Annotated in this window: 36 protein-coding genes and 5 pseudogenes (2 of these 41 only partly in view); 7 read left to right on the top strand and 34 right to left on the bottom strand. The window is 44.3% G+C overall.

All coding sequences use genetic code 11. The features are described from left to right. The 5 genes in view from MKX46_RS02600 to MKX46_RS02580 are tightly spaced (at most 29 nt apart) and all read right to left on the bottom strand, a layout consistent with a single transcriptional unit that may run on beyond the window. On the bottom strand, positions 1–2,238 hold the start of the coding sequence (locus MKX46_RS02600) for a hypothetical protein (protein WP_341070854.1). It extends 2,580 nt beyond the left edge of the window; the window shows 2,238 of its 4,818 coding nt (coding positions 1–2,238); it begins with the start codon at positions 2,236–2,238; its stop codon lies beyond the left edge, outside the window. Next, complete coding sequence (locus MKX46_RS02595; RefSeq protein WP_341070853.1) at positions 2,219–6,898, bottom strand: hypothetical protein; 4,680 nt, start codon at positions 6,896–6,898, stop codon at positions 2,219–2,221. Before MKX46_RS02595 ends, MKX46_RS02600 begins: the two co-directional genes overlap by 20 nt. A gap of 21 nt (positions 6,899–6,919) precedes the next feature. Then, the gene (locus MKX46_RS02590; RefSeq protein ID WP_341070852.1) at positions 6,920–10,297 is read right to left on the bottom strand and encodes a hypothetical protein; all 3,378 of its coding nucleotides are present in this window, start codon (positions 10,295–10,297) and stop codon (positions 6,920–6,922) included. Continuing rightward, positions 10,281–11,282 carry a hypothetical protein gene (locus MKX46_RS02585; RefSeq protein WP_341070851.1) on the bottom strand — a complete coding sequence of 334 codons (1,002 nt, stop codon included), beginning with the start codon at positions 11,280–11,282 and terminating at the stop codon, positions 10,281–10,283. Before MKX46_RS02585 ends, MKX46_RS02590 begins: the two co-directional genes overlap by 17 nt. A gap of 29 nt (positions 11,283–11,311) precedes the next feature. Further along, positions 11,312–12,292, bottom strand: a complete 981-nt coding sequence (locus MKX46_RS02580) for a patatin-like phospholipase family protein (RefSeq protein WP_341071894.1) — start codon at positions 12,290–12,292, stop codon at positions 11,312–11,314. Positions 12,293–12,826: 534 nt separating this feature from the next. On the opposite strand from MKX46_RS02580, the gene MKX46_RS02575 reads away from it, so the two are divergent. Then, entirely contained in the window at positions 12,827–13,408 is a 582-nt protein-coding gene (locus MKX46_RS02575) for a hypothetical protein (RefSeq protein WP_341070850.1), read from the top strand. Between the two features lie 449 nt (positions 13,409–13,857). On the opposite strand, the pseudogene MKX46_RS02570 reads toward MKX46_RS02575, so the two are convergent. The 15 genes and pseudogenes from MKX46_RS02570 to MKX46_RS02500 form a co-directional block, all read right to left on the bottom strand. Further along, positions 13,858–14,160, bottom strand: a pseudogene (locus tag MKX46_RS02570) (tyrosine-type recombinase/integrase); the annotation flags it as partial. Positions 14,161–14,295: 135 nt separating this feature from the next. After that, positions 14,296–14,931 (bottom strand): 5,6-dimethylbenzimidazole synthase, encoded by a 636-nt coding sequence (gene bluB, locus MKX46_RS02565; RefSeq protein ID WP_029515198.1) that lies wholly within the window; start codon positions 14,929–14,931, stop codon positions 14,296–14,298. 284 nt (positions 14,932–15,215) lie between these two features. Beyond that, positions 15,216–15,633, bottom strand: a pseudogene (locus MKX46_RS02560) (hypothetical protein); the annotation flags it as partial. Positions 15,634–15,999: 366 nt separating this feature from the next. Further along, positions 16,000–17,016 (bottom strand): MalY/PatB family protein, encoded by a 1,017-nt coding sequence (locus MKX46_RS02555; RefSeq protein ID WP_341071893.1) that lies wholly within the window; start codon positions 17,014–17,016, stop codon positions 16,000–16,002. An 81-nt stretch (positions 17,017–17,097) separates the two neighbouring features. Continuing rightward, complete coding sequence (locus MKX46_RS02550) at positions 17,098–18,435, bottom strand: DUF418 domain-containing protein (RefSeq protein WP_165146427.1); 1,338 nt, start codon at positions 18,433–18,435, stop codon at positions 17,098–17,100. 209 nt (positions 18,436–18,644) lie between these two features. After that, positions 18,645–21,458: a M14 family metallopeptidase gene (locus MKX46_RS02545; RefSeq protein WP_341070849.1), complete on the bottom strand. Its 2,814-nt coding sequence runs from the start codon at positions 21,456–21,458 to the stop codon at positions 18,645–18,647. Positions 21,459–21,559: 101 nt separating this feature from the next. Beyond that, on the bottom strand, positions 21,560–22,564 hold the full coding sequence (locus MKX46_RS02540) for an LCP family protein (protein ID WP_341070848.1): 1,005 nt from the start codon (positions 22,562–22,564) through the stop codon (positions 21,560–21,562). A gap of 46 nt (positions 22,565–22,610) precedes the next feature. Further along, positions 22,611–23,309 carry an SGNH/GDSL hydrolase family protein gene (locus MKX46_RS02535; protein WP_341070847.1) on the bottom strand — a complete coding sequence of 233 codons (699 nt, stop codon included), beginning with the start codon at positions 23,307–23,309 and terminating at the stop codon, positions 22,611–22,613. A gap of 27 nt (positions 23,310–23,336) precedes the next feature. Further along, positions 23,337–25,112 (bottom strand): acyltransferase family protein, encoded by a 1,776-nt coding sequence (locus MKX46_RS02530; protein WP_340932252.1) that lies wholly within the window; start codon positions 25,110–25,112, stop codon positions 23,337–23,339. A 184-nt stretch (positions 25,113–25,296) separates the two neighbouring features. Then, positions 25,297–26,436, bottom strand: coding sequence for a hypothetical protein (locus tag MKX46_RS02525; RefSeq protein ID WP_340932251.1), 1,140 nt, complete (start codon positions 26,434–26,436; stop codon positions 25,297–25,299). A 3-nt stretch (positions 26,437–26,439) separates the two neighbouring features. Then, the gene (locus tag MKX46_RS02520; protein ID WP_340885506.1) at positions 26,440–27,900 is read right to left on the bottom strand and encodes a sensor histidine kinase; all 1,461 of its coding nucleotides are present in this window, start codon (positions 27,898–27,900) and stop codon (positions 26,440–26,442) included. 2 nt (positions 27,901–27,902) lie between these two features. After that, a complete protein-coding gene (locus MKX46_RS02515; RefSeq protein ID WP_069011890.1) occupies positions 27,903–28,601 on the bottom strand; it encodes a response regulator transcription factor in 699 nt (232 codons plus the stop codon). Positions 28,602–28,932: 331 nt separating this feature from the next. Next, positions 28,933–29,226 carry a GLUG motif-containing protein gene (locus tag MKX46_RS02510; RefSeq protein ID WP_245231639.1) on the bottom strand — a complete coding sequence of 98 codons (294 nt, stop codon included), beginning with the start codon at positions 29,224–29,226 and terminating at the stop codon, positions 28,933–28,935. Further along, positions 29,195–29,740, bottom strand: a complete 546-nt coding sequence (locus MKX46_RS02505; protein WP_245231640.1) for a hypothetical protein — start codon at positions 29,738–29,740, stop codon at positions 29,195–29,197. Before MKX46_RS02505 ends, MKX46_RS02510 begins: the two co-directional genes overlap by 32 nt. A 642-nt stretch (positions 29,741–30,382) precedes the next feature. Next, positions 30,383–31,006 carry a family 1 glycosylhydrolase gene (locus MKX46_RS02500; RefSeq protein WP_340885504.1) on the bottom strand — a complete coding sequence of 208 codons (624 nt, stop codon included), beginning with the start codon at positions 31,004–31,006 and terminating at the stop codon, positions 30,383–30,385. 451 nt (positions 31,007–31,457) lie between these two features. Between MKX46_RS02500 and MKX46_RS02495 the strand changes: the two genes are divergently transcribed. Beyond that, a complete protein-coding gene (locus MKX46_RS02495; RefSeq protein WP_025679519.1) occupies positions 31,458–32,405 on the top strand; it encodes a cation diffusion facilitator family transporter in 948 nt (315 codons plus the stop codon). Between the two features lie 467 nt (positions 32,406–32,872). Here the strand turns inward: MKX46_RS02495 and MKX46_RS02490 are convergent, their stop codons facing one another. Beyond that, positions 32,873–33,787: a LysR family transcriptional regulator gene (locus MKX46_RS02490; protein ID WP_029515234.1), complete on the bottom strand. Its 915-nt coding sequence runs from the start codon at positions 33,785–33,787 to the stop codon at positions 32,873–32,875. A gap of 465 nt (positions 33,788–34,252) precedes the next feature. Here MKX46_RS02490 and MKX46_RS02485 point away from each other — a divergent pair, with 465 nt between their 5' ends. From MKX46_RS02485 to MKX46_RS02475, 3 genes are all read left to right on the top strand, one after another. After that, the gene (locus MKX46_RS02485) at positions 34,253–34,441 is read left to right on the top strand and encodes a cupin domain-containing protein (protein ID WP_318627357.1); all 189 of its coding nucleotides are present in this window, start codon (positions 34,253–34,255) and stop codon (positions 34,439–34,441) included. 312 nt (positions 34,442–34,753) lie between these two features. After that, positions 34,754–35,551, top strand: coding sequence for a dihydrodipicolinate synthase family protein (locus MKX46_RS02480; RefSeq protein WP_029515236.1), 798 nt, complete (start codon positions 34,754–34,756; stop codon positions 35,549–35,551). A 201-nt stretch (positions 35,552–35,752) separates the two neighbouring features. After that, the gene (locus tag MKX46_RS02475) at positions 35,753–36,973 is read left to right on the top strand and encodes a CynX/NimT family MFS transporter (protein WP_341070846.1); all 1,221 of its coding nucleotides are present in this window, start codon (positions 35,753–35,755) and stop codon (positions 36,971–36,973) included. 1,115 nt (positions 36,974–38,088) lie between these two features. Here the strand turns inward: MKX46_RS02475 and MKX46_RS02470 are convergent. From MKX46_RS02470 to MKX46_RS02460, 3 genes are all read right to left on the bottom strand, one after another. Further along, the gene (locus MKX46_RS02470; protein WP_341070845.1) at positions 38,089–38,892 is read right to left on the bottom strand and encodes a Cof-type HAD-IIB family hydrolase; all 804 of its coding nucleotides are present in this window, start codon (positions 38,890–38,892) and stop codon (positions 38,089–38,091) included. Positions 38,893–38,918: 26 nt separating this feature from the next. Then, positions 38,919–39,764 (bottom strand): DeoR/GlpR family DNA-binding transcription regulator, encoded by an 846-nt coding sequence (locus tag MKX46_RS02465; protein ID WP_176715734.1) that lies wholly within the window; start codon positions 39,762–39,764, stop codon positions 38,919–38,921. A 564-nt stretch (positions 39,765–40,328) separates the two neighbouring features. After that, positions 40,329–41,111, bottom strand: coding sequence for an MBL fold metallo-hydrolase (locus tag MKX46_RS02460; RefSeq protein WP_341070843.1), 783 nt, complete (start codon positions 41,109–41,111; stop codon positions 40,329–40,331). Between the two features lie 403 nt (positions 41,112–41,514). Between MKX46_RS02460 and MKX46_RS02455 the strand changes: the two genes are divergently transcribed. Beyond that, a complete protein-coding gene (locus MKX46_RS02455; protein WP_029515242.1) occupies positions 41,515–42,066 on the top strand; it encodes a GNAT family acetyltransferase in 552 nt (183 codons plus the stop codon). 38 nt (positions 42,067–42,104) lie between these two features. On the opposite strand, the pseudogene MKX46_RS02450 reads toward MKX46_RS02455, so the two are convergent. The 5 genes and pseudogenes from MKX46_RS02450 to MKX46_RS02430 all read right to left on the bottom strand — a co-directional run. Further along, positions 42,105–42,185: pseudogene (locus MKX46_RS02450) on the bottom strand (tautomerase family protein); the annotation flags it as partial. 59 nt (positions 42,186–42,244) lie between these two features. Further along, positions 42,245–42,645 (bottom strand): annotated as a pseudogene (locus tag MKX46_RS02445) (nitronate monooxygenase); the annotation flags it as partial. Positions 42,646–42,808: 163 nt separating this feature from the next. After that, positions 42,809–43,597, bottom strand: a complete 789-nt coding sequence (murI, locus tag MKX46_RS02440) for a glutamate racemase (RefSeq protein ID WP_341070842.1) — start codon at positions 43,595–43,597, stop codon at positions 42,809–42,811. A gap of 73 nt (positions 43,598–43,670) precedes the next feature. Next, a pseudogene (locus tag MKX46_RS02435) lies at positions 43,671–44,785 on the bottom strand (YbfB/YjiJ family MFS transporter). A gap of 281 nt (positions 44,786–45,066) precedes the next feature. Beyond that, positions 45,067–45,915, bottom strand: a complete 849-nt coding sequence (locus MKX46_RS02430) for an alpha/beta fold hydrolase (RefSeq protein ID WP_340932238.1) — start codon at positions 45,913–45,915, stop codon at positions 45,067–45,069. Between the two features lie 133 nt (positions 45,916–46,048). Here MKX46_RS02430 and MKX46_RS02425 point away from each other — a divergent pair, with 133 nt between their 5' ends. Continuing rightward, the gene (locus MKX46_RS02425) at positions 46,049–46,924 is read left to right on the top strand and encodes a LysR family transcriptional regulator (RefSeq protein WP_341070841.1); all 876 of its coding nucleotides are present in this window, start codon (positions 46,049–46,051) and stop codon (positions 46,922–46,924) included. 155 nt (positions 46,925–47,079) lie between these two features. Here MKX46_RS02425 and MKX46_RS02420 read toward each other — a convergent pair whose 3' ends face one another. The 5 genes from MKX46_RS02420 to MKX46_RS02400 all read right to left on the bottom strand — a co-directional run. After that, positions 47,080–47,361 (bottom strand): PTS sugar transporter subunit IIA, encoded by a 282-nt coding sequence (locus MKX46_RS02420; protein ID WP_340933924.1) that lies wholly within the window; start codon positions 47,359–47,361, stop codon positions 47,080–47,082. A gap of 89 nt (positions 47,362–47,450) precedes the next feature. Next, positions 47,451–51,452, bottom strand: a complete 4,002-nt coding sequence (locus tag MKX46_RS02415; RefSeq protein WP_341070840.1) for a GH32 C-terminal domain-containing protein — start codon at positions 51,450–51,452, stop codon at positions 47,451–47,453. A 188-nt stretch (positions 51,453–51,640) separates the two neighbouring features. After that, positions 51,641–53,914 carry a GH32 C-terminal domain-containing protein gene (locus MKX46_RS02410; RefSeq protein ID WP_241113510.1) on the bottom strand — a complete coding sequence of 758 codons (2,274 nt, stop codon included), beginning with the start codon at positions 53,912–53,914 and terminating at the stop codon, positions 51,641–51,643. Next, the gene (locus MKX46_RS02405) at positions 53,911–56,379 is read right to left on the bottom strand and encodes a PfkB family carbohydrate kinase (protein ID WP_340932232.1); all 2,469 of its coding nucleotides are present in this window, start codon (positions 56,377–56,379) and stop codon (positions 53,911–53,913) included. The genes MKX46_RS02410 and MKX46_RS02405 overlap by 4 nt, the downstream gene beginning before the upstream one ends. A 25-nt stretch (positions 56,380–56,404) precedes the next feature. Further along, on the bottom strand, positions 56,405–57,671 hold the 3' portion of the coding sequence (locus MKX46_RS02400; protein WP_029515274.1) for an ABC transporter substrate-binding protein. The gene runs 359 nt beyond the window's last position; the window shows 1,267 of its 1,626 coding nt (coding positions 360–1,626); its start codon lies beyond the right edge, outside the window — the gene reads right to left on this strand; its stop codon occupies positions 56,405–56,407.

The raw sequence follows: 57,671 nt of genomic DNA, 5'->3' as shown, positions 1-57,671 counted from the left end.
ATTTACGCTTCCATTCGCCCACGCCGTCTGTAGCTCCGCCGTCTCCTTCAGGAATGCAATCAAGTTGTTCCTGTCTGCGGCTGTCAGCAAAATCGGTTCCGAAAATGTTAACGGCATTAAAGATGTGCGAATCAAGCAATCGACCGTCTCGATCCCTTTCAATTGATGTTCCAGCTGGCCGGCGGCACGATACAGCCTTTCCGCCTGAGCCTCTGTCTGTTTTTTTGTCTCATCGGTAGGCGCCGACTTCAAATACGAAATGTCTCGTGTAAATCGAACACGTATCATGGGCTGCCCTTTTTCGGTTACGATCTCATAATCGCTCACAATCGTCGGCCACTGTTGGGGACCCAGCAGTTCATCCGTAAAGCCGATAGTTACAGGCGGCAGGAGATTGCGCAAGCCTTCTTGCTTCTCGCTGTCCCGAACAAGCCGATTGCCGAACACATCCATCCAGTCATATTTCATCTGCAGCACCGAACCGATACCGCGATAAGCTGGGAACCCCTGCGGCTCCGTCATTTTCTCTTGCTTTAAAAAGCGCACGTAAGGGATCGCCTTCGTATAGTGCAAAGGCGCTTGAGGAGCCGAAGCGTTCGCCCCATCAGCTTGACCGGGCAATGCTTGATGATTTGCGGTCTCAGTCGGACCGATTGGAAGAGCCGGCACATGAGCTTCGAATCGATCATTGCACAAAATCCGATAGCTCAGCAAATGGAACAGCTCTTCGAGATCTTCCTCGTCATCCGGCTTTGCATCGTTTGCAGAAGCGTCCCGTTCGGCGATCAGTTCGATGGCCCCCTCAGGCAAGGCGGGAAGTCTGTGAATAGGCCCGGTACGCAGGCGAATCTCCTTGCTGTTGGCAAACATGGTCAACAGCTTCTCCTGATTGGACCAAATGAGCGAGGTGACAGAGACGTTGTAAAGCTTTGCAATTCCCTTTAAATTTCGGATTTCCGCCTCCTTCTTCACCTCATGAGTCGTCCTTGGAATATAGAAATAGGTGCCGCCAGCCACTTTCGTCCAATCAGGGATATGTTTGTTTAGTTTCTTTAATTCTTCAGCAGAAAAGCTGTTGCCATACTGCATTACGATTTTCTCCACCGTATCCAGCACTTCCGGCCGAATCAGTTCGATGCTGCCTTCAATCATAAGCGTCTCGCCTACGTTCAGAGGCTGCTCGGCATGCGCTTCCGCGAACTCGTTCCAATCTCCAAGGTAGCGGTCCATCATATCTGCAAATGACGAATTTTCGTCAAGCTGTTCGATCGGCAGCTCTTCTCGCTCCCACTCAGCGTACATCGAACGGCCCGGGCTAGCCGCCGTCAGCCCGCCTGTGATCAAACAATTCAAATAGGAGTGCGCCTTGCTGTCCGAACCGACAAGCAGCAGTTGAAGCTCGGCTTCTCCTTTATCGTCGAACAGCTCGTTGGGCAGCTTCCCCTGCGCATCCTCACCGTTGCCAGCAAACAATCGATATCCACCCGCACGGGTGATGCTTCCTTCCCACAGCTTGCTGATGAATAGATGCATATCGCCGACCAGTCCCGTTTCCGTCTCTCCCGACAACACCAGCGCGGATGCAGGGTTCGTATCCGAGCTCAAATTCTCCTGAAGGACGAAGAGCACGGGACTTCCCTTGACCGCCTGCAGGGTATCGTCCGTTCCTGATCGGTACAGCAACCGGGCATGGAGGTCGGCTCCGTTGAGCGCCTCACGGCCAAGCTTGAGCAGACGTTCAAGGAGGACAATATCGGATTCCCTGACGCCTAGAAACGAATGAATTTTGCCTTGCCACCACGGTGCGCTTCCTGCCTCCGCAAGAAGCTCCACACTCTGCTTAATGCGCAGGCGCAGAAGCATGCCGCTCTTCCAACGCAACGGCAAGTTCGTATCATTGTTAAAACCGTAGGCAATCGTCTCCTCCGTTCCACCCTGTTCATTTTTGGAAACGGATTTGACAATGAGCTCCGGCTTCACTGCTCCATCGTCCATTCCCTCAGGGACGACCATGGATTGCGGCATCGACCAGATGCGAACCGGCCCGGGGAATGCATGCCAGAGCGCGTCGTTTTCTGCGGGACGCCACTCGATTGAACGACTGGGCGTATGACGGACAGGAACAGCATATGACGGAATCCGCAGCCGGATTCGGGCGTTGTCGATCGCTTGAAAGCCCGATCTTGTATGGAACTGCGGAATGTTGCGGGTATCCAGATTAATGCGTAGCGGGCTCAACAAAATTCACATCCTTGTCTATGATCTGAATATGCGGTTCAGTCTCCGAGGTGAGGGACACGGACCACTCGTCAATGGCTTCAAGCTCCGTAAGCTCGATCTGCTGGCCGGTTAGCTCGAACAACCCGTAGTCATGGGATTTGCCAAGCCCGTTCCGGACGTGCAGACCGTCATCGCCCGCGAGCCGCATACCATGCAGGAAGCATCTGGAGATCAGCCCCGACAGCTTGCGAAGTACGCCTTTGGCGCGCATTCGTCTGAACACTTCACTCGACCCCAGGCGTTTCAACGGCCCGGTTTTTAATGAAGCGGCGTTAAATTGGATTTGCTCGCGAATGATAATATCGCTGGCGAGCACGTTCACATTCAGCTTGAATTGGTCTATTACGGATTGGAGCGTCGTTTCTCGATCCGTCCTGACCAGATATTGAATGGGAGGAAGATTAATCTCTGATGACGGCAGGAGCGGGACGTACGGAAACTCGGTCAGCAACTGTGTCACTGTAAGGGTTAATCGATCGGCCAATGTGCGCAGTGTATCTCCAGGTTCAATCTTGATCGTTTTGGCCGGGTCAGCCCCGACTACCTCTCCCGCCTTTAATGGCCATTGCGAGGATTGCTTCTCCATATGTTCCTCAAATACTTCAATTTTGAATGTTTCATTTTCTTTGAGGCTGCTCCAGGTGTCGCTCTCTTTTGTCAGGTAAGTAACATTCCGCAACGTAATATCGGTTCCGCCGCGGAGCGGTACATCCCGATTGTACGCGAGCAAGCTGCGAACGACCGGCGTCATCGCTTCGGCATTCGGTGCGGGGGATCCGGGGGAGTGGTCTGCATTCACTGCATCGAATACTGCAGCGGCTGCACTGCCCAGCGTCGATTGTTCGGCCAGCGGATAGACATAATCGTCGAGTACGTTCAGCGCTTCGTGGACGAGCTCGCGCGCAATCGTAACGAAATAATCGTACATGACATATTCGGCAACAGACAGTGCGTTGACCGGCTCGTCTGCCCGCGCTTCAGCACTACTTTTAGGCGCATCTGGAACCGTCGTCGAAGCGGAGTCTCGCCTGAAGCGTTCGGACGACTTTTTCAAATAGGCAAAGGTCGCTGTCGCGGCCTCGGCAAATAAATAATTCTCGTCGTTTCCTTCCGAGGTGGCGATGACGTCTCCGCTCCTTCTACCGATTTTCACCCGAAGCGAAGGCGGCGCGGGGAAAAATGCCGTTTCCAGGCATACGTCGCTTGGCGGTTGACCATCCGCTGACGGCTGGCATTGCATTTCATCGGAGACAACCGTAATTGTCCAATGGTTTCGCAAAAAGGAGCCGAGCTGTTCGGGAGGAATGATCCTTCGTCCCGCATTTAAGAATTTATTGTACTGGTTAAGTACATCTCGTGAGACGAATTCGCGGGTGAAATATTCGATGCTTACAGGCTTTCCCTGTCCGCTTGCGGCTGCACCTAGCCACGCCCACGTACGTTCGCAGAGCCGCTCGAAGTCCGACAAAGCTGCCGGTTCTTCATTGTTGACGAGCTCCCCGACCGTTCCGATCGCGAATAGCAGGACGAGCGCATGCTCCGCTCGCGATTGTTCACCGTCCCGCTTCTCGACTGCGGTCAGCACTGGCGCAAGATACAACGTAAGCGGCGGCTGCTCGCCCGCATCGGGAGGAAGGAGATTGCCCCAATGGAGCTCGGGGATCGGAAGTGTCGCCGCATCCTGTTCCGATTCGCCTTTCGTGAGCGCGATGCTGTCACCCTGGGTTTGAATACGCCAGGGCGCATTCGTCTGCTTTGGTTTTATTGAGAAGGTTTCCTTGATGCTCGCAGAGTAAGATACGCTGATTTTGATTTTGAAGCGCCCCTTGCCGATTTTAATCTTGAGGCGAATGTTAACGTCCGCGATTAGCGATATTTCCAGGTCACCGTACGCTTCGTAGTCCAGCATCGTCGCGATCGTGACGACCACGTCTACGGATGCCTTCACCAAGGATAGGTTGACTTCCCCGAACAGCCGTCCCTGAATACCCGCAATCCCCTGCAACCTGTAGTAATAGTCGCCTTTTCCGTCCCTGTCCGGCTGCCAGCGTGCAAGCACGCCCTCCAGAATACCGATCGTCGTCACCGCGAAGCCCGCGGTCAGCGGACCTTTGTGAACTTCCTTGCCAATGCCGAGCCGCATGCCGAAGCCGAACTCCATCACGGTGCCGAAATGGCCGGTATGCGCGTGCGGCAAACGGTTCGTCGTATATTCGGACAGCTTGTTGATATAGAACCCTGCAGAGCCTATGGCCGGTATGCCGGGCGGAACAATTGTCTGGATCGTGCAGGAGCGCGAAAAGTCCATGTTCCGGGGGAAGCCGATATCGATGCGAAAATCGCCGTTGGTATAGATTCCGATGCCGAACGAAGGAAGCGTGACCGAATACGCGCCAAATTCCAGGTAGCGGAGCGAATCCGGCAGCGTGATCTCAGCCTGATACAGCCCGATATCCTCGGTCACCTTTTGATAGAGAATTTCAAAATCGAGCCCTTTGAAAAACTCTCCCTGGCTACCGCCTACGACCACTTTCAGTCCGTACATCTTCGGATCGCTAAAGACAAACTTCAAGGAAATGGCTTTTAGCAACAGCAGCTCTGCCGCGACAAACCATCCGGTTGCGGGATCGTGCCGGACCGTCTGCAAGTCATGCGCCAGGCTAATTCCCTTATCCACGCTGTCGATCGTGCCTGAATCGGCATCCAGCGCCACGCGCTGGCCGATCGCAAGCAGCTTGAGATCGAGCAAGCCTTCCAGAAGGTCGGGGGTAGGGGCTGTAGATGGATCGGCGGGGAACCATTCAAGGCTAGATACGCCCGGCACTGAGCCTATAAGCTCAAACTTCAGCCTTTTGGCCGGCGCTAGCGCTTTAATAAAATCGTAGCGCAAAGCAATCCCGTCGATCTTCGCCAGCTTGACGAAATCAAGCGATTTATTTAGCGTTGGAGAGGTCAACGCGATTCCAGTATCGATATTAAAGTTCAATTCGAGCTCCGGAAGCTCCCATCCGTTCAGAGCTGCCCATGGTCCCGTCAATCCGAATTTGCGATCGGACCCTTTGACCCAGGATACAGATTCTTCAATCAGCTTGCCCAGCGAAAAATCGGTCAAACGGAATTTCATTTTACTAAAATTTCCGCCAGGATTGATGTCCGCAGTAAATCCATTCCAGGCTGCCGTCACTTTCCCGCTGTCCATGTCTCGGCAAAAGGAAATCCGGAAACCGAAGAAGTCGGCATCCCCGCACAATAATCCGGCAAACTTTTGTAATTCTGGACTGTAATTAAGCATCAAGCGAGCCTGAAGGTTGATTTTATCCGACAAGGTCCAGGGTACCGCCGCCGATAGTTGCCACTTCTCTTCGTCCCAACAAATGGTCATCTGATCGATAGAAATGCCGGTGCTTCCCGACAAACTGTCCATGGATGTAATTGAACCGCACAACGTCCATTCCCTAGCGACATACGCGCAAGACACTTCTGCTTGTATGCTACCGATCTCTACGGTTCCAAGCAGCTTTGCTAGTTGAATGCCGAACTGATTGCCCGACACCTGCACTTCCTTAAATCGGAGGACACCGTCACCCAAATTGACTGTCCCGCCTTCATTGCTTGAGATTAGCTTGGCCTGGCCGGAAAATTGTATAGCCTTATCGATGTATTGCACGTCTAACTTTAACTCTGAAACGCTGATTCCGGTAAAGGCTTCAAGTATTTGATTCGACCCGGATGGTATCCATAACGATGCGAATGCTTGAATCGGACTCGGCTTGTCCCGATCCTGAAAGACGGTCCAGCTCCAGCGGTCATTCTCGAACGTCCCGGAGAATCTGAACACAGAATCCGCTTCTTCCAACGTGCCGTCAATCGACAGCATCACGTTTACCTTGCCGTCTGCATGCGCAGCTTCAAGGGTCAAGGCGCCGCTCTGCAAAGTCGGCAGCCCCGGTAGCATCCAATCGCCGAACTGCAGCGATGCTTTCAGGTTGGTCGTTTGTCCGTCCGACTCCCGATAATCGAGTTCAAGCATGAGGCCGCCATTTTTTCCAGTTAGGAAGGGGGCGTGACGAACGATCCGAATATTTCCGGACAGCGGCTCTACATTTTTTATGGCGACATCGGCAATCGGCGCTACCGTTTGGAACTTGCGAGTGAAATTCGGAGCTTCTCCCGGAATCGGCGATTCGACGGAAATCCAGCTGGAGCCGACCAGCACCTCAACTGACAACGTTCCCTTTAACGACGTGGACTCGCCGTCGATGCCTTCCAGATGGAATCGCCCATTTCTGAACACCAGCCAATCAATCCCCTGCATACGAAAAGACAATTGCGGATCCACAGGCTCCGCATTTAAGACAAAAGACATCGGCGCGTCTTGCGGTTCCTTCAGCGTTAGTGTTATATGCACCGGCGACTTGAATAACTGTGTCTGACCTTTGATCGTATAACCGGTTGTCTCGTCGACCGTCAGCGATGCGACAATCCAGGTCGCGTACGCGGATAATCGGTCCAACGGCTCGGCAATGCCTGTCGCGGAAAGCCATTTTCCAAAATCCAAGGATCGAGATGCCGCTACCGCGATTGCTGCCTGCTCGCGAAGCGCTTCGAGCTTGCCCATGCTGTCACTTCCCTTCTTTCCTTAATTCCCTTGATAGCTCGCATACCACCCGATCGGCTTTAGATTGTCTTCTCCTCCGAACCATTTCAACGACAAGCTGCCAGTCGGCGGAAATCGCATGCCGAGAAATTTTAAATAAGCGTCGGAAAGCAACAGTTCGAAGCGGTTTTCTCCAGTGTCTTGTTCATAACTGAGCACGAGATCGTCGAATTGCAGAGAGATCACGTTTTGAATGCGAAAAGCCTTCTGACCGCCCGGCAGTCCAAGATAAACGGATACTTCGTAGCGATGAGGCTCGTCGTCTCTTCCGGGACCCCACGCGAGCAGTAAATCCGCTTCCAGCAGCTTGTTGTTGCCCAGTACGCCGGATGTGCCTGCTTGAAGGCGGAAGCGCAATCCGTACCAACGTCTCGTCTCATTTTGATCCTTCGGCATACCTACAGCATAGAATTCAGAAGCGGTCGCCACAGGCAAATAACCTGAGACAGGCCTGTCCTGATCATAGAGCAGCTCCGCGAGCTCCATTGAAAAACTGTCGAACAGACTACGAGGCCCCTCCTTAAGCTGCGCGGCTGTCGGTCTTAATGACTTGAGATTCGGCGCTACCTTCCATTGGCCATCCGCTCGCTTCTCAATCATCCATTGAGTGAAAGCGAGCCCGTCTTCCCCGAAGGACATTAAATCGAACGGCTTGCCGTCTCCCAGGGTCAACCGCCGGAAGCGGATCTGGCCGGTCAAGTTCAACCTTTCACCCTGAGCGATCGATTCGTATTTCACTTGATCCACTTTTATACTCTCAAGTACCTTGCCGGGTCCTGAAAAGTCAATCTCCATACTTTCCTTGGACGTCATGACGTAAGCAATCGTCTTGCCCTCGGTTTGCCTGCTCCCTCTCAGAAAGATCGCGCGAACCGGGAGCCCTTCCTTTACGGTTACGGGCTGGTCAAACCACCTTGCAACGGTCAGTTGGCTTCTGCATTGAAAGTCCGCCACCTGATTTTCCCGAATGACCAACCGTAAATAAAGGAATTTGAAGTCGACCTCGGGAAAATTGAACGCCGGTTCTCTCCATGAATTGTTAAAAGCGGGCTCGTCAGGCTTTGTCACGTCATAGTTTTCATTCGTGTAGCTGACCAAGCCGAAGATACGGCTCGCCTTGTTCAATCTTGATGGATCGAGGCCGTCCGTGCCTGTCATCTCCAGGCCGAGATGATGTCCATAGTTAAGGTCGTTCGGAAGGCTGAGGGACGGAGTGTCGCTCAGCGTAGGTTTCAGCACTAGCACGCCGGTCCAATTGGGATCATTGACAATTCGATTGAAGTGAGTCAATGTCGGGTCAAACGTTGCCTGCTCTGCAGCTTCCTTGAGGTAGCCGCCGATCCAGGTCGATAAGACCGGAATATCGCCGGAATCGGTAGAAGCAATACCCTCGAACCGGGATTTTACAAAATCGCCGCTCTGTGTCCACGTTTCGGGCTTTACAATCAGCTCGGCCAGGCTTTGCCCGGGACCGATGCGCGATTTGAAGATCAAAACGTTCGAAAAATCTTCTTCTTCCTCGGGCGAGTTGACATTGACCATAAACGACCATCCTTCGATGTCAATTCGATTATTGAAAACCGCGCCTCCACCGGGTGTGTTCGGAGCGTCGCCCAAAGGCGCAGGGTTCGTCACGACCAGGAACAGCTCGCGGGTCTGAAATGCGCGCTGCAACTCGTCTCCAATCCGTTCAAAGCTGAAATCGGGTTTTGCCTGACCTTCCTGTTCCGAAGCTGGACTCGGCATGGCCAACAGCACTTTATCATATTTGCTCCCATTCAGACGAACCAGCAGTCCGCTCGGCGTTGTGGCATGGTAGGCCGTAGCAACTGTCGTGTCCGTGTTATCCGTGTTGCCCGGCTTGCCTACCGTTTTCACCCAGTATCGTCTGGCCGGAGACAGAATCTGTTGTTCGAAACGGATATAGTTGTCTGGCTCGTCGCTCTCTATACTCCCGTTTATTTTGACGCCTCCATAGGGAACGTACGGGAATGCCGCTTGCGGATCAACGACGACAGGAGTCGGCGTCGGCTTAAAGGGCAGTACCGCATCTTCTGTCGCCGTCCCGGCAGGCGGATCGGCGTAACCGTAGAGAGCGGAGCCTTCCGGTTGAGAGACGTACATCGCCTCTGTTGCTTCCGGCGGCGTATCGGCTCCAGCCGGCAACACAAGGCTGAGCCATGAGGTTGACAGGTCTGATGTCAGCAGCGATTGCGGAGGAATGGCAATTCGATTATCCAGTTCGGACATCCTTTGTCCGAACTGCTCGGCATAAGCGGGCTTGCCGGGATGAAAACGAATCCGTCCGCCGGAAGGAATCAAAAAATATTCACATCCGTTCAAGCCGCCGATCCATTCCATAGGGGGTGTATCTCCGGCTTTCTCGTTGTCCAAGAGCGGTTCAAAGTCTCCTGCCGGCATCAGTAGCGGTGCTTCTCCTTCTGAACCAGGCTGCAAAATCAGTCTCGGCTGCTGCTCGTGCCAGATCGTTTCTTCCTCCTGAACGGAAGGCCTAAGGTCGATCGTATGCCCCATCGCGGATACGCAGTGCGTGCCAAAACGCTGCAGGGCCCCTTTTTCGTCGTACTTCGTAAAAGCCAGGAAGGTGGCTCTGCTTCCTTCGGAAGAGGGGTACATGCCGGCTAGCGGATTGATACAGACGCTCATCCGAATGGTATCCTCTGCTTCTTCCTTGCGGCTTTGCAGCAGCGGATATCGGACGATCGTGTCCGCCCGCTCAGGAGCGTCCGACGGCCAGCCGTATTGAAAGCCGACGAACAGTCGTCCGGAGGTCAAGGAGTTGCGCCGGACAAGCAGCTTGTCGATCGTTAGGCACCCTGAGCCTGAGCCGGACAGCGGCAGCCGGACTTCCACGATGCTCTCATGCTCCGGAGCGGCAGCGCCCTCGAAGGAGATCATTCCATCGTTTGTTCCCCGGTGAAAAACAAGCTCTCCCGTTTCCGTGATTATTTCGATTTTTGCTCCATCTGCGATCGTTAGCTTCCATTGTGAGGCAATCGGTATATTCGCGGGTTGTTGCACTGTTCTCCCTTCTGTATCGGTCGGGAGCCAGACGATTCTGTCGCTCGACACCTCGCCCGTCCCCATCCAGAGATATGCGCGTTCCTTACCTACTAGCGATTCCAGTACAGTTCCCAGCTTGGCCGGCCGCTCGGCCGCTCGTTCCAAAGAGGCGCGGTCCGAAAATATCAGCTTGCCCAGCACCTTAAAGCATGCGTCGGAAAAGCTCAGCTTATCGAGGGCTTGGCCGCTGGCTAGCGTCCAAAAACCGACTGTGCGGTCGTCGGACAAATAAGCTGCGAACCCGTTGTCTTCTGCGACTCTAGTGAGCTCCGCCACCGCCGGCACCCCCAATCCCCGTAATTTTAAGCGATTGCACGACTTCTGCTATATTATTGGCGATTGTGACGGCTTCGTCGTCCGTTCCTGCGAATAACAAACCTACGACTTGATTTTGCTCGTTGACGATAACGGCGCCGGAGTCTCCTTTCGTGGAAAACTTGGCATTATAACGGGTATCCGGTACGATCCGAATTGATCTTGTGAATGTTACTTCACCGATCCCATCAAAAAAGTCGACCGTAATCGTTTTATTTAATCCTTCGACAATGCCGTAAGTAAGCCCGGTGGCTGATCCTACCTTGCGGACGCGAGTGCCCGGTTTCGTATCGGCGGTTCCCGTTAATCGCCCGATTCCAGGAATCTCCCAGGCGACCTCCTTGTTGACAATCTCGGCCAAGGCACCATCCACGTCAAGTTCGATCCGGCCGAAGTTACCGCGTAGGCAGGCATCAGCGAGCATACCGACGAGCGCGTCCTCCGTACAAACGCCTTCCCGCGACAGCTGGGTCAACTGATCTCCCGGCTTCCATCCGGAATCGCCGCACAGCACGTGAAAACAGCTTAATGCATACGTTTTGCCATCTTCTTTCTGTACAAATGCGCCAACCGTCCCCCAGATTCGTCTGTCGCGAATGCTTCTGCACGGGCCGATCGCCATTCCGCCGGACAACGGGCTTTGAATTTGCCCGGCTGCCGCCGTTGCAGACGCATCTTCTTCAGCCGTTGCTTCCAATGACTGAAGCACGAATTTCTCTCGCTTCTCGATCACATCCGTCGGGATTCCTTCCACCGATGAAGGAATAGCGTCTTGCGGCGGTACGTTCGCCTTTTGGTCAACATAGGCACGGATGGCCATTTGGTCCGTCATCTTCCCGTCCACGTATTTCAAACCCACATCAACCGCATTGACATTTCGCTTGAGCTTCCATTCTTCTTCCAACTTTTCCTTAAGAAGAATGGCGCGCTGCAATTCGGTATCCACAGCCTTCTCCCCTTCCTTTATATTAATTCTCAATGATATAAATGCCGATCTTCCTCCTGCGTTAACGGTACGAAATCTACAGCCGGCTCTTTCGCTCTAAATTCGCGTTTGTATTCTTCGAAGTTCCAGGATCTCAGAAAGCTTTGTGCCGCTTGCTGACCGGATTCCATCAGCCACGCTTGATCGTATTCGGTTAGATCGAACTTCGTCGTTACGAATTCGTGTGTTGGAATAAATATCGTGCGGGATTCGGAATGCTTGTCGACGTGACGCTGATCGTGCGCCTGCAGCATCGTTTTAAACATCGCATTAAATAAAGATATCGGGCCGCGAATCGGTCTCACGGGATCGTACGTTCTTTTCTCGGACAATCGAAAACCGAACGTCGGCCATCGGGGAACGGCAGGTACGTCGAACAACCAAATCGGGTAATTGCTCAGTAAGCCGCCATCCAGCATCAAATAAGGTCTGTGGCTGATCGGCGTCTGCCAGCGGTAGGGTTGGAAAAAGAAGGGCAGCGTAGTGCTCATGCGCACGGCTCTGGCGATCGGAAATTCAGCCGGAGACAAGCCGTAATCTGGCAGATCATCCGGGAGTACTACCATTTTGCCGTTGCTGACGTTGGACGCAATGATGGTCAGCTTGCCGCGGGGCAAATCGCCGAATGTACGAATGTCTTTTTGCGCCAGCCACTTTTCAAGCGTACGTTCAAGAGGTTCATTAACGTACATGCCCGATCTCAGTAGTAGCGGCAGGGCTCTGCTTAACAGTGGCACCTCGTTCAGCCACGTTCGTCCGAGCAATTCCCGATAATCGAGCGACTTCATCTTCGCTTTGATCTCATAACCGCTGTACCCGCTTGCCAGCAGTGCCGCTATGATCGAACCGGCCGAGCACCCGGCGATTCGCTGCCAGACGCATCCCTGCGCTTCCATTGTCTCAATCGCGCCGACAAAGGCGGTTCCTCTTACACCGCCACCTTCAAATACAGCGTCTGCTTCTTTCGGCACCAGCAATGTTCCAAACCCCCTAATCGTTTAAATCAGTTGACCCGTTCGCCAAGTTTGGAATAGTCCCCCTATATTTTCTCGTTCGCTGTTCTGCTTTATTCAATCTTTAATTATAATAGTAATTTTATCCAAATCCCATTACTCCAATACTAGTTTGCATAACCACAGTTATGACTTTTCATACAAAAAACTCATTTTCCCGCTCTCTGCTTCCACGAAGCGAATATTCAGCGTCCGTGTAGCGAATACTTTTCAAAAAATGGAGAACGTCGATGCTGGCTACGGAAAAATAATTTGATCTTTACATTTTTATCTCCACGAACTTGTTCACATTATGGAAGTTTTTTGCGGGAATTGTCGAATGCTTAATTTTTGGACAAATAAAAACCCGAAACAGGTGAATCTCCGGTAAACTTACTATCAACGGCTTTAAGAAGCGGTAGGCGCGTAGACTAGGAGGGATTAAACGTTATACGTTGGAAACACAATCAGAAATTAATGTCCCCTTTATGGTTTTTCACTATTTAGATGACGATGAAGAAATTCAATTCTTTGATACTATTAATACGAAAGCCAAAGGTCTCGGAACTTCTCTCAGTAAATTTCTTTAAAAGAGAGCACGATGAATTAAGCTGGATATCCACTGAACTGTTGATATTAAACGATAGTCCTTTCCATCATATTGGTAGCATCACAAGTAAACGTAGTAAAGGAAGACATATTACTCTTCAGAATCTTTATCGTATGTTGAAGTATTTTTTCAAAGACACTGGAGTTACTAACTTATCAAAACACGAAAAGGTGGATATCGTTCTTGTATTCTTTAATATAATGCGTCAAGAATATCCTCATGAATGGATGAACTATAAAGAATACAAACTTACGCACATTGTATGCTTGGACGCCCTAGCAATGGCTGCATCCAAAGCTTTGTCTAACTGTAAGAAAGAAAACTCAACACAAATAGACCATCAAAAGTTTATCAAGTCAGTAACACGCTTGAAGAGGATTGATTGGTCTAGAGATGGTCCTTTTAAATATTTAAAAGGTATTTCAAGTTCTAAGACTTTAGCTTCAGAATTATTCGATATTATGAATTTAGGAAAAGAGAGCTAGAAGATCTAAGTATTGGTATAGGTTTCTGAAACAGTTTCCTATACCTTTATGATCACATTAGTTGTTCTTTGAAAAAGCGATGACTAAGACAAGATCTATATTCCAGATTTACTACTTATATATTTCAAATCAGTTAATATTATGTGTCACAACTTATAAAAACATTATAGTATCAAGATTAAACAGTGATAATGACAAACTAAAAGAAATACGGGTTTTGTGAACATGTATAAAGAAAACCGTATAAAACAGCTTGGCTTTAGCGTGTTGTTGTACATTTGTATATTGACACAAAGTTCCCTACTTAAGCAGTTTAATCGGAATTTTGAGTAACTTAGTTTTTTTCTCCAAGCGAATGAGGTGATTTTTTTATTATCAAACTAAGTAGGAAACTTTGTGTCACTTATTTGACGAGCCCTACATTACTTATCCATATTATTAACCGCATTTCACATTTCTTCATCTGTTAAATGTGTATAGATCATGATTGTTTGTATTGAGGAATGTCCTAATTGGTTCTTCAATCTAGGCACATCATTGCTCTCTAAGTGGTAACGCGTTGCAAATGAATGTCTTAGAGAATGCACGATTAATGCTGGTTTTCCAAAAGCTGAAGCATACTTTTCAATTAGTTTTTCAATGGATCGCTGAGTTAAACGTCGGCTTTTTCCTTTACGACCTATGGGAGCTGCAATAAACAAAAAGCTTTCATTTTTTTCTGGGATATATCTGGATTCTCTAATCTGCAGATAAGTAACTCAAAGTTCGCATAATTTTGTAATCTCGAATAAATTTATCTTTTTCATTTGTCCTTGCTTAATGATGCTTATGAAACAATCGTTTCTGTGAGCATCATATCCAAAAAGGAAAATTAACTTATATTTCAATCATTCCCAAGAATTATGGTGTATTAGATTATTTAGATTACGACGTCTCTCCCAATTCACTTGCTCTAGGATTGGTTTTGTAGGATAAAAATCCGTATAACCTAATGAAACCAAAGCAATAGGATCAATATGTGGTGGAATATTTAGTATTTCCCGTACGTCTGTTTTCTTGTAAAAACTCACCCATCCCATAGCTATTCCTTCTGCATAAGACGCCAACCACATATTTTGGATACAACAGGCGACGGATAGAATATCTGTTTCAGGAATAGAATTTCGCCCAATTACATGTCCCCCACCTCTAGTTGGATCACATGTAATACAGATCGTTATAGGTGCTTCCCTTATACCCTCTAATTTTAACGAGAGAAATCTTGTCTTTTTTTCATCTTCATAGTGTATGGACAAGGCCTGTATTTCTTTATGACATGCATACGCCAATCGTTCTTTAACTTCTTGAGAGTCAATTACAATAAAATCCCAAGGTTGCATAAAACCAACGGAAGGTGCATGATGACCAGCCATTAATATGTTGTTTAACTTATCTTTGGATATGGGTTTTCCATTAAATGATCGAATATCTCTCCTTTCAAAAATGGCTTTAAATATTCCTTTTCTTTCATTATCATTTAACAATTTAATTCCTCCCTTAAAACAAAAATCCCCAGAATGCGCCAGTACTCAGATTATTATGACAGGGTTTCAGGTTCAAGTTTACATTGAAGTTGGTATTTTATGATATAACTCTTATGCTTGAAATCAATATTATCTCTTGCAGTTCACTATCAATCCGTAGTCTAAACTGCCTGACCCTCAAAACAACGAACTACGATCACAAAATTATAAACTTTTCACAGACTGACTCAATTGAACAACCCCACATAAAATATCTGGGACTTCAAAGTCCGGCTTATCTAAAGATAAAGCTTTAACTTATCAATTGCGACTTGGAACAAATCATCCGGCAGCAGTTTATAGATATTGCCATCGATCACGTACATCTGCTTTGTCTTCCTGCGCTAACCAATAATTAAAATAGCCGAATAGTCGTTTTTCTTCCCGGCTTTGATAGCTGATCCAATGTACTTGGCAAGTTCCATTTCCTCAAACTCAGGCAACCTGTCCCAATACATGAGATTCTAAAATATGTATTCATCGCTTGCTGCACATCAAATAATAATAGTCCAAATACTCGCTCCATATAATCAGCGATTCTGCAAATACCTTGGCATTGTCAAGAACTCTTTCTATATAGGTCACAAAATCTGGTTGTAGTGCTTCTCCAAGTGCCACAGCTTTTGCTGAAATGACATTCATAAGTGGGCTCCCCTTGTATCCCTGGGATCAACACCATAAGAAACAAAATTATAAAAAAGTTATAGGAAACCATTATGAGATCACTTTGGGACTGCAAACCGGCAGCGGTAAGACTCTAGTTAGAAAGGTAACCCAAGAAAGAGATTTTCGAAACAGTTACAATTTCGCTGGCATTGGTGGTATCTAGGTAATTCGCCCCCAATGCCAGAATTAGATCGTATTGTTCCTCACGCGACGCTTTGCCCTCTAAATATACATTCGGCAGTGGACAATAGCTCCACTTTTGTTAACACCACAAAATCGATGCCAACTTCATTAAGTGATCGTGCTACTTTATCCAAGATCCCTATTCGTTTCGTGAAGGAGTGTCCGGTAACCATTATTATATCAATCGTTCACTCTTTGATATGCCTGAATCCCAATCTTCAAGCGCTGCAATCCATCAGTTAGTCGTTTTTTAGGGCAGGCGTAGTTCAATCGAATGAAATCGTGTCCATTGCCGCCATAGATGGCGCCGTCCGAGACATACAGCCCCGTTTCTTTCCTTATGAATTTACACAGTTGACTTACATTAGGAGTTATGTTCCGGCAATCGATCCAAGCCAAATAAGTCGCTTCCGAATGGATAATTCGGAGCTGCGGCAGTTCACTAGCCAGATAATGTTCGAGATATTGCTTGTTCGCCATGAGATATTCCAATAAGGCTTGCAGCCAGGGTTCGCCTTCCGTAAAGGCAGAGATTGCTGCTTCAATCGCAAAAAAGTTAGGTTCGGCCACTTCATCGGTGTTAATGCCACGGTGTACAAGTTTACGAATCTTCGAATTCGGCACGATAATACTTGAAGTTTGAATTCCCGCAAGATTGAAAGTTTTCGTCGGTGCCACACAGGTGATGCAATTTTGTGCGATCACTTCCGATACGGAAGCTAACGGAATGTATTGGTGGTCTGGGTGTGTTAAGTCGCAGTGAATTTCATCGGAAAGGATAAGGACCTGATGCTTGACGCAGAGCGTGCCGAGTTTCTCAAGAATTTGTTTGTCCCACACTTTGCCTATGGGGTTATGCGGATTGCAGAAAATCATAAGCGTTGTGTCAGAATCGGCTAGCTTTTTCTCCACATCGTCAAATTCGATCGAATATCCATTGTCTTTGTAAATCAACTCACTTACTAGAACTTCTCGTTGATTGTTCTTTATGGAGTTGTAGAAAATGTTATAGACAGGCGCAAGCACTAGCACTTTGTCACCGGCTTTGGTCATTTTGCGTACGATAGATGATATTGCCGGCACTACCCCCGTGCAAAACATAATCCATTCTTTTTGGATCTGATATTGATGTCTCTTTTCCCACCAATGGGCAACCGCATTATAATAAGTATCTGGTATCGAGGTATATCCATAAATCTGTTGTGATTTTGATCAGTCCGTTTTAATTGAAATCCGATGTTTTCTATGACTATAAATATAGAGTATCAAGAAGGCTATCTACTTTACTGTTTGTGAGACTGGTTGGGTAGGGCAGAACAATCGGTCAAAACGGCGCATCAATCCTTCAAGCGGACCAACAGGAAGCTTAGCAAACAACAATCCCAGCAACAGTGTAACAACTGCAACTATTACGTCGCCGAACGGAACTCCGTCCAGACTGTGCCCAATCTTTGCCAGATACAGAAACCAAACTATTACAAATTGAATGGCATACATGGTCAGAGCCATACGTCCGACTGCTGCAAAAGGCAATAATACAGTAGAGGCTTTTTTGGATATGAGACATGCAACGCCCAATACCAAGAATGAAATTCCTAATCCTATCATCGTTTGGAAGGTCGAAGCGGTGTGCGGAGCCGACTGCAAGAGCATATGCCACATTGGTGATTCCGTATTAAGCGGCCAAATTGCGTATTCATCCGGTGGCTGTACAGGAGCAACTCCTTGCATCCTTACCAGCCATTGTTCAAAGTGGAGACTCCAATTCGGAAGTACAAAAGCAGCCAGTGCTTTGCCAATAACAAGCATAACGATACCACTGCCTGCGAGTATGAGAGCTGTGCGTAATCTGGTCAGGTCAAAGCGGCCAATGGCCATACCAGTAACAAATGCAGGGATCAAGGCGATAGCAGACATTGGACCTCCTGCAATATCACCAAGAAGATAAGCTTTTGAGAAAATACTTGATCCCAGAATCATTAGCGGCGGGGCTGTCACGAGCAAAACTGCTGCTGTTGTAACAATGGTGCGGGTCGAACGGCGAAATAACATAAGGGCCAGCACAAACATAGCTGAATAGGCAGGCAAAATGATGCCATATGGAGTGTTCAGCATAATAAGCAAATAACCAATAATATCAACAAATACTGCACGGGCTAGCATTCGCGCACGGAAAGCGGCCGTATCCGCTCCCCGTTCCATCATGCGCTGTGCCATAATGGAATAAGATATCCCCCCGCACAATACGAATAATAGTGTCGTGTTTCCGGAAACAATCGCAGAAACGTTTGGGTTCGATCCGAAGTGCTGCAAATACATTCCCAGCACCGCCATTCCTCGTACTGCATCAAGTGCTACAAGACGCCCGGTGCCCCGCCTTCTTTTCGACTCTTCTACAGAGCTTCGAGAAGGAATATCGGTTTGTGTAACGTCGTAGGATGAATTGGATATACCTGCTGTATCTACTTCTTTATCATCTAATTTATTAGCAACCGTCTTTTCATTTACTTGATTTTCATTCAATTGGCTATTTACGGAAAAGGCTCGTATTTTGATATTGGCCTCTTCCTCATACTCTCTGACGGATCTGCTTATCAGTTTGATACTGCTTAGCAACTTGCATTCCTCCTTGAAAATCCTGGACTCGTATTTTTCATCAACCCGCATGTACAGGATGATGTTACGCTATAGTCCAATATATCCTGCAGATGTCGCTAAAGTTTGATCAAGTTGTAAACAAAATGTCACAGTAGGCGAAACCGTTTTATCGCGAAAACAGCCTTATTCACAGTTGATCACTGGAATAAGGCTGTTTGCAAAATTACTTAGGATTTGCTGGGAACAGCATTAAAAATGGAATTGGCCAGCAAACGGAATTGTTGCTGCGAATGAGCACCATTGGTGAGATCATTAGAGAACACAGTAATATTCTTTTTGTTTTCTATATAGGTGAAGGCCATAATCTTTCCTCTTGCAGCATCGTGACCTGGCCACCAGCCCGCTTTGAAGAAGTTTTCTTTATTACTAATGGTTGCAAGAATTTTTGCAGCTTTAGGTAGTTTCGTAATGTAAGAACCTGTAACGGTGTAGAAGTATTCTTCGTTATCGTAAGGGGCTGTAATCACATGATCCTGTTTGACATTCGCTAGGAAGACCCCTTCGTATCTTTCCCATGTCGGTCCAGCAAACGCAAATTGAGGAATACAGTTTTTCACGTTACCCATCCCCATATTTCCATAAGCAATGTATGGTTTCCCTTTCTCGACAAGTTTATCGGAATCGAATGTATTCACCAACACATCGGCATGCTGCTGATCATCGGTCACTTTAAAACCGAGATTTTTGAGCACATAAGCCGATTCGCCGAGAGCGGCTACCGTAGAAGGTTTAAGAACTTTACCAACGGGTTTGTTATTGCCGAATGCCGTGACATCAAGATAGTATTTCGAGGCCAGCGGGTTCAGATCATCATAGGCGACTGCAAAGTCACCCGCTTCATATCCTGTTCCGCTTTTGGATAGCATCGTAACCACTTTGCCGGATTTAAGCAATTCATTAACCGTTTTGATGGCATCGTTATTGGTGTTTAGGATTAAGACATAGGCAGAATCATTCGGCATTGGTGTGGCCGGAATCGATACGGAAGTCACCGGAGAAGTTTTGCCCGCAAACACTCCGGTTTCTCTAACCACATCACGTTCAAATCCTCGCAGGACAGGAAAATCCTGCACAATCTCGCCAGCTACGGAAGCATAATCTGAGACGTTAATACCATCATATAAAACCATGTTTGCAATGCCGTGTTTGGCCTGGTGCATATTTATGATAAATGAACCCGCAGGGTAGGTTTTGCCAGCAGTACTTACAGCTTCTGTCGAGCGTTCAACCGTTACTCCATTGCGGATAAGATATTCAATCATCCGATAAGCTTCCAGCGGATTTTTTTGAAGACTCTTATCGATCGGCAAAACGTAATACTCAGGAAAAAAATTCTCATTACCGTGACGAGGGCGGCCAATAACTTGATTTTTGACATTGACTAGATACCGATCTACGGCATAATCATCGATGTTATTGATTCCACGTTCATATACTTTTAGCTGGTTCAAAAATAAATTTTCTTTCTTTTGCATAACATAATCGGTTGCTGAAGCGACACTATAATACAATGCTTTGGTCGACTCTTCATTCGATTCAGGTGTTTCCAGCGTATGTCCCATTGCACCATGGTGCATGGCGAAGACAGCTGTATAGGCTGGAGACGCATCGTCCCATCCTGAAGAAGTCCCCTTGGAAACATATTTAGGATTTTCGACTGTTTTACGATGTTCTTCATAAGGAATATGGTAGTAATCATACTTTGTGTTTGCTATACCTGCTTCACCCATCGCTTTTGCCTGTTCTACCATGTTATCCATAAGCAGATCGTATTCAATATTCGGATCGTGAGGCGGTGTGGTAGGCTCAATCAGAAAATTCTTATCAAAGCCATGCAGATCTAGGAAAGAAATCGGCGACCACTTGGCAATTTGCTCTGTAACACTGCGTGTTTCAGGCTGGGTTTGATAAGAATTATCCCGATTCAAGTCAAAGTATTCAGCATTATAACGTTCGGTATGCACCCTTCCATCTGGATTTTCCGTATACAGGAACAGGAAAAACACATGTTCAAGCGCATCATCCATATTCAGAGTGACCGTACTCGATTTTCCATTGGACGAGGTGGTCTTGTACGTAACATTTTTATCGAGAGCCATGGTCTTAAAATAATTGATAATCGCATCAAAGCCCGGCGCTTCATTTGGATGAATATTGTTGATCCAGATGGGCACTTGATAATCTCCGAATGCACCGGATTGAATATCGTTCTCCAGCTTTGCAGGATCATTCAGCATGGCAGGATGAGTTACATTCTGATATTTGTCAATCGTTGCTTGATCTTTGGCAACCACAGTCATATACATATCGCGGCCTTCAACGGATTTGCCGATCGACATCGTTTTAATGTATCTGTCGTTTTTTTGAGCTGCTTGTGCCGTAATCGCATCAATCTCCGGCTTCAGTTCATCATACGTACGGAAGCTGTCGTATGGGACCAACTTAATGGGGGCCTGGGCAACGGTTTTGCCGTTGACTGCTGCAGCCAGTTCATAGGTTCCCATCAATGAGGCGTACAGTGGACGCTGCAGACTCGGTTCGGCAAGATTTTCCGTACCGTAAGTAAGACCAAAATTGATATTGGCAGTGACTTCTCCGTTTTCTGCTTTGACCTGAGTAACGGTGATAAAGGGGGCGCCATTATAATCGTGATCCTTGTACGATTTCCATTCCGATAATGGCTTGCCACCATAAGTCCAGCTTATTTTCTTTATATTGGTACCCTTCGGAAGCTTAAATCTAGCTTTAATGGTTCTTTTCTTCGTCATGGATGCCAGATTGTTATCCAATTTCAGTGTCGGGATATTTTTAACCTGCGTTGAGATTGTTTTTGTTGATTGACTCTGTTTATCGTTTAACAACGTGCTTTCTGTACGTTGTGCAGCATCAGCCATAGCCATGTGCGGAGCAGTGATCTCCAGAAGCATGGCGGCGGATATGGTTAACGCCAAGCAGAACCTTACTATTGGTTTTGTACCCATTCTTTTTCCCCCTATGGATAACCGGAAGACCATGTTGTGCTCATAAAGAGCATTTAACAGACTATTGTCCGGCAAATTACGATTTTATATATTGTCCAATCCTATTCAAGATCTGTTTTCTGCCCGGAAGGATTGTCTGTCATCGAATGAGAAGCGTCGGAGTTTATGGTACTTTGCACAAATTGCTTCAAATCAGTTCGACTTTTTACATCCAGAACAGCTGCTTTGCCCACATAAGTTTCTTTTAATAGCTTCATTGGCGGTATTTGTTCATTTCCCTTTAACGTACTTTGATACCCTACCGAAGCCAAATTCCACATATCGGAGACTGACAAATTGGTATCGATATACGGACTGATTTCCTCTAGAATGGAAGGAAGCTTCATAATGGAAGTCGTTGTTTTGACCTTCTCGGCTAATGCCGTAATAAATTGGCGTTGTCTTTCTGTTCTGGAATAATCGGACATGGCATCATGACGAAAACGAACATATTGAAGCGCCGTTTTGCCGTTGAAATGCTGCTGTCCCTGCTTTAAATTAATATCGTACTCATGCAGATCGGCCTTGCTTTCATAGTACATATCCTTTTCGACATAAAAATCGAGTCCGCCTACAGAGTCCACGAGTTTAATAAACCCCTGGAAATCGGTATATACATAAAAATGAACAGGCACCCCCAGCAATTCACTGACTGCTTTCATCGCCGTATCCGGCCCATGCGTAACAGCCGTGTTGATTCGGTTTTTGCCGTATCCGGGAATATCCGTATAAGTGTCACGCAAAATCGAAAACACATGGATATGCTTATCGGTAGGATTCAACGAAACAACCATCATGCTGTCGGATCTGGGTACCTCGCCCTTGTCGCTTCCACGGGCATCCACACCCATCAGCAAAATATTGACAGGCTCAGTTCCCTCCCATGCTGGAGCTTCCAGAGCTTCGGTATTATCGGTGCTTACATTAATGAACGGGGAGTTTGCCGGAGCCTTATTAAATCCTTCCAGCCCTTTGTAAATCGAAAAGAAATAATAAAAAATAAAGCTTACAGCAGCGACCACAAGTAACAATGTTACAATTAATATCCTCTTTTTCCTCTGTGTCATGTCATTCTTCCTTTCCGAATTATGAACGCGCCTGTCCCTTCTGTATTTAAGATTTTTGCAAGGCTGCTACGAGGAGTGAAGTGTAATATCGGCTACCCCCTGGTTTTAAATGGACGCCATCTCTATAAAAGTATTCATCTTTGCCTACACTGGCCGAATACCAGTCCACCACGCTGACGTTGCTAAACTCATCGGCAACCTGTGCAATCGTGTCATTCACCGTGTTTTGCCATCCTTTCGGAACCCGGTTGGTGACCAAGATTACCTGTCTGGCTCCAGAAAGGGATTGCAGTACGTCGTGCAGTTGGTCTCTGCTAAACGGACCATTGGTGCCGAGTTCGATAATGACTTGGTCTCCCAGTTTGCCTTGGGTGGCTAATTCATTAATGACTTTTACAGCTTGAGACATCTGCCGGCCAACCTTGCCGTCTACCGTCATATTCGGAAGCTGCTCTTTTAAATAAGGCTCAATTCCGACCGTAACCGAATCTCCAATCATCGTGACGCCCTCGCCGTTTAAGGACGCGGATGGTTGAGCTTGTTCTCCGCTGGTACTGGAAGCCCCAGGCTTTTGTGCAGCAGGCTGCATCGCATCAAAATTGTATAGAGAAGAATCCTTGCCGCGTGGTTCGTTATCATCCGAATTTTGCTTTGAATGTAGATGGAGGCCTATGGCTCCTATGACGATAAGAAGAATCATAAAACCCCATAATGCCCTCACTTTTCTGACATTTTTTTTGTTCATACCTAGTTCATCCTTTCCTTTAACATGCTAGTAGGTTTTATCCTGTTTGATAGCATCAATCAAAACCGAGGCATAATACTGAGCTCCTTCTGGTTTCAGATGGACACCATCGTCATAAAATAGATCGTTGCGGTTTTCGCTGGCCGAATACCAGTCGATAAGTCGTACATTTTGAAATTCACCAGCAATTTCACGCAGATTGTCATTTACGGTATTCTGCCACCCTCTCGGTACTCTGGTCGTTATCAGATAAACTTGCCGAGAATCCTGTAGTGAAGTCAGCAAGGACTTCAGTTGACTCTGGTTAAACACGCCGTTGGTGCCGAGTTCAATAATAATTTTATTGCCAAGCTTGCCCTGTGCCCGCAGGTCATCAAGCACATTCCCAGCCTGTGACATTTGCCGTCCCACCTTGCCATCAATGGTCATACCGGGGAGCTGCTTTTCCAGAAACGGGGCGGCATCCAGAATGACGGAATCTCCGATCGCCGTGACCCCCTCTCCTTCTGCGGAATGGACTGTATTTACATCGGAAAAGCCGGATTGCACCTTTTCTGTCTGGACGGGTTCCCGGCTTACAGTTGCTGGAGCATCAGGCACAGGATCTGGTGAATTCGTCTTCCATGATGTCAGGACCAGAATAATGGCGATAACAATGACGACAAGGCCTAACTGGCTGCCAGCGCCTGACCTGCGGAGTGATTTTAGGGTCCCGCGACGAATGGGCTCTTCGATGTATCTGTAGGAAAGACTTGCCATTATGAAACTGGCCGTTACCTGCAGAGCAATACGTATATAGCTGGCATCTTCGGTATTCACCACCGGACTTGACAAAATAATGATTGGATAATGCCAAATATACAGACTGTAAGATCGCTTACCGATCCAGCTCAGAGGCCGGCAACCGAGCCATCGTTCCAGTCGATTGGCCGGATGAACAAGTACAGCAATAATAACTGCAGTAATGAGTGATAAATAAAGAAAACCGCCGCGATACAGCGAATCATCAAACTGGTTGGTCTGACCGATCATGATAAACAGCATTACAATGCCCAGCACGCCAGTCATATCCAGCATGGTCCGTGACGAAGAGGATACATTTTCGCTCAGTCTCCAGCTGGGCCAGATTATCGCCAGAGCCGCTCCGATCAAAATGGCAAACACCCGCGTGTCCGTCCCGTAATACACCCTGCTCGGATCTGTTCCGGGTTCGTATATCACGGCCATGGCTATGGCGGATACGGCGGCGCAACCCAGAATGTATAACATCAGTCTTCCTCGTCGCGGCGCAAGGCACAGACCGATCAGTAGAACAAGCGGCCAGATGACGTAAAACTGTTCCTCAATGGAAAGCGACCAGAGGTGACCGATTGGAGAAGGCGGGCCAAAGCTCTCGAAATATGAAACATGATGAAAAATGAGATACCAGTTGTTTACGTAAAAAAGCGAGGATACAAAATGGCCTCTTAACGCCTGCAGTCTGGAGAAATCAGTAATTAAAAGCCACAGTGCCACTGCAGTCAGCATAAAGATCATGGCCGGCAGTAGTCTGCGCATTCGTCTGATCCAGAATTGTATAATGGAGAAACCACTGCGCATCCTCCATTCGAAAAGAATCTGATCCGTAATCAGATATCCTGATAGGACGAAGAAAATCTCCACCCCCAGCAGCCCACCTTCTGCCCATCTGAAATGAAGATGATAAGCAATAACAGCAAGCACAGAGATGGCTCTTAGCCCATCCAGGCCGGTCATATAACGTTTTATGGGTTGATTCAGGTGCAAATTCCGGTTTCCATTCACTATGGTCCATTCCTTGTCCTTATAGGCTAATGATCTTGCTTCATTTACTATAAAAAAAAGATGTCGCGAAAGTTTGATCAACATGTAAACAAATTGTCACAACGGTTGCAAAAAGAAAAACCTTATTCCGGCTGAACAACCGAAATAAGGTTTTTGACGTCTACAAACATGGCGATCCTCACCGCTATTTCAATTCAATGATCAATGACTCCTTGCTAGGAGAATCCGTTGACGCAGTCTGCGAGGAATCCAATTGTTTTTGTCCTTGAAGCAGTACACTTTTATTGTTCGGATTCCAGTATATATGCGTCGGCACAATTCCGCGATACACCGGTTCCTTATACAGTATATTTCTTCCCTGCACCTTGCCTACGTAAGTAACATTTTGATCATACTCGGTGTATGCGATATTTTTCCTGTCAGGCGAGAATTCAAAATCAAACACTTTTTCCAGAATGACGGAGAGTTCGCCGTTTCGCCGATCATATTCATACAGTGAATTATCCGTTCCGAGAAACACAAACTGGTCGTTATTCATCCAGGCTACTGAATCTCCACCAATCTGACGCTCGTATTGAAATTCAATATTCTTCCCGGAAACCTTCCCCATGGTTAGTATCTTTTTCTGACCTTTTTTTGCACCAAACAACTCCACCAGTATGCTGCGGCCATCATTTGCAATGTTAACACTCAAAAGCGTGTCTTCCTTCATAATGCCTTTTAACTGATACTTGCCAGAAGTTTGAGACCCCATATCGTAGATGTACAGGCTATCCGCTCCATTATCAAACGGATTTTCTACCAGGTAGCCGATATACGAACTGTTGGCCGACCAGGAAACATATTGTACATAAGACTCGTTTCTAGTACTGATCCTGTCTATTTCCTTTTCCTTGCCATCCTGCAAGGAAATAAGCCTTAGGGTTGTCTCCGAGGAAGAACGAGAAAATTCGCAAATATATTTCCCATCGGGAGAAAGTGTCGTATTGGAAGTTACCTTACCGATTCCGGGTATGGCCTTGCTCTGCTCATACGGATAAGTTAAACGTTCCACCGTGCCTCGCTTCAGTATGGTCATGGCTCCGAACGATGCGATAACGGCATTTCCAGACGACCATCCCAGTAGCTCCCCCCGATTTACAAAACGATCCGGAAGCCGATATATTTTTTGGACCTGAAACGGCCGAGAGCTTTGATCGGTACTGGAAACTTCATTGCTGTCGGCGATGACGACGGTCTCTGTTTTTGGTTCTGAACCGCATCCTGACAGCAGTAATACCACGAGAGATAGGACCAGCAGCATTACAACATATTTATTGCCCATTATTCATTCTCCGTTCCCCGCGGTTTCCAGCGCTTTAAATTCTACCGTAACGATGGTTTCATTATGCTCGTTTGCAATCGAGATGGAACCCGCAAATTCTTCAACGATGGATTTCACAATGCTGAGCCCCAATCCTACACTGCCTTCCTCCGCACTGTCGGAATGAGCTGGATAAAATGGCTGTAACAGGTGTGACAGATGTTCTGCCTCAATCGGATCGCTTGGATTGTTGAAAATCAAGCGGATCTTTTCTTCTGCCCGTACTGCTTTTACCGTTACTACCGAAAACGGCAAACTATATTTTATCGCATTATCTATCAAGTTGATGAACAGCTGTCTGATTCTGTCCCTATCGGCCAACATCATCAATTCCTCATTCATCTCATATTCAATGGTCTTTTTATAGCGCTGTGCCCGGATCATCATTGATTCACACACATCCTGCAGAATTAGCCCGATATCTACCCGATCAAGCTCATTGATCATGATATTTTTGCGTGAAACTTCCAGTAGTTTTAGCACCATCGCATGCAGGCGCTTGCTCTCCTCGATAATATGATTCATCCCTTTGCCAAAAAAAGCACGGTCTTTCTCACCGTTCATTCTGATCAGCTCCGCATATCCCAGAATGGAGGTTAATGGCGTTTTCAGTTCGTGAGTAATATTGTCAAAAAAGCGCTTTTCCTGCTGGTGAAGCTCTTTCAAATGGTCCCGGTCCTTCTCAATAATATGAATCTGTCTACTAATTTGATCAATCATATCGTTAAAATTCTCAGCCAGTCGGCCAATTTCATCCCTGCGTTTAAAGTGAAGGCGGATATCCAGATTCCCGTTTTTCACCTCAGTGGAGGCTTGCGTCAGTCTGGTCAGCGGGATGGTAATATGCCTGGAAAGAATATAGGAAAACAGAAAAGCTGCCGCAAAAATCGCCAGGGCAATATAGAGGGTAATCTGCCGAATCTGTCCGGTTTGTTCGTAGAGTGAGCTGAAATCTTTGTAAAAACGCAGTATGCCCACCTTTGAACCGTCTATAACAACCGGATAGGAGAAAAGGACAGTCGTCTTATTACGATCATAAGTAATGCTGTACGCTGTATTGCCACCAATCGCCTGCTGCAGATCGCTTTGCATGTGCTGCTGAAAAATGGAGCTGTCCGGGGCATAAAGCAATTTGCCCTCCACCGTATACACGCCAATACTGCTGTCCGTGGTATGGTTCAGATTAGTTGCTATTTCCCTCGCAATTTCTCCAAAATACAGCTCATTGCTACTGAAATGGTTAATCAGGAAAGCCTGACGCACATACACGTTGCTGTTATTTTTCAGTCCGATCAGTTCGGAGGTAACCAGATTCTGATTGCTTGTCCGGATAAATTCCTTGACTGTCTGATTGAGCACGACAAAAGAAAGCGAAAAAATCAGAAAAAAACCGATCAGGAATTTGATGCTGATTTTACGTATCATGCTTATCCACCCATTTTTTTAAATTTGTACCCGATTCCGAAGACGGTAGTAATGCATTCGGTGGCGTCTAGCTTTTTGCGGAGTCTCTGGATATGCGTATCAACCGTACGGGTATCTCCGACAAAATGATAACCCCACACCAGATCAAGCAGTTCGGAACGTGTAAAGGTTTTGCCCTGATGTTTAACCAGCATCATAAGCAGATCAAATTCCTTGGGGGTCAATTCAACAGGACGGCCTTCTATTTGGACGAGTCGTTCTTCTTCGATCACTTCAATATTGTCAAACCGAATGACGGCTTTCGTGGCTTCTTCCCTGTCCGAGCTGTTCGCCTGCTCCACTCTGCGCAAAATGGTTCGAATGCGTGCAACAACTTCGCGCAGATCAAAAGGCTTGGTAATATAATCATCGGCACCGAATTCAAGGCCTAGAATTTTATCGGTAATGTCCGATTTGGCTGTAATCATGCAGATCGGTATGTTATAGTCCGTTGTCACCTTTTTGCAAATGTCTAGACCGCTCTGGTCAGGTAGCATCCAATCTAACAGCAGCAAATCGGGCTGAAACGACTGCAGCTCATGCATTCCCGTTGCTCCACTGGCCGCTGTGCGTGTCTGGAACCCCTCCATAGAAAGCCCGTACGAAAGCAAGTCGGCAATCGGGGCATCATCTTCGATAATAAGAATCTTTGCTTTATTCATCGTAATCCTCATCTCTTTTTTTAATACGGTAGGTTTATGACATTGTCCATTATATTAATCATTCAGGGGAAAACAATCAAATGTATATTGTAAATCCTCATACCCACTATCAGCATATAGCCCCACCTTTTCTGTTATAAGAAGCCGTACCATGAGCGTTTTTCGATAAAAACTTAAGCAACATAAGCGATAAACAAACTAAGGTTGCTTATAGGAAGTTCATCCCAGTTCCAGCTGTTATTGGCCTATTCGAAAGGTCAATCATAAATAACGAAATCTTCGCCTGATGTGAAAGTGATGTGTCCGTTGTTTTGGAATAGCTGTTTGTTACCTAGCCAGCATTTTGTCCAGCAAGCCCTCCAGCTCGGTTGAAGGTCGTTGTGACTGAACCCGTTGAGTAAGAATTGCTCACGGTTCCGTTAGAATTGTATCCGACTAAACCACCAGCGCGGGACAGTCCATCCACTTGGCCAGTCGCATAACTTTGGCTGACGGTGCCTTGAATATTATAGCCTGCAATTCCTCCAACATATCCAGTAGATTTGGTTCCCCTCACGTTGACAGCCGATATAGACTTAGTAATCGACGCGTTGTTAACACCCGACCAGACCACTCGCATAATCATAGGTGCCCTCTCCGAGCGCTTCTACACTGCCGGATGCAAATACATTACTGATTTGACCGAAACTTGTACCAGTAACACTTCCTACGTTCCTATTTCCGATTATGTTAACATCCATTAACCGAACGTTACGAACAATACCTGTAGCCATTAAATTGCCAAAAAAACCGACATTCATTGACAAGGGCTGATTAATCGTCAAGCCGGAAATCGTGTATCCGTTCCCATCGAACACACCCGAGAAATTGGCAATCGGGTTCCAAGTACAATCCGTTAATTGGATATTAGCACCCAATTTGTAATAAGCGTTCGGATTAGTCCTGATACCATCCAGCATCGCCGCTGTCGTGATGATATAAGGGTTCTGTTCCGTACCGTTTCCCGTTCCGTAAAAAGCATGTGCCCGTGAAGGGGCGACGGGAACAATAGCTGCGGCAAGAATAATGACCACTAGGATTAATTTTAAATAAGAAGTAAGCTTTTGGTTTAGACGAAATTCCTTAATTAATGGTAACAATAAAAGTTCCTCCTTCTTATGCGACAAATAAAATCATCTGAATTGTTTAGGCTAATGCCACCTCATCTCATATAGTACTAAGTACAGCAACGCTATTTTCTCTCAAGGAAAAATTTAAATTTAAGCATGAAAAATAACCGTTCATTGAAAGAACGGTTACCCGCTTTTCAGTTTGTTTTATCGCCGCTGCCTTAAATAACATTCCCCTGGCCTACTAAAATCAGGATGCGATTATATGCATTGCAATATCGACATACATTAAATAAATATTATATATGAAACGATGCTGCTTTCCTGTTCACACAATCACTGTCTCCTTTGTAGGTTTTGGCTGTTATTTTGATACGAAGATTTTAGCATGGTATGACTGAACAAATTTTGAACATTCACACTTCTGCTTCTTCGAAGAATGCTCTAATCATAAACCTGGCTTAGATATTAATGAACCGAGAAGACTCAGCTGATATGTGACGGTTTCATTGCCCCTAAAGCCTCCATTTAGACGACTTCTAGAGCAACTTTGTATTGTCTACCAACAACAGCAAGCCACTAATCCTAGACTAACAGATTAGTGGCTTGTTCGTGGAGTTTATAAGGGACTCATATTAAAGTTCTCAGCGGAGTTTCTTGTTCAACGGGTCCTTAAATTTCTTTCCCATTTGACTCAACAACTTTTTTGTACCAATAAAAAGAATCTTTTTTATAACGCTTTAATTGTTTGATATCATCATCTGTTCGATCTATATAAATTAATCCATACCGTTTTTTATATCCGTTACTAGTGAATAATAAATCGATGGCAGACCACGGATTATAGGAAATGACCTTTACACCAAAATCAATCGCTTTTTTAACTGCGAGGATATGGTTTTTCAAATAATCAATTCTGTAATCATCATGAATCCTCCCATCAATGGTCAACTCGTCGTATGCACCAAGACCATTCTCTGTGATCATCAAGTGCATATTATATCTTGTATAAATATCACGCAAAATGTATTCCAGTCCAGTTGGATCTATAGCCCAGTCTGTAGTCTCCAGAGCAGGATTCTCGCACATTTCATAGAAGCCCGGATGTGTTTCGAAGCCAGATATTTCTCCCTTGATACCAGAGACATTAACTCCCGACCACTGTTCATCGGCAACCTCTGGACAGGCTTTGGCTGTGTCACTGGCATAGTAATTCAGAGTCAAAAAATCAGATTTTAAATATGAGTGGTTGATTTCAAATGGTTTTTCGCAATAATTTGTTACCTCTGGATCCATTCCAATTAATACCTAGTGATCATATTCTAGCTCTCCATAAAACGTGACTTCTCAGTTAAGCTTCTTACTAAAAGCAAACCATCTATTTACCCCAATCTTATTTAACTTGGTAGGTGTGTACATACATTCACCCCATTATGGGAGAAATTGTATCAATGGAATGATTCGTCAAATACTTCAATATTCCTTTTTCTAAGAGAATCTAATTATGTCGAAATAAATCCTATAATTTCGATTAAAGCGAAATTATCTTATGTCATTCCCATAAGTAACTCTATCTAATAGCCGCCGCATTAAATATTACAAATTCCTCGTAAGGGATAAACTTGTTGTCACTGTACAGTTGCGCCATGCTGCACTTGACGTGTATATTTTCCCCACATATAATTGAAGTCAATAAAACATATGAACAGTTGCTCATATGTTAATAAAATAGAAAGCTGGGATATGTATGGCAGGACATAATCATGGACATCGACACAACAATAAAAAAGTTTTGCTGATCTCCTTCATCATCATCACTACTTACATGCTGGTCGAAGCTTTTGGTGGATTTATTACCAATAGTTTAGCTTTGTTCTCGGATGCAGGTCATATGTTATCGGATTCTCTTGCGTTGGCGATCGCTTTGTTCGCGTTTAAGTTTGGAGAGAAAGCTGTCAATAAGGAAAAAACCTTTGGTTACAGGAGATTTGAAATATTGGCTGCAATGCTAAACGGTGTTACTCTGATTGCGATTGCCTTATACATTTTTTACGAAGCGATTGAAAGGTTTATAAATCCTCCAGAAGTAGCTACAGTAGGGATGCTAGTTATCAGTATTGTTGGCCTGTTCATTAATATACTCGTTGCCTGGATTATGATGCGAGGTAGCGATACAGAGCACAACCTGAATATGAGAGGTGCTTATCTGCACGTCCTCAGCGATATGCTGGGATCTGTTGGAGCGATTATTGCCGCTCTTCTGATGATGTTCTTGGGATGGGGTTGGGCAGACCCACTTGCTAGTGTAATTGTCGCAGTACTTGTCCTTCGCAGTGGTTACTTTGTTAGTAAGTCTTCCCTGCATGTGCTTATGGAAGGAACACCCCGTAACATTGATGTAGAGGAAGTCGTACAAGCCATTTCGCAGTTCGAAGGTGTGAAAGCCGTACATGATGTGCATATTTGGTCAATTACTAGCAACTTAAACGCTCTGACTGCGCATATTGTAGTTGATGGAAATAAAACAGTGTATGAAACCGAGGCCCTACTGCATAGTATCGAGCATATGCTGGAGCATAAGAACATTCCTCACTCTACTTTGCAGATCGAGTCCGAACAGCATAGACACGATGAATCCATTATGTGCACTATAGAGTCAGGTGCGCCGGATGCACATGCACATCATAGCCATTAATAAAAGGAGGACTGTTTGACTTTTTTGGAGCGGCTGAATCCTCGACCGCTCCCCTAAGTACCAATGCACTCCTTGGAAATTTGTTCTGTAGACTTAGATCCAAGTCTGTTAACGCAAAATGGGTCATTCCTTCTTAAATGGAGCGATGGCATCTAGTATAAACCTCATTATTTTCTCAAAAGTCAAATTCATATCTGAATCGAGATAATTCAAGTCTGCCCACCATCACAATACGGTTTTTCGTACGCATCTTTACCTACGCGATTGCCCTTTGGTACGATTCAATCAGTGATTCAAGGTGACCTTATTATTTTTGAAATGGTGACTTTTCCGTTCTTTACATATTAATAGCACCTGAAGCTATTCCCTCTGACTTTTCCAAACCAAAAAAGAACTGACCGTCGTAGCTTCTTTCTTTTATATGTCCAGTAGTATATAAATAAAGATTAATAAAATGAGTGGACTGTTTAATCAGTGCCTTTCATAAAATTCTGAGTCAAATGGAGTGAAGTCTCTTTTAGAGTATTAATAAAAATACGTGTCGCAGCACTCAGGTATTTATCTTTCCTGTAGATAATTCCTATATATCGAGCAAGATTAACATTTAAAATGGGAATAATTCTGATACGAGGATGGTTAAGGTACTCTAAGTAAGGTCGCGGTAATATAGTTACCCCTATCCTATCTATAACCATATTAATTAAAGATTGCATGGTTGTAATTTCAAAGACCGGTTCTGGAATAAACCCCACATCTTTACAAGCTTTATTTATAAGCTGTCTTATAAAATATTGTTCAGGAAGTAAGATGGAAGGTGTTGTTTGCAAGACTTCTATACCTAATTTATCCTGATTCTCTAACGGGTGTCCAACAGGCACTGCAAACGCCATTTCCTCTCTATATAAAGAAATGGTTTCTAATTCATCCCCTTTCATAGGTAAAAAAACAATGCCTATATCCAGCTTATTTTCTAACAATTGTTTTTGAATATCCCCAGTACGTAATCCAAACACAGATATCTTAACACCAGGATATAGATGATGAAAACTACGTAATGTGGGCGGAATGAGGTAATTTTCAACGGTTAACAAGGTGCCTATAGAAATGGTTCCTCTTTGAAGGCCATTTAGTTCATCTATTGAGGTTTTTGCCTGTTCCAGTTCATGAAAAATGTTACGTGTATACTTTAAGAGTAATTCCCCTGATTCCGTAAGAGCCGTCTTTTTACCAATGCGATCAAATAAAAGTGTGCCAATTTCATGTTCTAACAAACGAATTTGTTGACTTAAAGAAGGTTGAGAAATCCCTACCTTTTCTGCTGCTCTTGTAAAATGTAGCTCTTGGCACACAGCGTAAAAATATTCAAGTTGTCTTAACTCCATTCTTAAGCCTCCTGATTTAAACGGTAATAGTTCCTACCTTTACATTTTGCAAGTTTATTAACATGAATTTCAATAGGAATACTATAAACAATCTTAGATATTACACATTATATCATAGGTTAAACCTATGGTTATTATATAAATAATTGAATTGTACTATTGATTGAACTGTCTTAGACTATTAGTTGCACAGAGATCCATTTAATCCTAAAAGTATAAATTCTTTAAACTGTGTAAAAATTTTGTGGGGGTGATAAGATGGGTAGTCAAAAAACAGAGATTATCTACTACAGTGAGTTTTTAATAAAGAGTAGTAAGCCTGCCGTTCGAGCATGTTCATGGAAATGGAAAGACATTTATCCATTACTCAATTAATCTGTATCGGAAGGCTTTCTTTAAAGTGGCCGTGGAACATTGTCACTCATTCATAATCATACAGGGGATACGCATGGAACTTCATCAACTATGAAAGTAGTCGTCCAAATTTTTAAACCTGGTGGGCATAATAAAGCTCATCGTCATACTAATGTAGCTCTCAATCTAGTATTTCAGGGCGAGGGTTATATTATCGTGGATGGAGAAAAGATTGAATTGAAAAAAGGCGACCTATTCTTAGCTCCTCCTTGCTCTGCTCATGAGCATTGCAACACTTAGCAAACAGAGGATGCTATTATTTACACGTTTCAAAATGTACCGGTTCTTACTTCAATGGGCACTTGGTTTTTAGAGAAACCGGTGGGTAGTACACCTCGTCACATAGTCAAACCAGATACACAAATAAAGAATAACTAGAAAAGATTGGTTAATACTTTTGGCCTGAAGAATGTAACCAAACTTTAAACAACATGAACATAGAACAATTTAGTCATTCAAATATACCTTTTAAAAATTATCTGAAAGGATTTAGTATTTGACCTTATGTACAAATTAGTTCTTGTAATGTATATACACTGGAGGATATAACTGATGAAAAATTTTAATGTTGCTATTCCAACTCCCTTTCGTGATGATGAGAGCTTATATTTAGAAGGATTCAATCCTATTGTTAAACATTTAACAGATAACGGGATAGATTCACTACTTGTGTCTGCTACGACAGGCGAACAAAATTCAATGAGCATTGAAGAGCGTATCCATATTATTGATTATTTTAATCAACAAAAATTTGAAAATGTTGAACTGATGTTTGGCGTATCAGCTACAACAACAAGAAATGCAATAAAACTGGTTAAAAAGCTTGAGGAATCTGTTTTTGATTCTATTCTAATTCAGTTTCCACCTTACATTCAGCCGACACAACAACAAGCTATTTCTTATATCAATGAGCTGCTACAACATACCACCAAAAACGTTGTCCTTTATAATAATCCTTTCCGAACAGGATTTGAGCTAAGTGCTGAATCATTAAAGACTGTTATTAACCAGAAGTACTCTAACCTTGTAGGACTTAAAGAAGAGAGTGATGCCAAACGTCACCATAATACTGACTTACCAGATGATTTCATCATGTTCGCTGGTGGAGATGTAAATCTTATAGAAAAGATAATGAATGGATGTAATGGACTTTCTAGTATGGTAGGAAATGTTTACCCACAAGAAATCAAACAAATTTTTAATGACTTATTAATGAATAAACCAGTAGACCTTTGGAAGATAAAACAATTAATTAATAAAGTTACAAGTGGTCAAGCCATCATAAACATAAAAAATCACTATAATTCTTTAGGTATAAAAGTAGGAGCTTGTCGTTCTCCTATTAACTAACGGGGGAAGTCCAAAAATTCGCTTAATTTAATTAAAATGTTTAAAAGTAACCGTCAAGTAGAAAACAACATTTTATTATGTTCTCTGCTTTACGGTTACTATTGTGGAACAATATGGAAGTGTGGCAATCCAAACAATAAATGAATTGATTACCTAATTTAGAAAAGCTTTAGTATTAAATACGGAGGATCTATAGCGATCATGGGTATTTCACAAAAAACCAATCAACTAGGACAACCGAAACCGGATCTAAAGCCTAGAATAGGATTACTTATTATAGGTATCATCCTAATGGGAGCCAATCTCAGAGCCCCACTAACATCAGTGGGTCCACTAATAAATTCTATACGTGACAGTTTAGGCATATCTAATATACTAGCAGGGACAATAACTACAGTACCTTTACTTACTTTTGCATTCTTATCCCCTTTTGCCCCTAAGTTAGCTCAACGTTTTAGTACGGAGTTTATCCTATTTATTTCTTTAATCTTATTAACCATTGGATTTGGAATACGTTCTTTTGGTGGTGTAATAACCTTATTTATAGGAACAATCTTAATTGGTTCATGTATTGCCATTGGTAATGTATTACTCCCCAGTCTTATTAAACATAACTTTGCACAAAATGTAGGAATGATAACAGGGATTTATATAGTCTCTATGAATTTATGTGGAGCTATTGGATCCGGTATAAGTATTTCCATCTCCTCATTATCAGGGTTAGGATGGTCAGGAGGTCTCGGATGCTGGGGAATCTTATCTCTTCTTACACTTTTCTTTTGGTTACCACTAATACAAAATCAACATAAATCTATTAGATTTGTACAAACTAAAAAGAAAGTTAAATCTATAAACTTATGGCATTCTAAACTAGCATGGAATGTCACGTTATTTATGGGTTTTCAATCCTTAATCTTTTATACCATGATAACGTGGCTTCCTGAAATTCTTGAACAAAAAGGGCTGAACACTCATGCAGCTGGCTGGATGTTGTCTTTAATGCAATTTGCTATGCTTCCTACTACGTTTATTGTCTCTATTTTAGCTGGACGTTTAAAGAAGCAGCATTCATTAGTACTGGTTTCAGTCGTCTTGCTTATTGGAGGGGTATTCGGTATCTTACACGGAAGCACGATCCTTATTCCAATATGGATAATTATGGTTGGAATTGGAGTGGGATTTGCCTTTAGTTTAGCTATGATGTTTTTTAGTTTACGTACTCAAGATACGAATGGGGCAGCAGAATTATCCGGTATGGCTCAATCATTAGGTTATCTTTTGTCTGCTATCGGCCCTGTCTTATTTGGATGGTTGCATGATGTGACACATAATTGGAATACTTCCTTACTGATGTTAGTTTTAACTTCTGTTATTATCTTTATCACGGGTATAGGCGCAGGAAAAAATGAATATGTAGCATAGGGTACCAGTTAGTAAACAAGAATACTTGGTTTTTAACCCAGTCTCAAAAACATTTGTTTTTGGGACTTTTTTGTAATTGGTATTAATATATAAAGGGGAATGGATAGTTGAAAACAAGAGAACTTCTTACTGACTGTCGCTATTTTATTGAACTAACGTTTCCCGTGAGTTGGACAAGATTATTAGAACTGAATGCTAATCCGTTGAATTTATGAATCCCAGTTCCAAATTTGGCGAGATCATTTCTTTATTTCCTGGGATCTTTCGAATTGATCCACTTAATCATTAAGTTCCCTGGAAATGATTTAGTTTCCTCACTCAAGCTCATGGAAGCGCTGCATGCTATTGTGCCGAACGGTACGACATATTTCTTGCAAATTACAATTAATATCTATTTTACATTACTTTCTCATAACCTCTTATCTACGAATTTCGCAAATTTCTTTCAAATGTAAAGTATTTGTGAAAAAATTGACTATCCTGCCCTTTAGTTTAATAAAAGGGCCTCTGTCGCCGTCGATGAAATCCTATCGGGAATGTAACAATGTTCTTGTCACCCGACAAATGATAAATTGTCAATTAGCTGGAGAAGATTATTTAAAAACACACCTAAAACAAAATGCAACTCACCTCCATCTAGAAGTAAATGAACTTTGCCAAATTATTTTCTGATCTTACTGATGAAAAATGGATATTTAGGGACCTTTTCGTATGATTTCCTATGTGAATGTGATATTTAGTATACTTATATATTCATTAAACTAGATTTTTGATGCGCATAATAAGAACGTGCATCGCTAATCCCTTCTGCTCTTCTGCATTACAGGTAAATAAGCTCTTCACTACAAATCCAGACGACCAAACTCCCAACCTAACTTTCCTCATCTCTTTTGTAATCTGTCGTGCTGATTGAGCACAACAAAAAAGAGATCAACGGTCGGAACACGTTGATCTCTTTTTGTCGTCTCACTCTGCTTTTCTTTTTCTACCGTTCTCGTCACTCGCAGACCGAGAAGATACAAACTCAGTATCCTCAGGGTTATGTGTCCCCCTCTGTTCTATTTCTAATGCCTACAGTTTTTTGGTGTTTGGATATACAATGTCACTGGATCATTTCAAACGGACAAAATGTATTTCTCCAAGCCTATTTTCAAACCGTCTTCATCATTACTCAATGTGACCCAGTCGGCAATTTTCTTAACTTCCTCTGGCGCATTCCCCATTGCAATTCCTAGGCCTGCGTACAAAATCATATCCATGTCATTATAGTTGTCTCCAATGGCCATCGATTCACGATAAGTAATATTAAATATCCCCTCGAGTTCCTGAATGGCATACGATTTGGACACCATCTCATCCATAATTTCCAGATAGGTTCCCTTGGATTTATAGACACTGATACCAGTAACTTCATTTTTGATTTGTTGTACAAGCCGCTCAACGTCTTCGGGAGGTCCCATGCATAAAATTTTGTGAGTTTCATGATCTTCTTCTATATATGAGGAAAGCACCCTCTGTATGGGAGAGCCATTAATAATTCCCGCTTCCTGAATTACCCAAGGATTTTGAGTGTTATCAACGATCCACTGGTCATAGCCATATAAGTTAAAACTAATAGAAGGATAATGATCCGATACAATATCGTATATTTGTTTAATGCTCTTTTTCGATAAACAGATGCTATGGAGGATTTCCCTATTACAGCCCAATATTAGACCACCGCTATAACAAATGACGGGAGCGTTAATATTGAGCTCTTGCTGAAGAGGAAAAATGCTGCTTGGCATTCTCGCTGAAACGAGTACAAAAGGGATATTTCCTCCCACAACCTTTTGGATTGTATTTTTGGTGTCGAATGTAATTTGATGTTTTGAATTTAACAACGTCCCGTCAATATCGCTAAAGATTGCTTGTATCATGGCCCATGCTCCCTTGCGATTTTTTATCACTTTTCTTCCTCAAGCACCTTGATAACTTCTACTCCGCTATCCTGCAACATCAGCAATGAATGCTTCGGGGCATCCTGATTTGTAATTAGAATATCAATTTCGGAAAAATTCAGACCTTTAAACGGGCTTGTTAAATTAAATTTTTTGAAATCGGCAAGTAAAAATACTTCTCTGGCACGCCTCGATACCAGCTTTTTAACTAAAGCATCATCACGGTTCGCAAAATACACTCCGTCTTCCATAATGGCGGCAGCTCCTAAAAAAGCTTTGTCAAAAAAAACATCGTTCAACTGCATAGCCGTGTCGTAGTCATAAAAAAAACGGTTTTCATGATTAAATTTGCCCCCGAGCAAATTTATGTTAATTTCACTTTTTGCTGATAAAGCTTCTGCATTATCCAACGAGTGTGTGTAAACCGTCAGATTCTTGTCCAATTGCCCACAGAGCAGTTGAATGGTAGTCGATACATCCATGAAGCATACATCTCCGTCAGCGATATGCTCAGAAGCTGCTTTTGCAATAAGCATCTTTTGCTTTGTTGCTGAGGTTACACGTTCCTTGTAGGCTCTTATTTCTTCTTTTAATAAGGGTAAGGCAATACCTCCATGGGTTCTGATAACCCCCCCTTCATGAACAAGCTTAATAATATCCCTTCTTGCCGTATCTCTCGAGATGTTCAATAAATCGCAAATTTCCGAATTTGATAATTGGTTACGGCTTTGGAGATACTCCATAATTTTTAAAAGTCGTTCCTCTTGGTAAATATAACCCCTCCCCCTTTCCCTATATTCATCATAAGCGATTAGACGCTTTTTGTTAAGTGTTTTTAAGTGTTTTTTCAAAAATTAAGCAAACCGCTTATATTGAGTATTTCACATAGCAAGTCCCCGGTCCGCATGCACATCGCATTAAGAGTCCAGGGACTTTATTCATTTTGCCTATTTATTGATAAATTCAATCTTTTGACATCTGCAGTGTCGGTTTTTACTTTTCGTAGTTGCGTGTTTCTCGCACGTTTAGTTTGAAGTGGATTGATTATAAAATGCTTGCACTCCTCGCGTATTAAAATAGGAAACTAATCCACATCTAATCCTACAACCGGCTCCATAACACACTCCCTAATATTAAAGTTGCGGCCACTCCCACGATGGTTCCCTCATAGCTTCGCTTGTGATACGAGATCCCTGTCTCAACCAGCTCAAACATGGTCATTGAGGGCAGTGACAGAACTGTTTTCACGACGGGCCCGCCCCAATAAAGTCAACGTTCTCTCGGCTACCGCCATCATATGGTGCCTAAGAAAAAAGGCCAACCAGAAATCTCTGATTGACCTAATAACACGAAATAAAGTCCTAGACTGTCGCTATTTTATTGAGCTAACGTTTCCCGTTAGTTTGACAAGATTATTAGAACTGAACACTAAATCCGTTGAATTTATGAATCCCAGTTCCAAATTTGACGAGATCATGTTCCCTCAGAAATTTAACTGCAATTTTTACTTCATCTAAAATTATTGGATTAAGTCCTAATGTATTGTGAGAACCGTATACCATTTTGACGTTGGGTATTCTTGCAATCTTTTCTAATGAATTCACTAAATCGACAGGGTTCGTTGAAGGATAAAAGGCATATATTGGCACTTCATCATAGAGCAGATCGCCAGTAAATAAATACCCTTTTGTTTCATCGAAAACTGAAATATGGCCAGGAGAATGTCCTGGAGTGTGATATATAATTAATCTTCTGTCCCCTAGATCGAATATATCACCATCCTTCAACAAACCTGTCGGCTTTCCTTTAAAGGGTTGGTATGTATCCGGATTAAACCTTTCTGGAGTAGGCAAGGTTATATCTCTTCTAATATTCTTCCTGATTTGCTCTATTGTTAAGCCTTGAATCCCGTTAATTAGCCAGTCTTCATCTCCTTTATGGACAAAGATCCGTTCAAATTCGCCATGGTTACCTATGTGGTCAGTGTGGACATGTGTCGTAATAACTTTTAGAGGTAAAGATGTCAACTGCTCTGTTATTCTTTTGATACTATCAATCCCAAGCCCTGTATCAATTAATACCCCTTCTTGATCTCCCAATAATAAAAATGAATGTACTTTCTCCCAATGTCCGTATTCACTAATTGCGTATGTATTATCATCAATCCGTTGCACTGTAAACCAAAGATCTCTAATCATAGAAGCCTCCAAATTAGATTCTTTACGTCTTCTAAATTATACACTTAGCATTGAAATTTTGCCCGTTAGCTTAATGAAGCATCGTCAGTCTAAAACTTTATTTTCTTTTACCCGCCGCGATCTAATAACTAACTCCATTTACTTATTCGTCAGGGGCTACACTAATCTGCAGTGGGTCGATCTGAAAATCCTCTCCCTCCTGGGAAAATTGTTAAAAAACTTTTCCAATGTTCCCTTGTAAGACAGGTAGGATAATAGAAATTCCAGTCGCTCTCCCCCTGTTAACGCTCTCCTGATCATAGTGTAGCCTTCCTCTCGCAAAAACCTACAACTTAAAATGGTTGCAATATGTCGAATGCTGAAGTAAAGTTTTTTTAAGCTCATTTCATATAGGAGGATAACAATGATTTATAGAAACGCTACTGTTGATGATATATCTGCTATAGTGGAATTACAAAAAAAATATCACATTACAACCATTAGTGAAAAAGACAAACCTGATGGCTTCGTAACAACCTTATTTACAGAAGAACAATTTAAGGAATTAATTGAAAAAGAAAATGGAATTACGATTGCATGTCATGACCAGAAGATTGTTGCTTATGTGATGGCTGCCTCATGGAAGTATTGGGCTAAGTGGCCTTTTTTTCAATTTATGATTGACGATTTGAAAGATACAGAATATAAGGGAACTACGCTTTCTACTGAAAACACTTATCAGTATGGGCCAATTTGCATTGATATGGATTACAGGGGGACGGTAGTACTCCGAAAGGTTTTTGATTTTTCCAGAATGCAAATGAGTAAAAAATATCCGATATTGATAACTTTTATAAACCACATCAATCACAGATCATACGCTGCCCACACCAAAAAGCTTGGTCTTGACGTGATTAAAAGCTTTGATTACAACAATAATACTTACTATGAATTGGGTTGTTACACATCAGAATGATTGGATGTAATTGTAATTTTGGACCATCCATAAGCCTATACTTGGTGGGCAACATCCAAAAGTTTTTTCAGGCTTGCTTTATCTCGTCCTTTAATAAGATCAAAACGAAGTAATGGCATTTTAACTTCCTTCCTTTAATAAAAATTATTTTCCCCTATTTATTATCAACCATTCTAATAAAAGAAAATTTTCGGACTAAGGGTACACGCTCCTCCAACAGTACCAGTAGCTGCTCTTCAAATGATTCTGAAAACTTCATATGAGATGGATTTTGAGCAGTTCTAAGTTTGATGCGGTATTTATTCAGATAATCTGTGATCCGGTAAACTGCTTCTTCCGAATCTTCTGATTGCTCAGTCACAAACAAGTTTACTCCAAAAGGCTGGTCCGTTCGTTGCTTGATCTTTTGGATCTCGCTACGGAGCTGCTCCGGTGTTAAGTATCCGCCCCTAGGTTGCCTAGCCCACCGGCATTTGAAACAGCCTCTACTAATTCGGGCGTCGAAACGCCACCAGCCATCGGCGCTTGAAAAATCGGGTATCGAATTTTAAGAGCACGCGTCAAATCAGTCTCAAACACCTTTAAAAACCTCCTTTTATTGAAAATTAGACGAACTCGTGCCTCCAAAAAAGGACAGACCCTAACCTCATGCCGAATATATTGGGAAGGTCATACTGGCAGCATGACACCAACGACTTGCAGGATCAGCGCAATAATCAATGATAATAAAATCTCAGACTTTTCAATTATATTCGTTAATAGCATCCAATCTTTTGAACAGTTTATTAAACTCTTTTAATTTAGCCTTATCCTCGACTTTGACTCCTGAACAATAGAAAGAAATATTACCGTTGCCTCTATCTAAAGAACTCATTTCTTCCAGTACTTTTTTTAGATTTTTTGCAGTACCATTATTTCCATCAATTATATTAACATCCGATGAAAATAATTTTCTAAATACATCTTTATAGTAAGAAAAGTGAGTACATCCTAAAACAATAGTTTCATACTTACTTAAATCATATATAGATAATTGTTCTTGAAGATAAGGCAGCACTATTTGCTCGTTAAACTCAAAACTTTCTGCAAACTGAACTAATTTCGGAAGAGGTAATAAATCAACAACATGTTCGTTATCTAATTTAGTAATAAGATTTTGAAGTCTTTCTTCCCTTATAGTCAAAGCAGTAGCAGTTACTAAAACTCGTTTATCTATATTTTTTTTTGTTTTAACAGCTGGTTTTACGGCAGGCTCCATACCAATGATTGGAATACTGTATTTTGCCCTTATTTCTTCGATTGCTGCGCTTGTGGCAGTATTACAAGCAATCACTATCGCTTTTACTTTTTGCTGGCTAATAAATTCTATAGCATCTAAAACATACTTTTTAACTTCATCTTTCGTTTTGTGCCCATATGGAACATTTATTGTATCTGCGTAATACATATAATCTTCATTAGGTAAAACTTTTAATGTATCATGCAATACAGTAATGCCTCCAATACCAGAATCAAAAAAACCTATTTGCATTTTTTATTCCTCCAATAAGGAATCAATTCACCAATTCCATTTGTATCTGATTCCAAAGCAAACTGCCCAGGATCTAACTAAGCTCTTGACCAGGATGAATGTGAGCATGGTTTAAATTTCCTACCGCTCCTTTTTGACTTGAAATGACTGCACCGGATAGCGATATTATAGCAGCAACAACAAGCACCAAAGCGGCAAGAAGTAGTGATAGGTTGTAGCTATGCGCCATTTCCAACACGATTCCGGCTCCGATTGGACCGAGTATTTGACCTATGCCATAAAATCCTGTCATCAAAGCAATTGCTCTACTACCACTGGATGGTCTAGACATACGAGCCGCGGCGAGAGCAAGCATGGAAATGCCCATAAAAGTGCCTCCAAAAAGGACAGATCCTAACGTCACGCCGAATATATTGGGAAGCCATACCGGCAGTATGACCCCAACAGCCTGCAGGATAAGCGCAATAATCAATGGTTTGATGTAACCGACTTTACTCGCCCACCAGGACCAGATCACTGTTGATGGTACCGCCGCTATCCCAACGATAATCCAGCTAAAGTCAGCAAAAATCGACATATGAGGCATTTGCTTAACCATTGCTACAAGAAACGTCGCGCTTACAATATAACCTAACCCCTCGAGTCCATAAGCAATAAGTAGCCAGCCGAAAATAGATGGATTTTCCGCTGATGAACTCAGGGATTCAGCATTTTGAGTTATAGGTTTCGGCTCTTTATCGTGGATAAATGACCAAACGGGTATGATAAGGATGATACTAATGATCAAAAGGCCGATCCAAGGCCCCCTCCAAGTGAAAATGCTAAGAAAAGGCGTAAGTAAACCAACTAAAACAATACCAACGCCAACTCCTCCGTAAAATATACCTACCCATTTTTCACGCTTATCTGAAAACAACGCGTCCAACACTAAACTTGATGATAGAACGAAAATAAGGCCGCTGCTAATTCCAGCAAGAAAGCGCAAAATCATCCACCATAAAAATGATGAAGGATTCCCATAAGTCCCGTTAAAATGATGCAGAGTACCAATTGCATCCGAAGATGATAGGCTCTTCGGGATCCCCAGGTTATGAAACCTGCACCAAAGGCAGCGATAAGGTAACCCAAGTTATTACTCCCTGCCAAATATCCGGATTCCGTAGCGGATAGATGAGCTTGTGATTGCATCAATGGAAGTATGGAAGTATATGAAAAACGTCCGATTCCCATTGCAATAATGAGCATAACTAAACCACCGATCATGGTCTTTGTGGAATTAAACAATTTCGCATTTTTAGCTCCTGAATTCTCCATGAGACTGACCTGTCACCCTTCTAAATTCAATTTACCTCTCAATACATCAATTAATATGAACATAAATCCTAGTTAACATTAAAAAAATCAATTCCTATAACAAGAAATGACGGTAGAAACCATCCGGGATTTACCAACTTTTGAATCTTCAAATTCTATTGTTTTCCTAAAAAATCCAACATTAGTTCTCCAATTTCATATGCATGTGTTTCCAATGCAAAGTGCCCAGTATCTAATAAATGAATCTCGGCTTTAGGTAAATCTTTCTTAAAAGCCTCAGCACCAGCCGGAATAAAGGAAACATCATTTTCACCCCAGACTGCTAGCAAGGGCGGCTGATATTCACGGAGATATTGTTGAAATTCCGGGTACATTTTTACATTATTTTGGTAATCGAAAATTAAATCCAATTGTTTCTCATCATTTCCCTGCCGGGACATATAAGCAATATCAAGAGTATAGCCATCTGGGGAAACTTGGCTTTCCTTTGTTCCATCAACATATTGGCCCTTGATTGTGTTAGGCGCAAATGCTGTCCTATAACTTTCCCTTTTTTCTTGTGTAGGATAACGCCAATAATCTTCTCGTGCCGCCCATTTTCCTCCTAGTCCTTCACGATAAATGTTGCCATTTTGGCTTATTATTGCTGTTACACGTTCTGGATGGTGCTTGGCAATGCGAAAGCCAATAGGGGCTCCGTAGTCAAAGACATATAACGCATATTTAGTAAGCCCTAGTTTATCGATGAAAGTTTCGATAATTTCAGTAATATGGTCAAATGTATACTGGAAATCTTCTCTGTCAGGTGATGAGGAATTCCCAAACCCCGGATAATCAGGAGCAATTAAATAGTAGTCTTTTTCTAAAATAGGTATTAGCTCTCTAAACATATGACTTGCGGATGGAAAGCCATGAAGCAATAAAATGACTGGCTTGGTGGGATTACCAGCCTCACGATAAAATACGTTTAATCCTTCTATCTCTAATGAATGATAGGCCCTCATACTATAACCTCCTGTTTTCTTCATAAGACCTGCCGCTCACTAAACTAATTGTAACTCCTCACAAATATCGTGTAAAATGAATTTATACGATTTGTAATATCAAAATTATCAATAATAAAATGGAGGAATGACGGTGGACATCCGGGACTTGCAGATTTTTCTGGCGGTTGCGAACGAAGGAAGCATTACCAAAGCAGCCGAAAAAATGGAATATGTTCAGTCGAGTATAAGCATCCGTATCCAGCAGCTTGAAAAGAAACTGAAAACAGCGTTATTTCGTCGTGGCCGGCAAGGGGTTCGGCTCACAACATCCGGAGAGACACTCAAGTCCTATGCTGAGAAAATTGTCTTTCTTACTCAAGAGGCAGAACGAGTCGTGGCAGATAACTCGATCCCAAGAGGCCCGCTTCGGATCGGATCGCCTGAAACCACAGCTGCGATTCGCCTACCATCTATTCTCACTGATTACCATAAATCCTATCCAGAGGTGGATTTGGCATTAAAAACTGGAACGACGGAAGAACTTATCCATTTAGTGTTGAAATACGAGTTGGACGGAGCTTTCGTAGCTGCGCCAGTTGATCATGCTGAGCTCGATATTACTGAGGTAGGGGTTGAGGAACTTGCGCTTATATCGGGAGGACAATTCCCCTCAATAGATCAGCCTGAACATTTGCAAAATCTGACTTTACTAGTATTTCGTGTTGGGTGTTCATACCGACGAAAACTCGAGGATTGGTTACATTTGCAAGGAATTATTCCTGCTAAGATCATGGAGTTCGGAACATTGGAAGGAATCCTTGGATGTATTCATGCTGGTCTCGGAGTATCCCTTTTACCTCGCTCGGTGGTTGAAAGAGCCACGGTTCAATATAACTTGCGATCTCAAGAAATCTCGGAAGAATTCTATAAAGTTCCGACTCTATTCATACGTCGTAAAGATACTTATGAAACTGCAGCTATATCCGAATTTATCCGGATTTCAAGACAGAGGTTTAATCTTACTTAACCTGCCATCGAAAGTTATCGAAAATATCCTACATTTTAGAGCACCATATTAACGAGAACAAACCATACTGTGTAATAAACTTATAGAAACCGCAGCCTTCTAGCGGATACGGTTTCTATAGGATCATATTTCATTAATCCACTGAATGAAGGATATCATCCTTTAGCTTCTTCAGAAGTTAATAGTAACAATTGATTCGAGTTTGGATTTTCAAAATTGACTTGGACCTGATCATAATTAAATGAATTCGTAACAACGATCATTACTGTTGGATCATAGCCTGCAGCTACGATTTGCTTCAAATCAAACTCAACCAATTTGTTACCAATCGTAATTTGGTCGTTTTCCCTCACTACAGGTTTGAAATGCTGTCCTTTTAATTTTACTGTATTAATGCCAATATGAATCAAAAGCTCAATTCCAGAATCAGATACAATACCGATGCCATTTCGAATGATAAGCTATTTGACTATTCGATTTGCTTGGAGTGACTACAGGACTCACGGGTATTCTGTATTAACAAGAGTCAGTTGTTAGTTTTCTTCTTTACCTGAACAGGTACATTAAAATCATCGACGTTAATATGTCCAAACCCGCCTTTGGAGTGGTCAACCACCTTTATATAAAGCTCCTCCCCGATATAATCCGTCGCATCCCAAATCTTACGTTGATATTCCTCATAATTGGTCGCTGTCTCTTTAAATAACTCTTTGTCGTCCGACGCCCGAACCAGCGCAACATACAGACGATCTATATCCCGGCCTCCGCTGATAAGGAAGTTGATCTTACCGTTCCCACCAAGGACGAAATTTTGAGATCTTAGCGCTCCTGTTAAGCTGTCGCCGCCGGCTTGCTCGTTGAAGCCCCACAAATGGTAGCTGCCCGGAATTTTATGCGACGGGTTGAAGAAAATGTTGTCCCAGAAGAACTGGGTATTGGTCACATGGACATTCTGGAAGGCGTCTCCTTCCGTCATCCATCCTGTTAAGTCGCCCGTAGCAAAATCATGGTTAGGCAGCTCTGTAATATCCTTATACACAGAATTATCCCACTTATCGGGTACATAGACCGGAGCAGCCGGTTTACCCGTTAAGGCATTCATATCCCATACTTGCATGGATTTGATATTGATATCGCCATCGGCCCAGATCTGTAAGCCTAAGGAGTCGTATCTGCCTACATAGACACGAGTTGTCAGCTTCTTCTTGTAATTTGCAAAGGCTTCAATGACCGAGCGATCAAGAAAGATATGGAGTTTCAAGTTCTCTCCTTCAAGATCTACATATCCTCCTTGAATGCCGTCTACACGCACATCCGGATCAATGCTGCTCTTGGTTCGATCCACATTAAACGTCCCGTTCTTCTTGTCGTAGTAAATGAGCGTCTCTTCTTGGCCTTTTTCCGAGCGTCGCACCTTGAGACCAAATTTCTGGGCTTCACGCGGATCAATCTCCATCACAATCTCTAGCATGTCGCCTTTGACATTCTTAATCAATTGATTGGCACTCTCCAAATTTTTGTTCGAAAAATCAACCCATTTTTCCCCTCGAAGGCTCTGCAGTTCTTTAATCGGTTCGATATGCAATTTATCATGCTTATCGAGGCTTAGGGAAACCGGCAAAGATAAATTATGAGCCCATCCAGATTGATATTCGGCTTGCGGTGTTCTTACATTTTGCACCATAGAGAATACGACCGTTCTTCCGTCGGGTGTGACCAGACCGCTCTCTGCGGTTAAATAGCCGTCACCTACATCCATTTTGGAGGGTGCCTCCTGATCAGGAATAAATTTAAAGTTATCCCGGTCCCAGGTCCCGATCCAGTAAAAGACCTCAACATCTCTTTGCACATCGTTCGCTGGAGGAACATGCTCCGGCTTTTCATGGGGATTAATCATGAAAATATATTTTTGCTTGCCCGTACTATCCGTGCCTAACGGCAATAACACTGGTAGCTCCCATACCGTACCCAACTCCGGATAACGGCTTCTGTCACTAACGTATAACGGCCCCTTATATTTCCAATTGTACATATCATCGGATACATACACCAAAGCTGTGCCGCTGCTGAAGTCTGGAAGACCAGATGTCACTAACTGATACCACTTGTCCACCTCTTTGTCGTACCATACAAACGGATCGCGGAACTCGTTGTGGATGCCTTTTCCGTTCTGCTCCGTTACCGGTTTAGGATATTTCTCCCATTTTTCCAAATAGGGATCGGACAAATCCGCCGGAGTTGCCAACCCTGTTCTTTGGTTCGGCGACAAGGAGTCGTTGCCAGCGGTATAGAACAGAACAGGATTGCCGTTTCGATCATACGCTGCACTGCCTGACCACGTGCCGTCCGGATCTAGGGTGCCCGCTTCGGGCGCAAGAGCAGGTCTTACATTTTCCCAGTTCACCATATCGTCACTCACCCAATGCCCCCAGTGGATTTGATGCCAGAATGGACCTTGCGGGTTATGTTGATAAAATAAATGGTATTTGCCGTTATAGTAAATCGGTGCATGTGCTTCATTCATCCAGTTTTGCGGAGGCATCGCGTGGTACTGGGGTCGGTGCTGATCTCCGTCAAACACACTTGGATCCTCATCAATGTCCGCATTCGGAATTTTCGGAATTGAACCTCCATGAAGCGCCTTCACGCTCTCATATCCAGCAAGTATCTCCTGGTTCGTAAGGGCTTTATTATGCAGCTTCACTTCATCTAGGAGTCCGCTGAACATATTGAAGGAGAACACCCCTGCTAACTCTACAGGTTTATTATTTTTCCCGATGATCAGGCTTTCGGTAGATGGTGTGATCGGAACGTTGACGGGGGTTGCTTGGGAAGCCACTTCCTCACCGTTTAGATATAACTTAATTTTTCCATCTTCTTTACTGAAAGTAGCGGCCACATAATTCCACTTGTATTTTTCCAACGGGTGATCCTTTACCCATACCTGAATCCACTGACCGCCGATGCCTACTTGCATCGACCATGTACCGTGCCGATACATACCAAGAGAAAAGCCTTCCGCTTTATCCTGGTCGGATTGGTTTACGATCGCAGACAGCTTGTTTCCGTCTCCCCACTCATAGCTACGCGGTGCAACCCAAGCTTCGATGGTTAACGCGTCGCTTACAGGCACAGTAACGTTTGCATTGACCTCAATATAATTCGAGTATCCATCGAACAATAAGGCGCCGCCTTTTATTCCACGCGGAGTCCATCTCGGATCCTTCGATGCCATATACCTGGCGTTGTTAAATACATAGTTCACATCGTGCCTAAGATTGTGTACTTTCTCCAACGCTTTCTTTCCTGCGCCTTCATCAAGGTTTAAGTAGAAAATAGTCCCCCTACCACTTGCTTGGAAACTATCAACGGCAATGCTGGCTTCATTGGAATGATCGACAACCTTTACATAGAGCTTCTTGTTGTAGTGTTCTTGCACTTTCCATGAGATTTTCTCGTTCGCGCTGACATTCCCGGTTTTCATAAGCAATGTGTTGCTGTTCGCATCGAAAAGTGCAACATATGCATTTTCCGGTTTGAGGATATCCAAAACAGTAAAATTAATTGTTCCGGTTCCCTGAAGCGTGAAAGTATTAGAAGTGATGGAGCCCTTTCCTTGCAGGGAGGATTTGGCATAAAAGTTCCCTTCTTTGCTCGCATGAGCTTCATCAGTCACTTCAAAAGCATCTTCCTCAACCGTCCAGCCATCGAGATTTCCGGTTTCAAAGCTTGGATTATCGATTTCATAGCGCTTGAAATCCGGCTTGATATCCGTCGCAACAATTCCTTCAGCTGGCTCCGACTCATGGTACATGGAGAATGCGTCCGCAAAAATGACTCCCCAATCCGAGGTTGCATTATCGACGACCTCCACATACAGTTTCTTGCCCAATTGTGTGGAAAGATCCGCCTTGTATTGCACCATATTGGCAAGCCGCATGCCCTGCGCAGGATCCGGGAAGCCAACGTCGGCGAATGCGCTATTTCCGTATCGGGCAATAACTTGTCCCGTATCGACTTCCACAATATTTATAAATACCTTGTCTGGGTTCTTTGCACCGCCAAGCTTGAAGCTGATCCAGCCGCTTCCGCCCAGCTCGAAAGTGCTGGAACGAAGTACACCTGTCGCAGATTCGTCATACTTCCAGCCGTTTAAATGATAAGCTCCTTCCTGGTTATACGGTATTTTTTCTGCCCACCAAGTCGTTTCGTCGGTTACGCTATTCGGACCGAACGCATCGCCTTTGATAACGGTCCATCCCGTCAAATCTCCTGTTTCAAATCCAGGATTCCGGATTTGATAGACTGAATCTGTAACTGACAATCCCATGTCATTCTTAGGAATATTCTTGATTTGATAAATCGCATCCGTAACCGATGATTTCACATCATTCTTAGGAATGAGCGTTTCTCCAGCAACAGTTCTATTTTCGGACGCGACAGAGATTCCCGGAACAACAAGCTGGAGCACCATAGCCCATATAACCATTCCCGATATCCAACATTTTCCTCTTTTGACTTTCCTCATTCTCGAGCCTCCTTCGAAACTTGTTATACTTGCGAACATCGATACCTCATTTCGAAATGCTCTCCTTGTACAAAGATGAATAGTCATGAAGAAGGGAGAATATGAATGAAACGTTTCCAAACGGAGGAATGCAAAGTTTCTTGATCATTTGTGCATACCCATTCGTAAGGAGCGCCTAAACAACCGTCTTACCAAACGGACTGCATATCCCATATATCCAAGGATTTAACAAACGGTTCTCCATCTCCCCAAATCTCGAGTCCCAAAGCATCCATACGGCTCGGATATACCCGGGTTGTCAGGCTTTTCAATCCGCTTGCATAAGCTTCGACCATGGAGCGGTCCAAATAAATGTGAAGCTTCAGATTCTCCCCAAGCAGCTCCAACTTACCGCCTTGAATCCCTCCGCACTTTTCTCCAGGATGCAGGGTCGTTTTCGAGCGGTCGACCATGAGCAACGCTTGATTCCAATCATAATACAGCAGAGTTTCTTCCTCTCCGTCCGGCGTACAACGGACCTTGATTCCGAATTTTTTGGCGCTGCCGGGCTCCAATTCCAATTGAATCTCAAGCATGTCACCATGAACATTCCTAAGCTGCACATTAGTTTCAGCCAATGACTGGTCTCGAAGCGATAGCCGCTTAGGGCCACGCAGCGATTGAAGCTCCTGAATCGGCTCTATTCCCAGACGTCCGTCATCCCTCAAATACACGCTTAACGGCAAGCCTCCGTTATGAGCCCAACCCGACTTATATTCCATCTCGGAGGTCCGGTCGCCTTGGGCTATCGTAAAGACGATATTTCTGCCGGTCTTCGGATCAACCATTCCGCTCGGTCCGGTAAAATGGAAATCCCCGACATCAATCAATTGAGGCTCTTCTTGATCGGGGATGAACGAAAGATTTTGCTTGTCAAGTTGTCCGATCCAATAGAACACCTCGACATCCGCTCCCTTCCCCACAGGGCTGACAAGCAGCAGATGTTTGTTCACTCCCTGCTTGTCACTGCCAAGGGGAAGAAGCACAGGGAGCTCCCAGATGGGTCCAAGGTAAGGAAACTTCTGAATATCCGCTTTAAAAAACGGCCCTTTATACGTCCAATTCAGCATATCCTGTGACGCAAATGCCAGTGCTGCTCCACCTTCAATTCCGGACCCGACCAGAGCATACCAGCCGTCATCGTCCTTCCATACGAATGGATCTCGGAAATCCCCAAATGCGCCCATTCCCTTCTTCTGCACGATCAACGGCTCTGGATGTTTGACCCACTGAACCAGATCCGGGTTTCCGTCAAGGGTATAAGTGCTTCGGGCAAGCGCTACGCTCTGATTCGGAGAAGCGCTGTCATTACCTGCCGTAAAGAACAAGACAGGAAGTCCGTCAGCATCATAGGTTGCGCTTCCCGACCAGATCCCGTCCGGTGCGAGCTGATCCTTTTCGGGCGCCAGGGCCACGGGTAGATCACGCCAATGCACCAAATCCTGACTTACCCAATGTCCCCAATGGATCTGATGAAAGAACGGCCCCTGCGGGTTATGCTGATAGAACAAATGATATTGCCCGTCAAAATAGATCGGTGCATGAGGTTCGTTCATCCAATGGGCCGGCGGGCTAACATGATATTGCGGTCTGTGCCGATCAAGTAGCAGTGGCGTTCGGTCCAGCTTGATCTCGTCATAGTTTAATTGTGGCCGGATGCCTTCATGAAAGGTATCCAGCACATGCCGATAAGAAGCGGCCACTTCTTCCGCGCTCAGCGCCCGATTATAAATCTTGAGTTCATCAATGATACCGCTAAACATGTGCAGGCTGAACACTTCCGCCAGCAGGCTGCTATGGTTATTCTTGCCGATAAGAAGATCCGTGTCCGCCGCCTCAGCCAGGCGGGAACCACGAGGCACGGCAGCTGAAGCGATTTCACTGCCGTTTAAATACAGCTTGATTTCCCCTTGGTTCCCATCGAACACAGCATTCACGTATGACCATTCATTCTTGGGCAGTTCATGGCCGTCCGGCGACCAAAGTTCCTTCCAGTCTCCTCCTTCCAGCCCGACTTGGAAGGACCAGGAACCGTGACGGAACATGCCGAGCAGATAACCCTGCTTGCGATCCAGGTTGTAGCGGTTCACGATGGCGGACAATTTGCCATCATCCCCCCATTCATAGGAGCGTGGGGCTACCCATACTCCTATGCTTAACGCTGATCGATACTCTGGCTCGGTGTTCTGATTTCCCTCATCGAACGAATGCGCAATGTAAGTCGAATAACCATCGAACAGAAGCCCATTTCCAATTACCCCCTGTCTCCACCGTGGAGGGCAAGGTTGAGTAAACTCCGCTTGGTTAAACACGTACTGGATATTATCCTGGACTTGGGATACGCTCTCCAGAGCGCTTGTACCGGTTCCTTCATTGAAGGCCCAATACATAATCAATCCCCGATTATCGGTTGCATGGCTCATACTTCAACCCTCCTGGATGTCTGCTCCGTTGGACCATTAGGAATATGAATGGAGTTAAGAGCATGCATATAAAACGAGTTCACTACAACTTCCCCTGATTTCGCACTTATCTCAATACGATCCATCGGAGCATCAGGGAATATTTGATCCGTCAGTGCAACCAAGCCCTCATTCGCGTACACTTCAACCGCGTTGCGATCCAGCCAAATATGCAGCTTGATCTTCCCATTCTCCGAAACCATTCTAGCACCGTGCTTGCACGCAAACGACGGGTGGAAATCACTCAGGCCCGATTTCGAGCGGTCGATGAATAGCCATTGGCGCACAGGGTCATAACCGATAATAGTCTCACTTTGCCCAGAGGACTTCATTTTAATATGAACCTCGTCTTCGGAACGAATGTCGATATCCGCTTCAATTTCAAGCAGAACATCATTCGTTTTTTGCGTAAACGGCACCTCTGGCGTAACCTTAACCTCATTCCAGCAGAGCGTTCCTTTCCGCAGCTGCTCTATTTCCCGAACAGGCATTTGGGTCAGAACTACGCCTTCGTCTCGACTGGTCAATGACAAGACGCGAGGCAGAGTCATTGTGCCTCTCCAGGCCCCGGTAGGCGTTTGGTTAGCATATTTCCAGTTGCTCATCCATCCGATGATCACACGTCGTCCGTCCTGCTCAGCTATATCCGACCAGGTGACCCCCGCATAATTGTCCCGGCCATAATCCAGCCACAGGATATGATCGGCCGGATGGTCATTGATGAACGTATTTCCGTCGAACTCTCCGATAAAGTATTGCGTGCGTGAGCCTTCTGGACAGTTGGGATTATCTCCGATGCTTATGATAAGTACCCATTTGGAATGTCCGCTGTCATCAACCGGCAATTCAAAGAGATCAGGGCATTCCCAAACTCCGTCATGCGAGCCTTCACTCTTTCCGAATTCGCCTGACAACGACCATTCACGCAAATTGTCGGAACGATAAAACCGAACGTGGTCTCCCGCGACAAGAGCCATAATCCAGGATGCACTTGGCGAATGCCAGAACACCTTGGGGTCCCGGAAGTCGACCAGATCATGCTCGTCGAGTATTGGGTTCTCCTCATATTTGTGCCAAGTTCGGCCTTTATCGCTGCTGTAAGCCAGGCTTTGCCGCTGGCGAGGTTGTTCGGTCTCCGGACAGCTGTCTGCATGAGTGAAGAGTGCGATCAATCCATGGGAACCATCGAACAGTCCGCTGCTATTATTCCAGTCAACCACACAGCAACCGGAGAAAATAGCGCCATGCTCATCCGGGAACAGAGCGATAGGCATATGCTCCCAATGAACCAGGTCTTGGCTTACAGCATGACCCCAGTGCATTGGTCCCCATTGGTTACTATAAGGATGGTGCTGATAAAACAGATGATAGACTCCCTCGTAATAGACTAATCCGTTGGGATCATTCAACCAATGGGAGTGAGGTGAAAAATGAAAACCCGGCCTAAATCTATCATCATCGTGCTGTTTATTTGTCTCGATTATCTGGGTAATTTCATCTGTCGTCGGCATAGATTGAAGAGCCCCTTTCCGTGTGGTTGCTAATGCACCGCCGGCATTAGCAAAAGTTAGCATACCGATGATTTGCTGTTTGGTCAGCTGATTCAAATAAACACCGGCTTTCAGTATCTTATATAACAAGCAGCCCAGAAAAGCGTCGCCGGCTCCTGTCGTATCAGTGGCCTCTACTTGAAAACCCGGCACATATCCGTCATGATCAGCTAATCGGTAATAGCAGCCTTTTTCCGCTAAAGTTACGAAGATCCCGGCGATGCCGAATTGCTGTTGCAGCTCTAGCGAGCCTTTTTCCACATCAGTTGTACCCATTATAAAGTGGAGCTCATCTTCCGATATTTTCAGGATATCTGCATACTTCATGCCCCAAAGGATATTCTGTTTCGCTTCCTCTTTACTCTCCCATAAAGCAAACCGGATATTCGGATCGAATGAAAGCAGGACTCCTGCCTCTTTAGCCTTCACAACTGCCGCTCTTGTTGCCGTACGGGCCGGCTCATGGGTCATCGACAAAGAACCAAAGTGCAGTGCATGGCAGTTTTCAATCCTATCGAACGGGACATCCTGCGTGCGCAAGTATGTATCCGCTCCTGGTTTCCGGTAGAAGCTGAACGATCGGTCTCCGTTGTCATCCAGATGAACAAATGCCAGCGTTGTATTGGCTTCATCTGTAAACGTAAGCGCAGACACGTCGATGCCGCCGTTCATCAAGGTATCGTGCAGCAAGGAACCGAATTGATCATCCCCAACTTTGCTAATCAATGTCGCTCTAGCTCCTAAACGGGATAGAGCAGCTGCTACGTTAGCCGGAGCCCCTCCAGGATTGCATTCAAACTGCTCGTTGCCTCCCGTGGTACGACCTGATGGCGTAAAGTCTATCAATACTTCCCCAATGGTTATTACATCAAGCACAGTTTTCTCCCCACCTATCGTTTGATTATTTATTTTTTAAATTTGCATTATATCGATCCAACCCTTTTTGATAGATCTCCATTAATTCGTTCAGCCCCATCTTCTCGAGTGTCTTCACATAGCTGTCCCACTTTTCATCTACCTCGCCATCGACGATGAACTTGCCTCTTTGGGTATTTACATATTTAATAAGTTCTGGCTCAATCCGATTGATTTTATCTAGTTCATCCGGTTCAAAGAAGATGCTCGCATAGTTTTCCTTTTTCATATATGGAGTGTAATATTTCTCCAAATACTCAGCACGCTTCTGAGCTCGGGGTTCCATATCAACAACTTTTCCGAAGTCATCGAAAGTAATGACGCCCGGATTTCCTGTGCCTGGAGCCACTTTTTGACGGAATTCACCTGCGGAGACTCCCTTGGGAAGCGGCAGGTTCACCAATTTTCCTTTTTCGTCCTTCTTGAATACGACATCCAACGGACCCCAGTGAATTTGAGCCGCCATGTAAGGGTCATACTGTTGATCGATCCAACGCATCGTCATTGCCGGATAACGGTTCTCCTTTGTAATCACGAAGCTACCTCGTCCCGGACCGCCGCCGTTGTTGCGACCAATCATTTGATCTCCATTTGGGCCTTTAAGCGGGGGCAGCAGAGCATAATCCTTACTACGCTCCGGTCCGACAACTTCTTCGACTTCCCACCAAACGTAGGAGCCGAGCGTTTCATCTGGTGTTTTGCCTTTTGCTAAATACTGAGCGGCATCCTGGGTGAACGATTCAGGGTCAATCAGCCCCTGCTTATACCAGTTATCATGAATATATTTTAATGCTTCCTTATATTGAGGTTGCGTAGCGGTAAAGATCACTTTACCTTCGCGGACGATCCGATGTTCCAAATTATCCGGAAGACCGAAAGCTCCGAATATGCCAGCAATGTCACTACACCACTGCATGTGCATAAAGCTTAATGGGATTTCATCAGCCTTGCCATTGCCGTTCGGATCCTTCGTTTTAAAGGCAATCAAAGCCTGCGTGTATTCGTCCAGCGTTTGAGGTAATTTTAAGCCCAGTTTATCGAGCCAATTTTTATTGATGACGTGAAAGAAGGGGTTGGTATCGAGCTTATTCTCTTCCCACGACGGCAGCCCATAGATGTGACCGTCTGGCGCTGTGATGGCTAGTTTAATATCAGGCCGTCGATCGAGAAGCATCTTCAAATTAGGTGCATATTTATCAATTAAATTCTCCAGCGGAATAATGGTTCCGTCTTTACCGTAATTGATTAGATCG

Origin of the sequence: Paenibacillus sp. FSL P4-0113, from assembly GCF_038009305.1 — a bacterium.
Classification (GTDB): domain Bacteria; phylum Bacillota; class Bacilli; order Paenibacillales; family Paenibacillaceae; genus Paenibacillus; species Paenibacillus polymyxa_D.
This window is presented reverse-complemented; position numbering and strand designations above follow the sequence as displayed.

What these genes read in the sequence shown, in the direction of transcription:
- MKX46_RS02595 (WP_341070853.1), bottom strand. Translation starts at nt 6,898, where the DNA reads ATGGGCAAGCTCGAAGCGCTTCGCGAGCAGGCAGCAATCGCGGTAGCG.
- MKX46_RS02575 (WP_341070850.1), top strand. Translation starts at nt 12,827, where the DNA reads ATGAAGAAATTCAATTCTTTGATACTATTAATACGAAAGCCAAAGGTC.
- MKX46_RS02545 (WP_341070849.1), bottom strand. Translation starts at nt 21,458, where the DNA reads ATGGGTACAAAACCAATAGTAAGGTTCTGCTTGGCGTTAACCATATCC.
- MKX46_RS02540 (WP_341070848.1), bottom strand. Translation starts at nt 22,564, where the DNA reads ATGACACAGAGGAAAAAGAGGATATTAATTGTAACATTGTTACTTGTG.
- MKX46_RS02535 (WP_341070847.1), bottom strand. Translation starts at nt 23,309, where the DNA reads ATGAACAAAAAAAATGTCAGAAAAGTGAGGGCATTATGGGGTTTTATG.
- MKX46_RS02525 (WP_340932251.1), bottom strand. Translation starts at nt 26,436, where the DNA reads ATGGGCAATAAATATGTTGTAATGCTGCTGGTCCTATCTCTCGTGGTA.
- MKX46_RS02520 (WP_340885506.1), bottom strand. Translation starts at nt 27,900, where the DNA reads ATGATACGTAAAATCAGCATCAAATTCCTGATCGGTTTTTTTCTGATT.
- MKX46_RS02515 (WP_069011890.1), bottom strand. Translation starts at nt 28,601, where the DNA reads ATGAATAAAGCAAAGATTCTTATTATCGAAGATGATGCCCCGATTGCC.
- MKX46_RS02510 (WP_245231639.1), bottom strand. Translation starts at nt 29,226, where the DNA reads ATGATTATGCGAGTGGTCTGGTCGGGTGTTAACAACGCGTCGATTACT.
- MKX46_RS02500 (WP_340885504.1), bottom strand. Translation starts at nt 31,006, where the DNA reads ATGGATCCAGAGGTAACAAATTATTGCGAAAAACCATTTGAAATCAAC.
- MKX46_RS02495 (WP_025679519.1), top strand. Translation starts at nt 31,458, where the DNA reads ATGGCAGGACATAATCATGGACATCGACACAACAATAAAAAAGTTTTG.
- MKX46_RS02490 (WP_029515234.1), bottom strand. Translation starts at nt 33,787, where the DNA reads ATGGAGTTAAGACAACTTGAATATTTTTACGCTGTGTGCCAAGAGCTA.
- MKX46_RS02485 (WP_318627357.1), top strand. Translation starts at nt 34,253, where the DNA reads ATGAAAGTAGTCGTCCAAATTTTTAAACCTGGTGGGCATAATAAAGCT.
- MKX46_RS02480 (WP_029515236.1), top strand. Translation starts at nt 34,754, where the DNA reads ATGAAAAATTTTAATGTTGCTATTCCAACTCCCTTTCGTGATGATGAG.
- MKX46_RS02475 (WP_341070846.1), top strand. Translation starts at nt 35,753, where the DNA reads ATGGGTATTTCACAAAAAACCAATCAACTAGGACAACCGAAACCGGAT.
- MKX46_RS02470 (WP_341070845.1), bottom strand. Translation starts at nt 38,892, where the DNA reads ATGATACAAGCAATCTTTAGCGATATTGACGGGACGTTGTTAAATTCA.
- MKX46_RS02460 (WP_341070843.1), bottom strand. Translation starts at nt 41,111, where the DNA reads ATGATTAGAGATCTTTGGTTTACAGTGCAACGGATTGATGATAATACA.
- MKX46_RS02455 (WP_029515242.1), top strand. Translation starts at nt 41,515, where the DNA reads ATGATTTATAGAAACGCTACTGTTGATGATATATCTGCTATAGTGGAA.
- murI (WP_341070842.1), bottom strand. Translation starts at nt 43,597, where the DNA reads ATGCAAATAGGTTTTTTTGATTCTGGTATTGGAGGCATTACTGTATTG.
- MKX46_RS02430 (WP_340932238.1), bottom strand. Translation starts at nt 45,915, where the DNA reads ATGAGGGCCTATCATTCATTAGAGATAGAAGGATTAAACGTATTTTAT.
- MKX46_RS02415 (WP_341070840.1), bottom strand. Translation starts at nt 51,452, where the DNA reads ATGAGGAAAGTCAAAAGAGGAAAATGTTGGATATCGGGAATGGTTATA.
- MKX46_RS02410 (WP_241113510.1), bottom strand. Translation starts at nt 53,914, where the DNA reads ATGAGCCATGCAACCGATAATCGGGGATTGATTATGTATTGGGCCTTC.